Origin of the sequence: Nonomuraea marmarensis (assembly GCF_043197025.1) — a bacterium.
Taxonomy (GTDB): Bacteria; Actinomycetota; Actinomycetes; order Streptosporangiales; family Streptosporangiaceae; genus Nonomuraea; species Nonomuraea marmarensis.
Genome location: NZ_JBICRM010000005.1, coordinates 112,573 through 169,656 on the forward strand (window position 1 = coordinate 112,573; position 57,084 = coordinate 169,656).

Annotated in this window: 53 protein-coding genes (2 of these 53 cut by a window edge); 35 read left to right on the forward strand and 18 right to left on the reverse strand. The window is 69.4% G+C overall.

Annotated features, from left to right (window positions below):
- Window positions 1-587 carry the 5' portion of a formate dehydrogenase accessory sulfurtransferase FdhD gene (fdhD, locus tag ACFLIM_RS09845; RefSeq protein ID WP_393164148.1) on the reverse strand. 253 nt of this gene lie to the left of the window's left edge, so only the first 587 of its 840 coding nucleotides appear in the window; it begins with the start codon at window positions 585-587; the stop codon falls past the left edge of the window.
- A gap of 115 nt (window positions 588-702) precedes the next feature.
- On the opposite strand from fdhD, the gene ACFLIM_RS09850 reads away from it, so the two are divergent.
- The 7 genes from ACFLIM_RS09850 (at window position 703) to bfr (ending at window position 5,597) form a co-directional block, all read left to right on the forward strand.
- Window positions 703-1,524, forward strand: a complete 822-nt coding sequence (locus ACFLIM_RS09850; protein ID WP_393164149.1) for a biotin--[acetyl-CoA-carboxylase] ligase — start codon at window positions 703-705, stop codon at window positions 1,522-1,524.
- Window positions 1,525-1,593: 69 nt separating this feature from the next.
- The gene (locus ACFLIM_RS09855) at window positions 1,594-2,100 is read left to right on the forward strand and encodes a PH domain-containing protein (protein ID WP_393164150.1); all 507 of its coding nucleotides are present in this window, start codon (window positions 1,594-1,596) and stop codon (window positions 2,098-2,100) included.
- Window positions 2,101-2,115: 15 nt separating this feature from the next.
- Entirely contained in the window at window positions 2,116-3,081 is a 966-nt protein-coding gene (locus ACFLIM_RS09860; protein ID WP_393164151.1) for an adenylate/guanylate cyclase domain-containing protein, read from the forward strand.
- 15 nt (window positions 3,082-3,096) lie between these two features.
- The gene (locus tag ACFLIM_RS09865) at window positions 3,097-4,185 is read left to right on the forward strand and encodes an S-(hydroxymethyl)mycothiol dehydrogenase (RefSeq protein ID WP_393164152.1); all 1,089 of its coding nucleotides are present in this window, start codon (window positions 3,097-3,099) and stop codon (window positions 4,183-4,185) included.
- The gene (locus tag ACFLIM_RS09870) at window positions 4,182-4,802 is read left to right on the forward strand and encodes an MBL fold metallo-hydrolase (RefSeq protein ID WP_393164153.1); all 621 of its coding nucleotides are present in this window, start codon (window positions 4,182-4,184) and stop codon (window positions 4,800-4,802) included. The genes ACFLIM_RS09865 and ACFLIM_RS09870 overlap by 4 nt, the downstream gene beginning before the upstream one ends.
- Window positions 4,803-4,900: 98 nt before the next feature.
- Window positions 4,901-5,077, forward strand: coding sequence for a (2Fe-2S)-binding protein (locus ACFLIM_RS09875; RefSeq protein WP_393164154.1), 177 nt, complete (start codon window positions 4,901-4,903; stop codon window positions 5,075-5,077).
- Window positions 5,078-5,114: 37 nt separating this feature from the next.
- The gene (bfr, locus tag ACFLIM_RS09880) at window positions 5,115-5,597 is read left to right on the forward strand and encodes a bacterioferritin (protein WP_393164155.1); all 483 of its coding nucleotides are present in this window, start codon (window positions 5,115-5,117) and stop codon (window positions 5,595-5,597) included.
- A 60-nt stretch (window positions 5,598-5,657) separates the two neighbouring features.
- On the opposite strand, the gene ACFLIM_RS09885 is transcribed toward bfr, so the two are convergent.
- Window positions 5,658-8,954 (reverse strand): glycosyl hydrolase family 95 catalytic domain-containing protein, encoded by a 3,297-nt coding sequence (locus tag ACFLIM_RS09885; RefSeq protein ID WP_393164156.1) that lies wholly within the window; start codon window positions 8,952-8,954, stop codon window positions 5,658-5,660.
- A gap of 367 nt (window positions 8,955-9,321) precedes the next feature.
- On the opposite strand from ACFLIM_RS09885, the gene ACFLIM_RS09890 reads away from it, so the two are divergent.
- Window positions 9,322-9,990 carry a response regulator transcription factor gene (locus tag ACFLIM_RS09890; protein ID WP_043620820.1) on the forward strand — a complete coding sequence of 223 codons (669 nt, stop codon included), beginning with the start codon at window positions 9,322-9,324 and terminating at the stop codon, window positions 9,988-9,990.
- A 3-nt stretch (window positions 9,991-9,993) separates the two neighbouring features.
- Window positions 9,994-11,274, forward strand: a complete 1,281-nt coding sequence (locus tag ACFLIM_RS09895) for an ATP-binding protein (RefSeq protein ID WP_393164157.1) — start codon at window positions 9,994-9,996, stop codon at window positions 11,272-11,274.
- Here ACFLIM_RS09895 and ACFLIM_RS09900 read toward each other — a convergent pair.
- Window positions 11,258-11,737: a GtrA family protein gene (locus ACFLIM_RS09900; protein ID WP_393164158.1), complete on the reverse strand. Its 480-nt coding sequence runs from the start codon at window positions 11,735-11,737 to the stop codon at window positions 11,258-11,260. The genes ACFLIM_RS09895 and ACFLIM_RS09900 overlap by 17 nt on opposite strands.
- A 275-nt stretch (window positions 11,738-12,012) precedes the next feature.
- On the opposite strand from ACFLIM_RS09900, the gene ACFLIM_RS09905 reads away from it, so the two are divergent.
- Genes ACFLIM_RS09905 through ACFLIM_RS09915 form a run of 3 tightly spaced genes read left to right on the forward strand, consistent with a single transcriptional unit; the run spans window position 12,013 to window position 14,580 of the window.
- On the forward strand, window positions 12,013-13,161 hold the full coding sequence (locus ACFLIM_RS09905) for a 5-(carboxyamino)imidazole ribonucleotide synthase (protein ID WP_393164159.1): 1,149 nt from the start codon (window positions 12,013-12,015) through the stop codon (window positions 13,159-13,161).
- Window positions 13,162-13,205: 44 nt separating this feature from the next.
- Entirely contained in the window at window positions 13,206-13,682 is a 477-nt protein-coding gene (gene purE / locus ACFLIM_RS09910; RefSeq protein ID WP_393164424.1) for a 5-(carboxyamino)imidazole ribonucleotide mutase, read from the forward strand.
- A gap of 19 nt (window positions 13,683-13,701) precedes the next feature.
- Window positions 13,702-14,580 carry a GNAT family N-acetyltransferase gene (locus ACFLIM_RS09915; RefSeq protein WP_393164160.1) on the forward strand — a complete coding sequence of 293 codons (879 nt, stop codon included), beginning with the start codon at window positions 13,702-13,704 and terminating at the stop codon, window positions 14,578-14,580.
- 13 nt (window positions 14,581-14,593) lie between these two features.
- On the opposite strand, the gene ACFLIM_RS09920 is transcribed toward ACFLIM_RS09915, so the two are convergent.
- Window positions 14,594-15,907, reverse strand: a complete 1,314-nt coding sequence (locus ACFLIM_RS09920; RefSeq protein ID WP_393164161.1) for a UDP-glucose dehydrogenase family protein — start codon at window positions 15,905-15,907, stop codon at window positions 14,594-14,596.
- A 125-nt stretch (window positions 15,908-16,032) separates the two neighbouring features.
- On the opposite strand from ACFLIM_RS09920, the gene ACFLIM_RS09925 reads away from it, so the two are divergent.
- Entirely contained in the window at window positions 16,033-17,196 is a 1,164-nt protein-coding gene (locus ACFLIM_RS09925; RefSeq protein WP_393164162.1) for an acyl-CoA dehydrogenase family protein, read from the forward strand.
- A 118-nt stretch (window positions 17,197-17,314) separates the two neighbouring features.
- Here ACFLIM_RS09925 and ACFLIM_RS09930 read toward each other — a convergent pair whose 3' ends face one another.
- Window positions 17,315-17,479, reverse strand: a complete 165-nt coding sequence (locus tag ACFLIM_RS09930; protein WP_393164163.1) for a hypothetical protein — start codon at window positions 17,477-17,479, stop codon at window positions 17,315-17,317.
- 196 nt (window positions 17,480-17,675) lie between these two features.
- On the opposite strand from ACFLIM_RS09930, the gene ACFLIM_RS09935 reads away from it, so the two are divergent.
- The 4 genes from ACFLIM_RS09935 (at window position 17,676) to ACFLIM_RS09950 (ending at window position 21,693) form a co-directional block, all read left to right on the forward strand.
- Entirely contained in the window at window positions 17,676-18,335 is a 660-nt protein-coding gene (locus ACFLIM_RS09935; protein WP_393164164.1) for a C39 family peptidase, read from the forward strand.
- 119 nt (window positions 18,336-18,454) lie between these two features.
- On the forward strand, window positions 18,455-18,886 hold the full coding sequence (locus tag ACFLIM_RS09940; RefSeq protein WP_393164165.1) for a VOC family protein: 432 nt from the start codon (window positions 18,455-18,457) through the stop codon (window positions 18,884-18,886).
- Window positions 18,887-18,950: 64 nt separating this feature from the next.
- The gene (locus ACFLIM_RS09945; RefSeq protein ID WP_393164166.1) at window positions 18,951-20,426 is read left to right on the forward strand and encodes an ATP-binding protein; all 1,476 of its coding nucleotides are present in this window, start codon (window positions 18,951-18,953) and stop codon (window positions 20,424-20,426) included.
- Between the two features lie 142 nt (window positions 20,427-20,568).
- Window positions 20,569-21,693 carry a hypothetical protein gene (locus ACFLIM_RS09950; protein ID WP_393164167.1) on the forward strand — a complete coding sequence of 375 codons (1,125 nt, stop codon included), beginning with the start codon at window positions 20,569-20,571 and terminating at the stop codon, window positions 21,691-21,693.
- Window positions 21,694-21,728: 35 nt separating this feature from the next.
- On the opposite strand, the gene ACFLIM_RS09955 is transcribed toward ACFLIM_RS09950, so the two are convergent.
- Window positions 21,729-21,893, reverse strand: a complete 165-nt coding sequence (locus ACFLIM_RS09955; RefSeq protein ID WP_393164168.1) for a hypothetical protein — start codon at window positions 21,891-21,893, stop codon at window positions 21,729-21,731.
- A gap of 149 nt (window positions 21,894-22,042) precedes the next feature.
- Between ACFLIM_RS09955 and ACFLIM_RS09960 the strand changes: the two genes are divergently transcribed.
- Window positions 22,043-22,867: a hypothetical protein gene (locus tag ACFLIM_RS09960; RefSeq protein ID WP_393164169.1), complete on the forward strand. Its 825-nt coding sequence runs from the start codon at window positions 22,043-22,045 to the stop codon at window positions 22,865-22,867.
- Between the two features lie 69 nt (window positions 22,868-22,936).
- Here ACFLIM_RS09960 and ACFLIM_RS09965 read toward each other — a convergent pair whose 3' ends face one another.
- The 4 genes from ACFLIM_RS09965 to ACFLIM_RS09980 all read right to left on the reverse strand — a co-directional run bounded on the left by ACFLIM_RS09965 (window position 22,937) and on the right by ACFLIM_RS09980 (window position 26,557).
- Window positions 22,937-23,767: an LLM class flavin-dependent oxidoreductase gene (locus ACFLIM_RS09965; protein WP_393164170.1), complete on the reverse strand. Its 831-nt coding sequence runs from the start codon at window positions 23,765-23,767 to the stop codon at window positions 22,937-22,939.
- Entirely contained in the window at window positions 23,764-24,627 is an 864-nt protein-coding gene (locus tag ACFLIM_RS09970) for a GNAT family N-acetyltransferase (protein WP_393164171.1), read from the reverse strand. The genes ACFLIM_RS09965 and ACFLIM_RS09970 overlap by 4 nt, the downstream gene beginning before the upstream one ends.
- A gap of 111 nt (window positions 24,628-24,738) precedes the next feature.
- On the reverse strand, window positions 24,739-25,050 hold the full coding sequence (locus ACFLIM_RS09975) for an STAS domain-containing protein (protein ID WP_393164172.1): 312 nt from the start codon (window positions 25,048-25,050) through the stop codon (window positions 24,739-24,741).
- A 70-nt stretch (window positions 25,051-25,120) separates the two neighbouring features.
- Window positions 25,121-26,557 carry an LCP family protein gene (locus ACFLIM_RS09980; protein WP_393164173.1) on the reverse strand — a complete coding sequence of 479 codons (1,437 nt, stop codon included), beginning with the start codon at window positions 26,555-26,557 and terminating at the stop codon, window positions 25,121-25,123.
- A gap of 81 nt (window positions 26,558-26,638) precedes the next feature.
- On the opposite strand from ACFLIM_RS09980, the gene ACFLIM_RS09985 reads away from it, so the two are divergent.
- Entirely contained in the window at window positions 26,639-27,658 is a 1,020-nt protein-coding gene (locus ACFLIM_RS09985; RefSeq protein WP_393164174.1) for a glycosyltransferase family 2 protein, read from the forward strand.
- On the opposite strand, the gene ACFLIM_RS09990 is transcribed toward ACFLIM_RS09985, so the two are convergent.
- Window positions 27,653-29,383: a CDP-glycerol glycerophosphotransferase family protein gene (locus tag ACFLIM_RS09990; RefSeq protein WP_393164176.1), complete on the reverse strand. Its 1,731-nt coding sequence runs from the start codon at window positions 29,381-29,383 to the stop codon at window positions 27,653-27,655. The two genes, ACFLIM_RS09985 and ACFLIM_RS09990, sit on opposite strands and share 6 nt — an antisense overlap.
- 26 nt (window positions 29,384-29,409) lie before the next feature.
- On the reverse strand, window positions 29,410-30,654 hold the full coding sequence (locus tag ACFLIM_RS09995) for an SDR family oxidoreductase (RefSeq protein ID WP_393164177.1): 1,245 nt from the start codon (window positions 30,652-30,654) through the stop codon (window positions 29,410-29,412).
- Between the two features lie 111 nt (window positions 30,655-30,765).
- On the opposite strand from ACFLIM_RS09995, the gene ACFLIM_RS10000 reads away from it, so the two are divergent.
- From ACFLIM_RS10000 to ACFLIM_RS10025, 6 genes are all read left to right on the forward strand, one after another.
- Window positions 30,766-32,181: a CDP-alcohol phosphatidyltransferase family protein gene (locus tag ACFLIM_RS10000; protein ID WP_393164178.1), complete on the forward strand. Its 1,416-nt coding sequence runs from the start codon at window positions 30,766-30,768 to the stop codon at window positions 32,179-32,181.
- Between the two features lie 11 nt (window positions 32,182-32,192).
- Window positions 32,193-32,801, forward strand: a complete 609-nt coding sequence (locus ACFLIM_RS10005) for a DUF5941 domain-containing protein (RefSeq protein ID WP_393164179.1) — start codon at window positions 32,193-32,195, stop codon at window positions 32,799-32,801.
- Between the two features lie 75 nt (window positions 32,802-32,876).
- Entirely contained in the window at window positions 32,877-33,611 is a 735-nt protein-coding gene (locus ACFLIM_RS10010; RefSeq protein ID WP_393164180.1) for a phosphocholine cytidylyltransferase family protein, read from the forward strand.
- A gap of 28 nt (window positions 33,612-33,639) precedes the next feature.
- Entirely contained in the window at window positions 33,640-34,680 is a 1,041-nt protein-coding gene (locus ACFLIM_RS10015; RefSeq protein WP_393164425.1) for an iron-containing alcohol dehydrogenase family protein, read from the forward strand.
- Window positions 34,658-35,425 carry a CDP-alcohol phosphatidyltransferase family protein gene (locus ACFLIM_RS10020; protein ID WP_393164181.1) on the forward strand — a complete coding sequence of 256 codons (768 nt, stop codon included), beginning with the start codon at window positions 34,658-34,660 and terminating at the stop codon, window positions 35,423-35,425. Before ACFLIM_RS10015 ends, ACFLIM_RS10020 begins: the two co-directional genes overlap by 23 nt.
- A gap of 186 nt (window positions 35,426-35,611) precedes the next feature.
- The gene (locus ACFLIM_RS10025) at window positions 35,612-36,496 is read left to right on the forward strand and encodes a glycosyltransferase family 2 protein (RefSeq protein ID WP_393164182.1); all 885 of its coding nucleotides are present in this window, start codon (window positions 35,612-35,614) and stop codon (window positions 36,494-36,496) included.
- 41 nt (window positions 36,497-36,537) lie between these two features.
- Here the strand turns inward: ACFLIM_RS10025 and ACFLIM_RS10030 are convergent, their stop codons facing one another.
- From ACFLIM_RS10030 to ACFLIM_RS10050, 5 genes are all read right to left on the reverse strand, one after another.
- On the reverse strand, window positions 36,538-37,251 hold the full coding sequence (locus tag ACFLIM_RS10030; RefSeq protein ID WP_393164183.1) for an acetoacetate decarboxylase family protein: 714 nt from the start codon (window positions 37,249-37,251) through the stop codon (window positions 36,538-36,540).
- Between the two features lie 146 nt (window positions 37,252-37,397).
- A complete protein-coding gene (locus ACFLIM_RS10035; RefSeq protein WP_393164184.1) occupies window positions 37,398-38,360 on the reverse strand; it encodes a glycosyltransferase in 963 nt (320 codons plus the stop codon).
- Window positions 38,361-38,416: 56 nt separating this feature from the next.
- Window positions 38,417-39,688 (reverse strand): acyltransferase family protein, encoded by a 1,272-nt coding sequence (locus ACFLIM_RS10040; RefSeq protein WP_393164185.1) that lies wholly within the window; start codon window positions 39,686-39,688, stop codon window positions 38,417-38,419.
- Between the two features lie 177 nt (window positions 39,689-39,865).
- Window positions 39,866-41,506, reverse strand: coding sequence for an LCP family protein (locus tag ACFLIM_RS10045; RefSeq protein ID WP_393164186.1), 1,641 nt, complete (start codon window positions 41,504-41,506; stop codon window positions 39,866-39,868).
- Between the two features lie 156 nt (window positions 41,507-41,662).
- Complete coding sequence (locus ACFLIM_RS10050) at window positions 41,663-43,129, reverse strand: hypothetical protein (protein WP_393164187.1); 1,467 nt, start codon at window positions 43,127-43,129, stop codon at window positions 41,663-41,665.
- Between the two features lie 79 nt (window positions 43,130-43,208).
- On the opposite strand from ACFLIM_RS10050, the gene ACFLIM_RS10055 reads away from it, so the two are divergent.
- The 3 genes from ACFLIM_RS10055 (at window position 43,209) to ACFLIM_RS10065 (ending at window position 47,266) form a co-directional block, all read left to right on the forward strand.
- Window positions 43,209-45,197, forward strand: a complete 1,989-nt coding sequence (locus tag ACFLIM_RS10055) for a hypothetical protein (protein WP_393164188.1) — start codon at window positions 43,209-43,211, stop codon at window positions 45,195-45,197.
- Window positions 45,198-45,269: 72 nt separating this feature from the next.
- Window positions 45,270-46,202, forward strand: a complete 933-nt coding sequence (locus ACFLIM_RS10060) for a glycosyltransferase family 2 protein (RefSeq protein ID WP_393164189.1) — start codon at window positions 45,270-45,272, stop codon at window positions 46,200-46,202.
- Window positions 46,203-46,204: 2 nt separating this feature from the next.
- Window positions 46,205-47,266 carry a glycosyltransferase family 4 protein gene (locus tag ACFLIM_RS10065; RefSeq protein ID WP_393164190.1) on the forward strand — a complete coding sequence of 354 codons (1,062 nt, stop codon included), beginning with the start codon at window positions 46,205-46,207 and terminating at the stop codon, window positions 47,264-47,266.
- On the opposite strand, the gene ACFLIM_RS10070 is transcribed toward ACFLIM_RS10065, so the two are convergent.
- Window positions 47,167-48,126: a lysylphosphatidylglycerol synthase transmembrane domain-containing protein gene (locus tag ACFLIM_RS10070; RefSeq protein WP_393164191.1), complete on the reverse strand. Its 960-nt coding sequence runs from the start codon at window positions 48,124-48,126 to the stop codon at window positions 47,167-47,169. The genes ACFLIM_RS10065 and ACFLIM_RS10070 overlap by 100 nt on opposite strands.
- Before the next feature lie 187 nt (window positions 48,127-48,313).
- Between ACFLIM_RS10070 and ACFLIM_RS10075 the strand changes: the two genes are divergently transcribed.
- The 7 genes from ACFLIM_RS10075 to ACFLIM_RS10105 all read left to right on the forward strand — a co-directional run.
- Complete coding sequence (locus tag ACFLIM_RS10075) at window positions 48,314-49,141, forward strand: class I SAM-dependent methyltransferase (protein WP_393164192.1); 828 nt, start codon at window positions 48,314-48,316, stop codon at window positions 49,139-49,141.
- On the forward strand, window positions 49,138-50,139 hold the full coding sequence (locus ACFLIM_RS10080) for a lysylphosphatidylglycerol synthase transmembrane domain-containing protein (protein ID WP_393164193.1): 1,002 nt from the start codon (window positions 49,138-49,140) through the stop codon (window positions 50,137-50,139). The genes ACFLIM_RS10075 and ACFLIM_RS10080 overlap by 4 nt, the downstream gene beginning before the upstream one ends.
- Before the next feature lie 95 nt (window positions 50,140-50,234).
- A complete protein-coding gene (locus ACFLIM_RS10085; RefSeq protein ID WP_393164194.1) occupies window positions 50,235-51,350 on the forward strand; it encodes a glycosyltransferase family 4 protein in 1,116 nt (371 codons plus the stop codon).
- 32 nt (window positions 51,351-51,382) lie between these two features.
- Entirely contained in the window at window positions 51,383-52,462 is a 1,080-nt protein-coding gene (locus ACFLIM_RS10090) for a sugar phosphate nucleotidyltransferase (protein ID WP_449291468.1), read from the forward strand.
- Between the two features lie 58 nt (window positions 52,463-52,520).
- The gene (locus ACFLIM_RS10095; RefSeq protein WP_393164195.1) at window positions 52,521-53,417 is read left to right on the forward strand and encodes a DNA-3-methyladenine glycosylase family protein; all 897 of its coding nucleotides are present in this window, start codon (window positions 52,521-52,523) and stop codon (window positions 53,415-53,417) included.
- Window positions 53,418-53,468: 51 nt separating this feature from the next.
- A complete protein-coding gene (locus tag ACFLIM_RS10100; protein WP_393164196.1) occupies window positions 53,469-56,057 on the forward strand; it encodes a bifunctional FO biosynthesis protein CofGH in 2,589 nt (862 codons plus the stop codon).
- Between the two features lie 80 nt (window positions 56,058-56,137).
- On the forward strand, window positions 56,138-57,084 hold the 5' portion of the coding sequence (locus ACFLIM_RS10105; RefSeq protein WP_393164197.1) for a substrate-binding and VWA domain-containing protein. The gene runs 802 nt beyond the window's last position; 947 of the gene's 1,749 nt are visible here — the first part of the coding sequence; the start codon lies at window positions 56,138-56,140; its stop codon lies off the right edge, out of view.

Consider the following 57,084-nt stretch of genomic DNA (forward strand, 5'->3'; position numbering starts at 1 on the left):
ACGGCGTTGTGCCGGCCCACGTCCTCGCGCAGCGCCACCAGCATGCCGGTCGTCGAGAACAACCCCGCGGCATGCAGCCCACCCGTCTTCCCGAACACCCCCTGTGCCCCGCGCAACGCGTCCGGCAGCGCGTACAGGAGCTCGGGGGTGAGCTGCAGCAGGCCCTCGGGGACGGGCGCGCAGCGGTCGCGCAGCACGTCGAGGCTGGCCGAGCCGCAGACGCCGCACGCGCTGGAGGTGAGGAAGTGCCGGTCGAGGGCGGGCAGGTCGGGGATGGGGCCGTGCAGGTGCACCGTCACCGTGTTGTAGCGGGCCTCGGGCGGGAGGTCCTCGTCGGTGCAGTACGCGATCGCGGCGATCTCCCCCGGCCCGGCCAGGCCCTCGCCGTGCAGGAATCCGGCGGTCAGCTCGAAGTCGTGTCCCGGGGTGCGCATGGTGATGGCCACGGTCCTGCGCGTGCCGTCGGGCGCGGTGAGGCGGATCTCCAGCGGCTCCTCCGTGGCCAGGTCGTCGCGGCGATCCCTGGCGACGGAGCCGGTGATCTCCCTGATCCTGGTACGGGTGGTGGGCCCCGGCCGCGCCTTCACAACGGCCGCACAGTGACGAGGGCGCTGGTCAGGTAGGGGTTCGAACGCTTGCTCACCATTCCATCTTCCCCCTCCCGGACAGTGGGAAGCGCCGGCCGTCAGCCAAGATAGAGGGATGCCCGACTCGCGCTACTCCGACCTCGACCGCCCGCCCCTTTCCGCGGCGGCGCTCAACCACGCCCTGGTCCGTCCCGGCTCCCTGTGGACAGGCGTCACCGTCGTCGACAGCACCGGCTCGACCAACGCCGATCTGGCCGAGGCCGCTCACGAGGGAGCCCCGGAGGGCACGGTGCTGGTGGCAGAGGCGCAGCTCGCGGGCCGCGGCCGGCTGGGCCGCGGCTGGTCGGCGCCGCCCCGCTCGGGCCTGACGTTCTCCATCCTGCTCAGGCCTGAGGTGCCGGTCGCCGCCCAGGGCTGGTTGTCGCTCCTGTACGGCGTCGCCGCCGCCACGGCCGTCCGCCGCCTGGCAGAGGTGGACGTACGCCTCAAATGGCCCAACGACCTGCTGATCGGCGAACGCAAGCTGGCTGGCGTGCTGGCCGAGCGAGCCGACGACGCCGTCGTCATCGGCATGGGCCTGAACGTGTCGCTCAGGCAGGAGGAGCTCCCGGTAGAGACGGCCACGTCGCTGGGCATCGAGCAGGCGGCGTGCGTCGACCGGGACCCGCTGCTCAGGGCCGTGCTGAGGGAGGTCGAGCGGCACTACCGCGACTGGTCGGACGCCGGAGGAGACGCGGAGGCGTCGGGGTTGCGCGCGGCGTACCTGGCGTCCAGCGCCACGATCGGGCGGCAGGTCCGGGTGGAGTTGCCGGGGCAGCAGTCGCTGACGGGGCGGGCGACGGGCGTCGACGGGTCCGGGCACCTCCAGGTGGAGGCCGCGGGGGAGCGCTACACGCTCAGCGCCGGGGACGTGGTGCACGTCCGTACGGCGGATTAGCGTTCGGTGGGTTGTGCGCATTATGTCGTCGGCGTAGCCGCCGGGCCGCGATGGTGGCACGATTTGCCCATGACTCTTCCCGACCATCATCTGACGCAGGGTGAGCAACGCGTCCGATCCTTCCACCCCCACTGGAAGCGGCTCGTCGTTCCCTTCATCGCGCTGGTCCTCATCGCCGCCGCCACCGGCGCGGCGCTGTACTTCATCCCGGGCGACTGGGGGCCCTACGCCAAGATCGCCGTCGTCGTCATCGCTCTTGTCCTGCTGACGATCTGGTCGTTCGTGCCCTACCTGCGGTGGAAGAACACCGGCTACGTGCTCACCACCCACCGCTTCACGATCAGCACGGGCGTGCTCAACAAGTCGACCGACGAGATCCCGATCACCAAGGTCAACACGGTCAGCTCCGACCAGACGTTCTTCGAGCGCCTGCTCGGCTGCGGCACGCTGACCGTCGAGTCCGCCGCTGACAGAGGGGAGATCGTGCTGCGCGACATCCCCAGGATCCAGGACGTCCGCACCGAGCTGTTCAGGCTGGTCGAGGACGCCTCGGACGGCGAGGTCGACGGCCACTGACGTAGCCTCCTTCGCGTGAGCGAACCCCGTCCCGGCCGGCCGACCGCCGAGGAGATCGAGCGGCTGCTCCTCGGCCTGCCGCCGCGTTTCACCAGGGAGCAGGTGGCGGCCAAGGCCGGCGTGCCGCAGGAGCTGGCCGAGCGCATCTGGCGCGCGCTCGGCTTCGCGCAGCGCGCCGACGAGGCCGTGGCCTTCACCGACGCCGACGTCGACGCGCTGCGCCGGGTACGCGGGATGCTCGACCGCGGCCTGCTCGACGAGCAGACAGTCGTCCGGATGGCCCGCGCGCTCGGCCAGACCACGGCCAGGCTGGCGCAGTGGCAGGCCGAGATCATGATCGGCACGCTGCTGCCGCAGGAGCCGTCCGAGGGCGACCTGGCCCGGGTGCTCGACACGGCGCAGGGCCTGATGCCCGACTTCGAGCACGTGCTGATCCATGTCTGGCGGGCCCAGCTCGCCGCCGCCGGCACGCGGCTGCTGGCCATGGCGGACGTCAACGACGAGCTCGTGCCGACCCGCGTGTCGATGGCGGTGGGGTTCGCGGATCTGGTGTCGTTCACCCGGCGGTCCCGCGAGCTCGACGAGAAGGCGCTGGCGGACCTGGTCGAAGGGTTCGAGTCGCGGGCCTCCGACGTGGTGGCCTCGCACGGCGCCCGGCTGGTCAAGACGCTGGGCGACGAGGTGCTGTTCACCGCGCCGACCGCGGACCAGGCGGCGGCGATCGCGCTGGAGCTGGTGGAGACGGACGAACTGCGCATCGGCCTGGCGTACGGGCCGGTGGTGCCGCTGATGGGCGACGTCTTCGGCACCACCGTCAACCTGGCCGCCCGGCTCACCGCCATCGCCAGGCCGGGCACCGTCCTGGTCGACTCCGTGCTCGCCGAGGAACTGGAGGGGTTCGTGCTGCACAAGATCAGGCGGCGCCCGGCCAGAGGGCTCGGCGTGGTCCAGCCCTATGTCTTGCGGAGATCATCCTCCTGACACAAGATGGCTGCCATGCCGTACGAAGTGCAGGGCGTCATCGCCCGAGCCAAGGGCCAGGAAGTTTCCCTCGAGACAGTCGTCGTTCCCGACCCCGGGCCGGGCGAGGCGGTCGTGAACGTGCAGGCCTGCGGGGTCTGCCACACCGACCTGCACTATCGGGAGGGCGGGATCAACGACGACTTCCCGTTCCTGCTCGGGCACGAGGCGGCGGGCGTCGTCGAGGCGGTCGGCTCGGGCGTCACCGGCCTGGAGCCCGGCGACTTCGTGATCCTCAACTGGCGCGCGGTGTGCGGCCAGTGCCGTGCGTGCCTGCGCGGCCGCCCGTGGTACTGCTTCGCCACCCACAACGCCACGCAGAAGATGACGCTCGCGGACGGCACCGAGTTGTCACCGGCGCTGGGCATCGGCGCGTTCCTGGACAAGACGCTGGTCGCGGCCGGCCAGTGCACCAAGGTCTCGGCCGAGGCGCCCGCCCAGGTGGCGGGCTTGCTCGGGTGCGGCGTCATGGCCGGCCTCGGCGCCGCCATCAACACCGGCGGCGTGACGCGCGGCGACAGTGTGGCCGTCATCGGCTGCGGCGGCGTCGGCGACGCGGCCATCCTCGGCTCGTCCCTGGCCGGCGCCGCGAAGATCATCGCGGTGGACGTGGACGACCGGAAACTCGCCTGGGCCCGCGACTTCGGCGCCACCCACACGATCAACTCCCGGGAAAACGACCCGGTCGAGGCGATTCGCGACCTGACCGGCGGTTTCGGCGCAGACGTGGTCATCGAGGCGGTGGGCCGACCGGAGACGTACAAACAGGCTTTTTATGCTCGTGACCTGGCCGGGACGGTGGTCCTGGTCGGCGTGCCGACGCCGGAGATGACGCTGGAGCTCCCGCTCCTGGACGTGTTCGGGCGCGGCGGCGCGCTCAAATCCTCCTGGTACGGCGACTGCCTGCCCTCCCGCGACTTCCCGATGCTGATCGACCTGTTCCTGCAGAACCGGTTGCCGCTGGACAAGTTCGTGTCGGAGACGATCGGGCTCGGGCAGGTCGAGGAGGCGTTCGCGAAGATGCACCGTGGCGAGGTGTTGCGCTCGGTGGTGGTCTTCTCATGATCGACCGGATCATCACCTCGGGGACGTTCTCGCTGGACGGAGGCACCTGGGCGGTCGACAACAACATCTGGCTGGTCGGCGACGCCCGCGAGGTGGTCGTCATCGACGCCGCACACGACGCCGCCGCCATCGCCGAGCGGGTGGGCGGGCGCACGGTTAGGGCCATCGTCTGCACGCACGCGCACAACGACCACATCAACGCCGCCCGCGACCTCGCCGGCCAGACGGGGGCGCCGATCCGGCTGCACCCCGCCGACCAGGTGTTGTGGGAGCAGCAGTACGGGGACGCGGTGGCGTACGAGCCGCTGACCGACGGCGAGAAGATCGCGGTCGGCGGGATCACCCTGGAGATCCTGCACACGCCGGGCCACTCCCCGGGGGCGGTCTGCGTGTACGCGCCGGACCTCGGGGCCTTGTTCAGCGGCGACACCCTGTTCAAGGGCGGTCCTGGGGCGACCGGCCGCTCGTACAGCTCGTTCGATACGATCATCGACTCGATCAGGAGCCGCCTGCTGACGCTGCCCGCGGAGACCGTCGTGCACACCGGGCACGGCGAGTCGACCTCGATCGGCGCGGAGGCCCCGCACCTGGAGGAGTGGATCGCCCGCGGCCACTGACGACACGCTGTGACCCAGCTAACGTAGGCAAGCCTTACCAAATGAGCTATCTTAGGTGTGCCTTACCTACCCTTCGCTCGCGAGAGGCCTGTCCCCGGATGTACGTATGCATTTGTCGTGCTGTGACCGAGAATGAGGTGCACGACTGCATCGCCTCCGGGGCCACGAGTGCGAAGCAGGTCCGCGACACCACCGGTGCTGGTGGGGACTGTGCCCGTTGTGTACAGAAGATCTGTGCGATCCTGAAAAGGTCTGAGGAACTGACGACCGCATAGCCGGATAGCAACGGATAGCAGAACGAAGGGCCCGTTCATGCAGGGCGACAAGCAGATCATCGAACTGCTCAACGAGCAGCTGACCGCGGAGCTCACCGCGATCAACCAATATTTCCTGCACGCCAAAATGCAGGAAAACTGGGGATACACCAAACTCGCCGAGCACACCCGCGAAGAGTCGATCGACGAGATGCGCCACGCCGAGCGCCTGACCGATCGCATCCTCTTCCTGGAAGGCCTGCCCAACTACCAGCGCCTGGGCACCCTGCACATCGGCCAGACCGTCGAGGAGCAGCTGAAGGCGGACCTGGAGGTGGAGGTGTCGGTGGTGCAGCGGTTGCGGCCGGGGATCGCGCTCATGCGCGAGAAGGGCGACATCACCTCGGCCCGCATCTTCGAGGAGATCCTCGAGGACGAGGAAGAGCACATCGACTATCTGGAAACGGAGCTCGGCCTCATCCGCAGCCTCGGCGAGCAGCTCTACCTGGCCCGCTACGCCGAACCCCCGTCAGCCGACTGACGGCAGTGGCGCCGCCCATAACGAGCGGCGCCACGTCATGCGCACGTCAGAAGACCTGCGTCAGAAGACCAAGGACTGCCAGGAGCCCGCCTCGGCCTGGGACAGGGCGCGCGGCCAGATGGCCATCCGGTCCACCGCGCCCGTCAGCCGCTGCCCGCCGCCCTGGTCGGCGGCGAACCGGAGCGGCCGGGTGGCGCACCCGACGATGCCGTCGGCGGAGACGGTGCCGCCACCGGCCCGAACTCCGTCCACATAGACCGTGACCGCCCCGGTCCGGGCAAGGGTGATCACCAGGCTGAGGTAGCGCCCGGTGGGCAGGATCGCGTCCGTGGTGACGTTCTGACCGGCGCCGATGAACCGGAGCCTGTTGTCCGGCGTGACATCCATGAGCACCCCGTCGGTGCCCGGATTCCCGCTGGGCTGGAAGTCGAACAGCCGCCGATACCCGCTCCCGCCGAGCTTCACCTCGGCCGCGAACGTGGCCTCGGGCAGGTAGCCGAGCGTCGTGTCCGCGGTGGACAGGTACGTCGAGCCGTCCAGCACCAGCCCGCTACCGGTTGGCGCCCCGGTGTCGTAAGCGGCAGTCCCCACAACACCCGCAGTCCGCCCATTCCCGGAGGAATCGGCAACGGAGGCGCCCGCGGCCGGATCCCAGGCGACCAGCGCCTTGCCGGCCGGAGGAATCGCGCAGGGCGACAACCCGACCGTGACCGACCCCGCCGACCGCCACGAGTCCGCCGACAGCACCGCCGTCACCCGCGCCGTACGACTCCCGTCGGCCGGCCCGGCGGTCACCGTGAAGGTCTCGGAGTGCGTACGCCCCGCCGGGACGGCAGGCACCCGTACCGAGGCCGGCACCCCGCTCCACCCCTTGGGCAGATCGAGGGCAAGCGTCCCGGCGGGCACGGCCCGCGTCCCCCGAGCGGCCACCGTGGCCTCGACCTCGACCGATTCCCCCGCACCCACACCAGCGGGCGCCTTGACCGACACGGCGACCTCGTTGACGATCGTGTACGACTTCCCGGCCCGGGCACTCCAGCTCAACGTGTCCCCGGAGCGCCGCGGGCCGACTTCGTGCCCCTGCTCGTCGTAGACCCGGTATCGCCCGGCGACGGCCGCCGCCCGTACCTTGATCGGCCCGGTGCGCCCCGCGTGCAGCGTGATCTTCTCGGCGGCGCCGTCGCGCCAGGAGACGTCCACCGTCACGTCACCCCGGGCCCGCAACCCGCTCACCGACCCGGTCCGCCAGGCGGACGGAAGCGCCGGCAACACGTGGATCCCGTCGTGCTGACTCTGCACCAGCATTTCCGAAATGCCAGCAGAAGCCCCGAAATTTCCGTCGATTTGGAATGGCGGGTGCGTGTCCCACAGGTTCTCCAGCGTGGAGAACTTGAGCTGCTCGCTCAGCATCTTGTGCGCGTGATCACCGTCGAGCAGCCGCGCCCAGAAATTGATTTTCCAGGCCTTGCTCCACCCGGTCCCACCGTCGCCCCGCGCGTTCAGCGAGACCTTGGCCGCCTCGCCCTCAGGGCTCCCCGCGACGATCTGGCTCCCGGGGTGCAACCCGAACAGATGAGACACGTGCCGGTGCGTGTTCTTCGGATCGTCCCAGTCGGCCTTCCACTCCTGGAGTTGCCCCCAGGACCCGATCCGCAGCCCGGGATCCAGCTTGCCCAGCGCGTCCCGCACCCGAGCGCGGAAGTCGGCATCGACCTTCAGCACGTCCGCGGCCTCGGCCACGTTCGTGAACAGGTCCCAGACGATCTGCTGCGACATCGACGCCCCGGCGGAGAAATCCCCCTGCTCGGGCGAGTAACTCGGCGAGACGACCAGCTTCCCGTCACGAGGATCGGTGTGCAGCGTGTCCAGCCAGAACTCCGCCGCCCCCTTCATCACCGGATAGGCGGTCTCGCGCAGATAGCCGGTGTCACCACTGAACCGGTAGTGGTCGTACAACTGCTGCGTGAGCCACGCCGCCGCCTCGGGGAACCAGAACGACGTGGCCCAGTCGTGCACCCCGGTGAACCCGAACGGGTTCGTCTCGTTGTGCACCAGCCACCCGTCCGCCCCGAACATCTCCCGCGCCGTCTTCTCACCCGGCGCCACCATCGCCTTGACGTAGTCGTCGTACGGTTGCGTCGTCTCGGCCAGGTTCGTCTGGTCGGCCAGCCAGTAGTTCATCTGCAGGTTGATGTTGACGTGGTAGTCCGCCGACCACGGGGGACTGGTGGAGTTGTTCCACACCCCCTGCAGATTCGCGGGCAACGACCCGGCCCGCGAGGACGCGATGAGCAGATAGCGCCCGTAGGCGAAGAACATCGCCTCAAGGGCCCGATCATCGGCGGAATCGCCTCCGGTGTACGCCGCCCGCAGCCGATCCGTCGGAACCGAAGGCGCCTTCTGCCCGAGATCCAGCTTCACCCGGTCGAACAGCCGCCGGTAGTCGTCCTGGTGCGCCCGCTTGAGCGCGTCGTACCCCTGCCCCACCGCCTTGTCCACGGCGGCGGTGACGGCCGCGTGCGGATCAACTCCCCGATAAGTCGGATAACGATCGGCATAGTCGGTCCCGGCGGACAGGACGAACACCGCGCTGTCGGCCCCGGTGACCGTGATCCGGTCGGCTCCGTCCGTACGGGTGCCGCCCTGCGTGACCACCTGCACCTGGGCCTCGAACTTCATCCCGTTGTCCGCGAGCGCCCCCCGGATCGTCAGCCGCCCACCCGACACGCTGACCTGCTTGTCGTTACGCGGCGAGGACGTGCGCAGGGTGAACGACACCTTGCCCGCCTGGTCGGCGGAAATCCGCCCGGCGATCACGTTCCCGGGGTAACCGGCGAAGTACTCGCGTGCGTACCGCACGCCCCCGGCCTCGTATCCGACCCGCGCGACGGCCTCCCGCAGGCTCAGCTCCCGCCGATACCCGCTAGGAGACCCGGCCTGCTGGGCCATGTCCAGCCAGAGGTCGCCGAAGGTCTGGTACGCCCCGAACCCCGACTTCGGCTGCCCCAGCTTGGCCGCCACCGCCTCCGGGGTCATCTTGCCGTCGCGGTCGAGCTGCTGCTGCACCTCGGAGATCGCGTCCGGCCGCGGGGAGGTCCAGTTGCCGAAGTTGTATCCCTGCCGCGACCCGGGCCCCCCCGTCCACAAGGTCTTCTCGTTGAACTGGATCTGCTCGGTGCCCGTCCCGCCGAACACCATCGCGCCCAGCGCCCCGTTCCCGATCGGCAGCGCCTGGGTCTCCCAGTCGGTGGCGGGTTTGTCGTACCAGAGCGTCAGGTCATCGGGTGTATCGGCCATGGTCGTCGTGCTGGGGGAGGCGGCCTGGGCGGTGCCGGAGGTCGCGGGTACGGCTGCCATAAGGGCTAACGTTAACAAGGCGGTGAGGCTTGATCGAACCTTGGAGGGTGGCTTCACGACAGTGCTCCGATCATAGGGCGTCGGAACAACGAAATATCACTGAAATGTCATGGCAACAAGCCCCGACCCCCGAGGGCTCGCACCCCCGGTGGGTCGGTGGGGTCGGCCTGCGCTCCACAGGGTGTCGGCCGGCGCGTGGGACAATGGCTTTCGGGCGCGTACTGGATTCTTCGGCGGCAATCGCGGTAATTTAATCCCGACTAACCGATGTTTAGCCGAGTTTGCCCAGGTCAATGGATAGGTCAACGACGAGTCAAACCGCGCGCTGTGCCCGGGAAACGATCGCCTAAGGTCCTACGATCGCTTTATGACCTGCGTACTTCTCGCCGAGGATGACACCTCGATTTCCGAGCCACTCGCGCGTGCGCTACGCCGCGAGGGCTATCAGGTCGAGGTGAGCCCCGACGGCCCGCAAGCCCTGGAAAGGGCGCTGTCGGGCGGCATCGACCTAATCGTTCTTGACCTGGGCCTCCCTGAAATGGACGGCCTCGAGGTTGCTCGCCGGATCCGGGCCGAGGGCCACGGAACTCCGGTTCTGATACTCACCGCGCGTGTCGACGAGGTCGACACGGTCGTCGGGCTCGACGCGGGCGCCGACGACTACGTGACGAAACCGTTCAGGCTGGCGGAACTGCTGGCCCGGGTACGCGCCCTACTGCGCCGTGGCACGTCCGAGACGCCTGTCGTCCAGGGTGTGCGCATCGACGCCGACTCCCGCCGCGCCTGGATGGGGGAGAAGGAGCTGCATCTGACCACGAAGGAGTTCGACCTGCTACGGGTCCTGGTCCGGGACGCGGGCAAGGTTGTCACCCGCGAGCAGATCATGCGGGAGGTGTGGGACACCAACTGGTGGGGTTCCACCAAGACACTTGACATGCACATCTCCTGGCTCCGCCGCAAGCTCGGCGATGACGCCGCCAAGCCCAGATACATCACGACCGTCCGGGGAGTCGGCTTCAGGTTCGAACGCGAGTAGGAGATGCGCCGCCGACTGCTCTCCTCCACCCTGGTCGTCGCGGTCATCGCGGTCCTGCTGCTGGGGGTCCCCCTAGGCGTCGTCGTCAGCCGTCTGATCGTGGATGAGGCGGCTCAGGAACTCGGGGCGGAAGCCAAACGCCTCGTGGGGGAGGTCGAGTATGCCCGCGTACAGGAGACCCCGCTCGACCCCCAGCAACTGGAGCAGAAGTACCCGGGGCGGTACATCCAGATCTGGGAACGCGGTACCCCCCTGAGGGTGACCGTGGTCGGCGCCGCTCCGCCGTCCGGTCACCTGATGACCGAGGACGCTTCGACCAACACCGGCGTCTATGTCCGGATAAGTCGTGACCGTGATCAGGTCGAGCAGGATGTCCGGGCTCGCTTGCTGCTCATCGTGGCCCTGGCCGTCGCCGCCCTGGCGGTGGCCGTGAGCCTGGCAGTCGTGCAGTCACGCCGCTTGACGCTGCCCCTGCTGGACCTGGCGAAGATCGCCGAGCGGCTCGGCTCCGGCGACGCGCGGCCGAGTAAACACCGTTACGGCATCCCCGAGCTCGACCGGGTGGCCCAGGTGCTCGACCGCAGTGCCACCCGCATCTCCGACCTGCTCACCCGCGAACGCGAGTTCGCCACCGACGCCTCCCACCAGCTCCGGACCCCGCTGACGGGTCTCACCATGCGCCTGGAGGAGATCGTGGCCTCCGCGGACGAGCCGGAGGTCGTACGCGAGGAGGGGGAAGCGGCGATCGTGCAGGCGGAGCGGCTCACCGCCGTGATCGACGAGTTGCTGGCCGCAGCCCGCCGCCAGCGGCACGCCCAGGCCGAGCCGGTCGCCATCGACGAGGTGCTCATCCAGCAGATCACGGAGTGGGAGCCGGTCTTCCGGGACGCCGGGCGTACCCTGCAGCTCGACGGTGCCCGCGGGCTGAAGGCGCTGGCCACCACCGGCGGGTTCGGCCAGGTGATCGCCTCCCTGCTGGAGAACTCCCTGCGCCACGGCGGCGGCGCCGTCACCGTCACCACCACCAGTGGCGACAACTACGTGGTGACCGAGGTCTCCGACGAGGGCCCGGGAATCGCCGACGAGCTGGCACCCAAGATCTTCGAGCGGAACGTCAGCGGCGCCGGCGGCACCGGCCTCGGCCTGACGCTCGCCCGCGCGCTGGCCGCCGCCGACGGCGGCAGGCTGGAGCTGGTACGACGCCGTCCCGCGACGTTCGCCGTCTTCCTGCGCCCCGCGGAGGACAACGGCGGCAGGGGCCGGGCGGTCAGCGGTCCTGCCTGACCCCGGTCTCCGGCAGCTCGACCGGAATGGGCTCGGTGGCCTCCAGGAACACCCACTTCTTGTACGACCAGTAGCGGAACAGCGTGCCGAGCCCGACGCCGACGATGTTGGCGATGTTCAGGCTGAGGAGGTCGTGCAGGTGGAGGGTGTACTTGGTGAAGCCGATCGTCAGCATCCCGAACAACAGCGCGATGCCGTTGAGCAGGAAGAACAGGAAGTATTCGCGCCTCAGCCCGCTCTGGTCCCGATGACGGAACGTCCAGAACCGGTTGCCCACGTACGCGAACGTCGCCGAGATCGTCGTCGCGACCACCTTGGACGTGAGCGGACCCCACTCCAGCCAGAGGCAGAGGTTGTAGATGCCGGTGTCGATGACGAAGGCGACGGCCCCGATGCTGCCGAACTTGGCCAGCTCATGGACCAAGGACTCGAACCGCTGATAGAGGCGCCTAACGAAATCCACGTCTCTGCTCGGTCCCTTCCGTAGTCGAGCTGACCACCTCAGCGTACCGGCCACGGTGTAGGCCGGGTGTCACATGAACATACCGTGCAAACATCCTCTAGAAATATCGGCCTATGCCGGGCATTCCCGAGGGGTGGGCATTACGCTGCGTTGCAGGTCGCGGCGAACAGAGCGCTGGACGGCCGTGCCTCGTGAGGCGACCCGGAACGGCCGTCCAGTCCCGCGCGTTGACCGGCGTCGGGGGAAGTCGTTCCGTCCCGGTAAGCTCACCTGGCGTGAGTTCCTTCAGCCCCATCGGACCGGTCGTCGGCATCGTCGGCGCGGGCCAGCTGGCCAGGATGTCCCAGCCGCCCGCCATCGCGCTGGGCGTCGAGCTGCGGGTGCTGGCCAACACCCCGGACGAGAGTGCCGCGCGGGTGATCGTCGACACGCGCCTCGGAGACTACCGCGATCTAGGCGATCTACGCGACTTCGCCAACGGATGCGCCGCGATCACGTTCGACCACGAGCACGTGCCCACCGAGCACATCCGGGCGCTGGCCGCCGACGGCCACGCCGTTCACCCGGGAGCCGACGCGCTCGTGCACGCGCAGGACAAGGCGGTCATGCGCGAGCGGCTGACCGCGATCGGCGTGCCGTGCCCGGCCTGGGCGCGGGTGTCCTCGGCCGAGGACGTCTCCCGCTTCGCGGACGAGCACGGTTGGCCGGTGGTGCTGAAGGCGGTGCGTGGCGGATACGACGGCCGCGGCGTGTGGGTGTGCGAATCCGCCGAGGAGGTCGCGGAGGCCTTTACCGCCGGTGTGGAGGTGCTGGCCGAGGCGTTCGTGCCGTTCGCCCGCGAGCTGGCGGTGCTGGTGGCCCGCTCGCCGCACGGGCAGGGCGTCAGCTACCCGGTCGTCGAGACCGTGCAGCAGGACGGCATCTGCGTCGAGGTGCTCGCGCCCGCCCCCGGTCTGGATCCCGAGGACGCCGCGCAGGCGCAGCGGATCGGCCTGAAGATCGCCCACGAGCTGGGGGTCACCGGGCTGCTGGCGGTGGAGATGTTCGAGACGGCCGACGGGCTGGTGGTCAACGAACTGGCCATGCGGCCGCACAACAGCGGCCACTGGACGATCGAGGGCTCGACGACGTCGCAGTTCGAGCAGCATCTGCGGGCGGTGCTGGACCTGCCGCTCGGCTCGCCCGCGATGACCGCCCCGGTCGTGGTCATGGCCAACCTGCTCGGCGGCGACGACCCCGACCTGTTCAAGCGGTACGAACACGTGTTCGCCCACGACCCGGGCGTCAAGCTGCACTTCTACGGCAAGGAGGTGCGTCCTGGCCGCAAGATCGGCCATGTGACCGCCTTCGGCACGGACCTGGAAGAGGTACGCGCCCGCGCCCGCCACGCCGCCGTCTACCTCACCACCGGGGAGTACGCGTGAGAGAGCGAAGCGAACGAGCCATTGGACGCAGCATCGGCATCGTCATGGGGAGTGACTCCGACTGGCCGGTGATGAAGGCGGCCGCGGAAGCGCTGGCGGAGTTCGGGGTGCCGTTCGAGGCCGACGTCGTGTCGGCGCACCGCATGCCGGTCGAGATGATCGAATACGGCCGCCAGGCCGCCTCCCGCGGCCTCCAGGTAATCATCGCCGGCGCCGGCGGCGCGGCCCACCTGCCGGGCATGCTGGCCTCCGTCACGCCGCTGCCGGTGATCGGGGTGCCGGTGCCGCTGAAACACCTCGACGGGATGGACTCCCTGCTGTCGATCGTCCAGATGCCGGCCGGGGTGCCGGTGGCCACGGTGGCGGTGGGCGGGGCGCGCAACGCGGGGCTGCTGGCCGTACGGATTCTCGCGGCGTCCGACGCCGGGCTGCGGCAGCGTATGGAGGAGTTCCAGGCGCGGCTGAAGGAGCAGGCGCACGCCAAGGGCGAGAAGCTGCGCGCGGAGGCCGCCGAGCTCTGAACCGCGCTAATGTGCGGGCATGGACGACGTGATCACGGGCCATGCCTCCCGGGTACGGGCCGCTGACCCGCTGGTCGCAGGCCAGGACGAGCTACCCCAGGTGGGCGAGGAGCTGGTCGAGGCGCGCGACGCCGTCGGGCTCGCCTCCGTGGACCGGATCGATCCCGCCAGCCTGCGAGCCGCCTGGTCCCCGCTGGTCGTGCACCGCCTCCAGGCCAGGGTCGGCGGCCCTCGCCCCGAGGCCGCGCTCGGCGGGCTCCTCGACCGGTGGCTGGCGGGCCTGCGCGTCGACGCGCCGGGGCAGGCGCTGGCCGTGTCGTGGCCGAGCCGGGACACCGCCCCGGTCAGAGCCCTGGCCGTACGCGGCTTCGCCCCGATCGCGGCGGCCGCCGTCCGCCCGCTCATGGAGCACGCCGTGACGGCTCCCGCCATCCGCCGGGCCACGCGGGATGATCTGGAGACCGTGGCGCGGATGTACGAGCGGTTGGTGGCGTACGACGCGCAGTTCGGCTGGGTGGCCCTGCGGGCGTCGACCGCGGCGCGGGTCCGGGAGTCGGTGGCCGTGGAGGTGCTGCCGCTGGACTGGTGCTGGGTGGCCGAGGTGGGCGGCGACGTGGTGGGCTGCGTCGTCGTCCAGCCGCCCGACCGCTCCACCTGGATGGCCCGGTCGGTGAACGCCGCGCCGGTGGCGTACCTGAGCGTCATGTACGTCGAGCCGTCCGTACGAGGCCAAGGTGTGGGCGCGGCGCTCACCGAGGTGGCGCACAGCCGGGCGGCGGCGCGGGGCGTGCGGTGGATGACACTCCACCACGCGCTCCCGAACCCGCTATCGACCCCGTTCTGGGCCCGCCGGGGCTACCGCCCGCTGATCACCCAGTGGGTCCGCCACCTGCAGTAGTCATGGGCAGTAGTTATGGGCGGCCGAGGGCGCGGTAGTGCCATCCCGCTGACCGCCACAGCTCGGCATTCAGCGCATTACGCCCGTCCACGATGCGCCGGGTGGCGACGACCGCCCCCAGCTCCTCCGGATCGAGCTCCACGAACTCCTGCCACTCCGTGAGCATCAGCACCACATGCGCCCCACGAACCGCCTCAACAGCCGACTCGCCATAGTTCAGCTCGGGATGAGCCTTACGAGCGTTGTCGAGCGCGATCGGGTCGTAGACGGTGACCTGTCCGCCCTGGTGGCCGATGGTGACGGCGACGTCCAGCGCGGGGGAGTCGCGTATGTCGTCCGAGTTCGGCTTGAACGCCGCCCCGAGCACGCCGACCGTACAGCCGTGGAAGGAGCCGCCGGCCAGCTCCCTGGCCAGGTCGACCATGCGGGCGCGGCGCCGCATGTTGATGTCGTCCACCTCGCGCAGGAACGTCAGCGCCTGGTCCGCCCCCAGCTCGCCGGCCCGCGCCATGAAGGCCCTGATGTCCTTGGGCAGGCAGCCGCCCCCGAACCCGAGCCCGGCGTTCAGGTAGCGGCCGCCGATCCTGTCGTCGTACGACAGCGCCTCGGACAGCTGCTTGACGTCGGCGTGTGCGGCCTCGCAGACCTCGGCCATGGCGTTGATGAAAGAGATCTTGGTGGCCAGGAAGGCGTTGGCGGCCGTCTTGACCAGCTCGGAAGTGGCGAAATCGGTCACCACAAACGGAACCTCGCCCAGCGGCTCGTACACCTCGCGCAGCACCTTCTCCGCTCGCTCGGTACGAACACCGAGCACGATGCGATCCGGGTGCAACGTGTCCTGAACGGCGTAGCCCTCGCGCAGGAACTCCGGATTCCAGGCCAGCTCGGCCTCGCCCCCGGCCGGGGAGAGCCGGGCGAGCTGGTCCGCGAGCCGCTCGGCGGTGCCGACGGGCACGGTGGACTTGCCGACCACCAGGCACTCCCGGTCGAGGAGCGGGGCGAGGGACTCGATGGCGTTGTTCATATAGCTGACGTCCGCGGCGTACTCGCCGCGTTTCTGCGGCGTGCCGACGCAGATGAAGTGCACGTCACCGAAGGCGGCGACCTCTTCGTACGAGGTGGTGAAGCGAAGGCGGCCGGATTCGAGCCCGCGGCGGAGCACCGATTCGAGCCCGGGCTCGTGGATCGGGAGCTCACCTGCGTTCAGTCTGCGGATCTTGTCGGCATCGATGTCGAGGCCAAGGACGTCGAATCCGAGATCAGCCATGCAGGCCGCATGGGTGATCCCCAGGTATCCGGTCCCGATCACCGTGAGGCGATATGGCACGAGTGAGCTCCTTTCGATCGCGCAGGCATGCTACCGGCCCTCGCTACCTCCTTCGTGCCACCTGCACCTCTTCGCAAACCGTACCGGCTAGTAGCAAGATGGTTGGACATCCTAGTATCTGACGCATGAGCTTCCCTCTGTACGCGCCCGCTGAAGAGCACGACATGCTCAGGGACACCGTCCGGGCCCTGGCCGACGAGAAGATCGCCCCGCACGCCGCGGAGGCCGACGAGACCGAGGAGTTCTCCTGGGACGTCTACAAGGCGCTCGTGGCGTCGGATCTGCACGCCGTACACGTCCCTGAGCAGTACGGGGGCGCCGGCGCGGACGCTCTGGCCACGGTGATCGTCATCGAGGAGGTGGCCCGCGCCTGCGCGTCGTCCTCCCTGATCCCCGCCGTCAACAAACTGGGCACGGTGCCCCTTCTCCTTTCGGCGTCGGAGGACCTGAAATCCCGATACCTGGCGCCGGTGGCGAGGGGCGAGGCGATGTTCTCGTACGCGCTGTCGGAGCCGGAGGCGGGCTCGGACGCGGCGGCGATGAAAACGCGGGCGGTGGCGGACGGGGACGGTTACGTCCTCAACGGCACCAAAATGTGGATCACCAACGCGGGGGTCTCGGAGTACTACACGGTGATGGCCGTAACGGACCCATCAGCCGGCGCTCGGGGCATCTCGGCCTTCGTCATCGAGAAATCAGACGAGGGCGTCTCGTTCGGCCCCAAAGAAAAGAAACTCGGCATCAAGGGCTCGCCGACCCGCCAGGTGATCCTGGACAACGTACGGATCCCGGCGAACCGCATGATCGGCGCCCCGGGTTCCGGCTTCAAAACAGCCCTGGCGACTCTGGATCACACCAGGATCACCATCGCCGCCCAGGCACTGGGCATCGCCCAGGGGGCCTTGGACTATGCGATCGGCTACGTGAAGCAACGCAAGCAGTTCGGCCGCCCGGTGGCCGATTTCCAGGGCCTGCAGTTCATGCTCGCCGACATGGCCATGAAGCTAGAGGCGGCCAGGCAACTGACGTACCACGCGGCCGCGAAGTCGGAGCGCGCGATGCACGGCGAGCCCCAAAAGAACCTGACGTTCCTGTCGAGCGCCGCGAAGTGCGCGGCATCGGACGCGGCCATGGAAATCACCACGGACGCGGTGCAGTTGCTGGGCGGCTACGGCTACACGAAGGATTTCCCGGTGGAACGCATGATGCGAGACGCCAAGATCACCCAAATCTACGAGGGCACCAACCAGATCCAGCGCATGGTCATGGCCCGACAGTTGCTCAAGTAGGAAATCCAAGGGCCCCCAAACCCCCGGCCCAAAGCCGCTGAGGTCACCATGACGTCTGGTCGTGATGAATCACGCCAAGGTCCCTCCCAATGGAGCACGGAAAGCGGAGCCGGGCTGTTCAGGCCACGGGTTTCATGCCGTGCAGTTCGACCACCTGCGCGACGGCCAGCGCGCAGAGGTGGTGCTGGAAGTCGTCCCAGGCGACGAACACGTTGTGCGCCGTCAGCGCGACAGTCCTGAGGAGCCCAGGCCGATACCGGTCGGCCAGCGCCCGGGCGCTCACCCCCGAGACCGTATTCGAGTACGTCACCGCCAGGCCGCCGGCCGCTCACGTGCCAAGATCGGCGGATGCACTGAGTGGCGTACATCGTCCCTTTCGCCCCAAGCACCTCAATCATCGCTTCTTGCACACACTTGACTCGAACAACTACAGTCCTTGACTTCTCGTCAGTATTTGTGTGCATGTGTGGAGTGATCAAGTGAAGAACTTCAGGGCGGGAACCGGCATCGCCCTCACCGTAACCATGACCGCGGGCACCCTGTGCTTCACCGCTCTGACACCGGCTCACGCGTCCCCCAGCACCCCCGCCCCGACCCCGACGACCAACGGTCTCCTCACCCCCCTGAAGTACCAGCTCAGCCTCAAGGGCCAGCCGCAGACGACGAACTACTACTGCGTGCCCGCCTCGTCGTCGATGAGTCTGTCGACCTTCGGCCTCAAGGTCAGCCAGGCCACCCTCGCCAAGAAGATGAAGACCACCGCCTCCGGCGGCACCAAGGGCTCGAAGGCTGTGCCGGTGATCAACGCCTACGTCAAGTCCAAGGGCTACAAGTACACGAGCCCCACCGACGCGGACGGCAACGCGTCGGTGCTCATGAATCGGGTCTCGGGCAACATCGGCGATCTGCATCGGGCGCCGGTGATCGCGGTGTACATGGAGCGACTGCCCTGGAACAAGGGCAAGGTCAAGGGCACCAAGCTCGGCCACGCGATCATCGCCTACGGCTACGACAAGCCGGCGGGCACCATCACCGTCTACGACCCGTGGAAGCCGACCGGCGGCTCTCACACCATCAGCGCCTCCGCGCTGGCCGGCACCCTCCAGCCGGGCAGCATGTACTACATCTCCAAGCTCTGATTTCCGCGTGAGCCGCCTGCGTGTCGCCCCCTGACCGCGCATGCCACGGCCTTGTACGCAGCCAGCCAGCTGTATCTTGCCGACGACACGTGCCCTGCCTGGGCAGAGGGGGTCACAGCATGAACGCCAAGCCCGTTACCGGAATGCTGCACCATGTCGAGATCTGGGTGCCCGATCTGGCACGGGCCGTCGGCAGCTGGCAATGGCTGTTGGAGGCGCTCGGCTACACCCTCTTCCAGGATTGGAGCGCTGGCCGTAGCTGGCGGCTCGGGGCCACGTACCTGGTGCTGGAGCAGTCACCGGCCCTCAGCGCCGATCGGCACGACCGCTGCCGCCCCGGGCTCAACCACCTGGCCTTCCATGTGAAAAGCCGGGCCCGGGTCGACGCTCTGGTCGAGCAGGCGCCCGCGCACGGCTGGACGCTGATGTTCCCCGATCGTCATCCCCACGCCGGTGGGGAGCAGCACTACGCCGCCTACCTGGAGGACAAGGACGGGTTCGAGATCGAGCTGGTCGCCTTCGACGCGCCAGGGCAACCGCCAACGCCCTGACCAATCGCAGAACTGTACTTCTGAGAAGTATAGTTCTGTATACGTCGCTGTTTTGGAGGGGGTCTTGATCCGTAAGCCGGAGCGCGTCTTCGACCGCGTGAGGGAGTGGCAGGGCCTGGCGGGCTTCGTGGCGCCGCGGCGCCGGGCGTCCGCGAGGTCCGGAGCCACGCTCGGAGTCGTCAGTGGGCGACGTCGGCAGGGGAAGAGCTTCCTGTTGCAGGCCCTGGCGGAAGTGACCGACGGGATGTATTTCGCTGCCACGGAGGCGACGGAGGCCGAATCGCTGCGGCTGTTCACGGAAGCTCTCACGCGATTCACCCGAGAGGTCGTGGAGATTCCTTTCCGCGACTGGAACGACGCCATCCCCTACATGTTTCGCGCCTTCCGCGATCGGCCTGTGCCGCTGATCATTGATGAGTTTCCGTTCCTGTCCAAAGCTTCGCCCGCACTGCCGTCCATCATCCAGCGCGAGCTGGGGCCGGGCGGCAGCGGGCAGGAGAGTACGGCGAGGTTGATTCTCTGCGGATCGGCCATGTCCGTGATGGGCGGGCTGCTATCCGGACAGGCGCCATTGCGTGGGCGAGCCGGTCTGGAGCTCATGATTCATCCATTCCGCTATCGGGCCGCGGCGGAGTTCTGGGGCATCACGGATCCGAGGCTGGCCGTCCTGGTGAACTCCGTCGTGGGTGGAACGCCTGCTTACCGGTACGAGTTCACGCAGGGTGACGTACCGGAGGGTCTGGCTGATTTCGATTCCTGGGTTGTTCGCACCGTGCTGAACCCTCAGACGCCGCTCTTCCGGGAAGCGCGCTATCTGCTGGCCGAAGAGTCGGACATCCGGGATCCGGCGCTCTACCACTCGGTCCTGGCGGCCATCGCGAGCGGAAACTCGACCAATGGGGGGATCGCTGGCTATGTAGGGCGTAAGTCCGACCAGATCACCCACCCGCTCAACGTCCTTGAAGACTGTGCGCTGATCACGCGTGAGCCCGACCTCTTCCGTTCCGGACGTGCCCGCTACCGTATCGTCGAGCCGCTGATCACGTTCTATGAGGCGATTATGCGTCGGCGCTGGCCGGAGCTGGAGATCTACCGGGCGGAAACCGTGTGGCAGGCGGTCAGGCAGACGTTTCTCGCTCAAGTCGTCGGGCCGCACTTCGAGTCTCTGTGCCGGGATTTCGCGCTGGGCGCGGAGGACACGGTTTTCGGCGAGTTCCCGGCGGAGATCGGAGCGGGCGTGGTGCCAGATCCGGCCAACAGGACTCAGATCGAGGTCGACGTGGTGGCGCTGGCCGCACAGGAGCCTGGGCGGTCGCGGCGGATCCTGTCGCTCGGTGAGGCCAAGTGGGGTGAAGTGATGGGAGGTCATCATCTTGAGCGGCTCGCGAGGGCGCGGGAGCTGCTGAGCAACAAGGGTTACGACACGCGAGACACGGTTCTGACCTGCTACGGCGGGTCTGGTTTCACTGGTGAGCTCCGCGCCGCTGCCGACGGCGATGGCCGTGTTCTCCTGGTGACGCTGGAGCGGCTGTACCGCTAGGCGGCCCCTATGGTGCCGGATGGGTAGTTTGGTGGTACTTCACTGTCGGTTCGTGGATTTGTCAGACATCGCCATACGGTCGGTATAGCGTCTCGTTTCGGTCTGATCCTTAACCGAAGACGGGTACTGCAACATGCGCAAGGTGTTGACACTCACGCTGGCCGCCACCGCCTCGCTCGGCCTGCTGACCTCCCCAGCCGTCGCCGACGACCGCCCCCGGGAGTTGCCGAACGAGGTCTACGGCGGTGCCTGGGCCTCCGGGCACGTCCAGGGCATCGCCATAGACCAGCGCAAGGGGTACATGTACTTCTCCTTCACCAACCTCCTCGTCAAGACCGACCTCAAGGGCAACCCCGTCGGCTCGGTGACGGGGTTCACCGGGCACCTCGGCGATCTGGACTTCAACACCAAGGACGGCCGGGTGTACGGGTCCCTCGAGTACAAGGAGCAGGAGTCGTTCTACATCGCCATCTTCGACGTCGACCGCATCACCAGCATGAACATGGACGCCCAGACCAGCGACGTCGTCAAGACGGTCTACCTCAAGGAGGTCGTGGCGGACTATGTGGCGGACATGAACGGGGACGGCAAGTTCGACGGCAACGTCGGTAACACCCCCGACCACCGGTACGGGTGCAGCGGCATCGACGGTGTGTCGTTCGGGCCGGAGTTCGGCAAGAAGCACGGCAAGCAGAAGCTGACCGTGGCGTACGGCATCTACTCCAACGTCACCCGGCCGGACAACGACTACCAGGTCCTGCTCCAGTACGACATCCAGCAGTGGAAGAAGTACGAGCAGCCGCTCACCGAGAGCGCCCCGCACACCAGCGGGCCCGAGCAGGTGGACGGCAAGTACTTCGCCTACACCGGCAACACCACGTACGGCGTGCAGAACCTCCAGTACGACGACCACACCGGCAACTGGATGATGGCCGTGTACAAGGGGATGAAGCCGCAGTTCCCCAACTACTCCTTCTTCATGGTGGACGGCGGCGAGCGGCCGAAGAAGGGCGACATCGTGGGGCAGTCCCAGCCCGAGCGGGGCAACCTGCTCACGCTGGCGCCCGGCGGGCTCCAGGACGGCGCCTCGGGGGTGCGGGGGTGGGAGTTCACCGGTGAGTACGGGCTGATCTCGCTGGGCCGGGGCCGGTACTACGTGTCGAAAGCAGGCACCGTCACCGAGGACGGCGTGACCAAGCAGACCAGCCACGCGCAGCTGTACCGCTGGACGGGCCAGTCCCCGACCCCCTTCGAGAAGGTCGGCTGACCACAGGTCCGAGCCGTGCCGGTGGCGTTTCGGGGTCAGACGTCGGCGTAGTGGCACTCGTCGGCCTGCGGCCCCCGCACCACATTGGTGTCGGTGGCCGCGCCGCCGCCGGCCTGGGCCGGTGGGGTGGCCAGCGCCAGGGCCGCGAGGATGACAGCGGCGCACGCGGCCACCCGCCGCACGGGCTGAGGAGTCTTCACGGTGGGGCTGGTAGGGGGTCTTTGGCCTGAGTGAACCGGTACTTAACAACATGTCGCTACTGACGAGAGTTGCCAGCGGACGGTCAGTAAGTGCTGTTATGGTCATCCCTCATCCCAACAACCAGTAAAGATTCCTGCATGGGAGGGTCATGCGGACCACGAGAAAGATCGCAGTCGTCACATCCGTGCTGGCCGGAGTCGCCGCTCCGGTCGTGGCGACGGCGCCCGCGGCGAATGCCCAGGCGGCCCCGGCCTGGTACGCCTACCACAACGCCACCGCCGCCCAGAGCGTGGCGCAGGTGAAGCGGCTCAAGGGCCAGGGCTACCACCCGATCACGGTGAACGTTTCCGACGGGGAGCGGTACGCGGCCGTCTGGCTCAAGGACGGGTCGTCGACCCAGTGGGGCATTTGGCAGGGCATGTCGCCCGCTGAGTTCCAGCAGCGGTTCGACGCCGGTGTGAAGGAGGGGGCGCAGCCGATTTCGGTCTCCGCCACCGGGTCGGGTGACTCGGCCGTGTTCACCGCCATCTTCGAGAAGAAGGCCGGGAAGTTCCTCACCAAGTCGAACCTCACCCCGGCCCGGTTCCAGGCCGTCAACAAGCAGGCGACCGCCCAGGGGCTCGCGCTGACCTCCGTCGACGCGTACGGCACCCCCGGCGACGTCCGCTACGTGGGCGTGTGGACGCCCAACACGGGCGGGGCCTGGTACTACACCTACGGCTACTCCAGGCAGAAGTACGAGGCCGAGTTCAGCGCCAAGAAGGCGAAGGGCTTCCGGCCGGTCAAGGTGGCCGTGGCGCCCGATGGCACGTACACGGCCGTGTGGCGCAAGGACGGGCTCAGGTCCTGGGCCAACTACATCGACATGAGCAGCTCCGGATACCAGAAGCGGTTCAACGACCTCAAGGGCAAGGGACTGCACCCTGTCCAGGTGAACGCTGAGGGCGGGAAGTACGCCGCGATCTGGCAGTAGCACAGAGGTGGCGGGGTGCGGTGCCGCACCCCGCCGCCGGCCACGTCTCGACCATTCGGCCGGTCTCGGTCAGAGGGCCGAGAGCAGTCTTGTGACGGGGGACAGCGGATCCGAGCCGATCGGCCGCAGCACCACCGTGTCCGCGCCGGCCGCCCACAGGCTCTTGACCTGCGCCGCCGCCTCCTCCGGAGTCCCGGCCGCCATCACCACGTCGTCCGGCGAGATCCCCAGGAACTCGGCCTGCCACTCCAGCATCTGACGGGGCACCTCGGCGCCTGTGTGGAGATAGGTGAAGACCACCAGCTCGTGATCGTCCCCGGCGCCGATCTGGTCGAGGATGCCGGGCAGCTGCGCGGGACCGACGCCCTCGGGCAGGATCGTGCCCTGCGCGACGCGGCCCGACAGCGCCAGCGAACGCGGGCTCTTCACCCCGCCCAGCACGGGCGGCGGTTCGGCGGGCGGGTGCACCAGCGACACCCCGTCCAGGTGGACCGACCTGCCGTGCAGGGTGACCGTCTCGCCCCGCAGCAGCGCGCGTACGGACGTGATCGTCTCCTCCAGGAGCGCCAGCGGCGACGGCGGGGCGGCGCCCACCTGGCGCATCCAGTCCTGTACGCCGTGCCCGATCCCGGCCGCCAGCCGCCCTGGATGCACGCGGGCCAGGTTGGCCAGCTCCATCGCCAGCAACATCGGGTTGCGCAGGGGAGCGGGGGTGATGCCGATGCCGACGCGCAGGCGGGAGGTGACGGCGAGGGCGGTGGCGGCCGAGGAGATGCCGCCTGTCCAGCCCAGGTCCTCCACCACCCACAGGTCGGCCACGGACGTCTCGTCGAGCGCCCTGGCGAACGGGATCAACTGCTCCGGCGGCAGGCCCCTGTCGAACATGACCCCGAGTCTCACGATGACCTCCAGTAGTAGCGGAACAACCGGCCGACCTCCGAGTATCCAGCACGCAGGAACGCGTTGGCCGTCGGCACGTTGGCCAGGTCCGTGACCGCGACGATGCGTCGCAGGCCGGCCTCGGCCAGCGTGCGGGTGCCCCTGGCCAGGAGGTCGTGTACGTAGCCGTGGCCGCGATGCTCGGGCACGACGCCGATGTAGGCGATGGAGTGGTCGTCGGGCGCCACCAGGCCGACCGGGGACTCGCCCAGGTAGCCGATGACGAACCAGTCGGGCTTGGATTTGCGGTTGACCAGGTCGTCGTACATCCATCGGGCTTCCCGTTCGGTGCCCGCCGTGGCCACCTCGATCCGCGTGTCGTAGTCGAGAGAGCCCTCGGAGACGCGTACGAGGATGTCGAGCACCTCGCCGGGGTCCATGCGGCGCGCGGGGCGGTAGGTCAGCCTGCCGGGGTCCTCGGGGATGTCGCTGCCCGCCGCCCATTCGAGCACGAGCCGCTCCACCTCCATGGCGAACCCGGCACGGGTCAGGGCCTCGTGTTCGACGGGGCGGTCGACGACAGGGGTGAGCCCGGGTTTGAGGGAGATGTCGTGAATTATCTTGGTCAGCCCCATCGTGTCCAGGCTGCGGAGCAACAGCCCGGCGGCGGCGACGGGATCGGGACCCGGGTCGAACTGCCAGACGATCAGCGGCTCCGCGCCGGCGTAGGGGGCCCAGAACGCGAGCCTGGCCTGACCCTCCGCGAAGCACCATTCAGGGCGGGTCCTGCCCTCGTCGAAGGCGGCCACGAGCTGGGAGCGCGCCGGCTCCGGAAACTGAGGAAACTGGTGGAACTGGTCGAACAACGTGAAAGCCTCCACACCTGAGGGGGCTCTCCTGCGACTTTACGAGGCCGTGGAGAGGTGTGCCGGGAATGACATGAACATGTTCTCGCACACCTCCGATCAGTCAGGCCAATGCGTCAAAGTCGGTCAGGCCGCGCTGCCCATCGCCGTGCGTGCCTCGCCGAGGGTTTCGCTCGTCTCGAAATGCCGGTCGAGATTGGTGATCGTCAGCAGGTGGCGGATCATTCCGGGGGCGAGGACGAGGATCATCCGGCCGTTCATGCGCTGGATGTGGTTGAGCGTGGCCACCAGCACCCCGAGCCCGACGGAGTCGCAGAACGGCACCTCGGTCAGGTCGACGACCAGGTTGAGCGGGTCGGCGGCGGTGATCGCCTGCTCCAGCTCGGCCCGCAGCCGAGGAGCCCCTGCCACGTCGAGATCGCCTGCGACATGGAGCACCGTACAGGGATCCTCCCGCCAAGACCTGACCACCATGGGCCTCACCTGTCCGACCTGCAGAAAGTTATACTTATTTCTTACATATGTTCTGCATTGCCGTTTTGGTCGTTGGTGTAACACTGGGCGCGGCGGATGGGGTGTCAGTCGGCTTCTGTTGCTTGATTTTCGGTTGGTCGCTGCCGATGATCACCTCGATGCCGTCGATGTCTGCCTCGCGCAGTTCGGCTCCGGGAATGGCGGCGGCCACGACGTGTGCGGAATCCTCGTTGCCTTTGGCGTATCGGACGATGGTTTTCTTGTAGTCCTTCTTGGCGGTGTTGCCGGGCTCGCCGGGGACCTTGAAGCCGTAGGCGGCCAGGGCCGTCTTGGTGCGGGCGCCGAGGCCCGTGATGAGGGTGCCGTTCTTGACCTTGATCGAGATGCGCTCCGGCCGGATCGGGGACGGCTTGCTCGAAGGCGTGGCGGTGACGGTCGGGGTGGGCTTGGTCAGGTCCTGGTCCGCGTTGATCTTCGTGAACAGGTCGCGGGCCGCCCGCTTGTCCCACAACACCGCGGACTCGCCGGTGGGCGCCTTGAAGTCGACGTTGGACAGCGGCACCTCGGCGAACTTCACGTCCTGCAGCGAAACGTCCCTGAGCTGGGTGGCCAGCCCGATCAGCCCGTCGTCCGGATCGACCTTGACCGTGCTCAGCGTCGAGTTGACGAACGAGGCCAGCTTGCCGGGGTTGGCCAGCGTGTCGGCGCTCAGCGCCCGGTTGAGCAGCGCCGAGATGACCTGCTGCTGCCGGTCGATGCGGTCGAGGTCGGAACGCGCGGTGGCCCGGGTGCGGGCGTAGCCGAGCGCCTGGACGCCCTGCAACTGGTGGGTGCCCGCGGGCAGGTTGAGCCCGGTCTTGGGGTCGTTGATCGGCACCGGCGTGCAGACGGTGACGCCGCCGAGCGAGTCGACGACGTCGATGAAGCCGAGGATGTTGACCTCGATGTAGCGGTTGATCTGCAGCCCGGTGGCGGCCTCGACGGTCTCCTTGGCGAGCCTGGGCCCGCCGAACTGGTACGCGGAATTGATCTTGTGGTCGCCCTTGCCGGGGACCGTCGTCCAGGTGTCGCGCGGCAGGCTCACCACGGTGACCCGGCTGTGGTCCTCCGACAGGTGGATGAGCATCATCGTGTCGGTGCGCTGGCCCGCCTCGCGGCCGAGCTTGAGCCGGTTCTGCTGCTGGCGGGTGAGGTCGTCGCGCTTGTCGACGCCGACCATCAGGATGTTCTCGGCGCCGCGGGAGGGCGCGGTCACGCCGGCGTCCACGGTGCCGATCTGGCGCGGGGTCGCCCACACCACGCCGGTGGTGACCAGGACGCCCGCGGACAGGAAGCCGGCGGTGATCACGTTGCGGCGGCGGGCCTTGGCGCTCCTGAGCGGCTTGCGAGGGCGGCCGGGTGCGAGCTTGACGCCACCGTAGGCGTCGCCGCCCACGAGCACACCGGCGTCCTCCTCGGCCGGGTCCCGCATGCCGTCCCCCTTTTGTCACCCCGGTGGATCGGGCTTTCGATTGCCCTCCTACCCTGCTCGTACAGTAGCGTGAGCCCCGCCATGAAGCAGTTCCCCGACTCGCCGCACGCGCCCGCGGAGACGCGCGGCTGGCCCCCCATCTCCGTCGTCATGCCCGTTCTCAACGAGGAGCGGCACCTACGCGAGGCCGTCGACCAGGTCCTCGCCCAGAGCTACCCAGGTGAGATCGAGGTCGTTCTCGCCGTGGGTCCTTCCCAAGACCGAACCCAGGAGGTCGCCGACTCCATCGCGGCGGCCGATCCCCGGGTGACCGTGGTGCCCAACCCCACGGGCCGCACCCCCAACGCGCTCAACGCCGCGATCGCCGCCGCGCGCAACGGCATCATCGCCAGGGTCGACGGGCACGCCATGCTGCCGTCCGACTACCTGCGTGTCGCCGTCGAGACGCTGGCGGAGACCGGTGCCGACAACGTGGGCGGCATCATGGCGGCCGAAGGGATCACCCCCTTCGAGCAGGCCGTCGCCTGCGCCATGACGTCCAAGATCGGCGTGGGCGCCGCCGCCTTCCACGTGGGCGGCACGGCGGGCCCGGCCGACACCGTCTACCTCGGCGTGTTCCGCCGCTCGGCGCTCGACCGGGTGGGCGGCTACGACGAGCACTTCCAGCGGGCCCAGGACTGGGAGATGAACCACCGCATCCGCCAGAGCGGCGGCCTGGTCTGGTTCCAGCCGCGGATGCGGGTCTCCTACCGGCCGCGGCCCAACGTCAAGGCGCTGGCCAAGCAGTACTTCCACTACGGCCGGTGGCGGCGGGTGGTCTCGCGCACCCACGAGGGCACGATCAACCTGCGTTACCTGGCGCCGCCCGCCGCCGTGCTGGCCATGCTGCTCGGGCTGGTCGTCTCGCCGTTCTTCCCGCTCGCGCTGGTCGTCCCCGGCGGCTACCTCGCGGCCATCGTGGCGGGGTCGGCGCTGACGGGCGGCGGGCTGTCGGCGAAGGCCAAGCTGCGGCTGCCGCTCGTGTACGCCACCATGCACTGCTCCTGGGGCTGGGGCTTCCTCACCAGCCCGAGAAAGCTGGCGAGACCACCGGGCTCATGAGAACACCCGCTCGACCGCCGCGTTGAAGCGGGTGAGCGCGTCCGGATACTCCGGCCCGAACAGATGGCTCCTGAGCTTGATCCTGGCTCGGGCCAGCGTGTCCTCCCCGTCCAGGAAGTCCGCCAGCCCGGCCAGGTCCTCGCCGAGCAATACGCCCGCCTCGGTGCTGGGGTAACGCTCGTGGAAGGCCTGGCCGGGCAGGCCGGAGACGTTCGTCACCGCGTACGGCTTCTCGCTGGCCAGGAAGTCGGCCACGACGCTGGAGATGTCGCTGATCAGCAGGTCGCACTCGTTGAAGCAGTCGTACAGGTGCGGCTCGGGCCCGGTCACCACCATGTGCCTGATCTCCGACGTCTCCCCTGGCGCGCTCGACGGGTGCCTGGCCTTCGACTCGGCCAGCTCGACCGCCTCGATCATGGCCACGATCTTCCGGTGCGCGCGGGCGGCGCTCTTGGCGCGGTGGCCGGTGAGCGGGTGCGGCTTGTAGATCACGCGTACCGGTGGCCGGTGGTCGAGCAGCGCCCGCACGATGCGCGGGCCCATGGTGATCAGCGAGGTGTGGAAAAGGTCGTCGTTCCAGCCCTCCCAGGTGGGCGCGTACAGGACGGTCCGGTACGGCAGCCCCGGCCCCTCCGTCGAGATGCCTTCGAGCTGCGGCCTGCCGACCTCGTGGACGCACTCGTCCCGGACGCCCACCCTGGCCCGCCGGTACCGGTCCCGGCCCGCCGGACCGGCCACCCACACCTCGTCGTACACCCGCGAGAACGGGTTGAACGAGGCCTCCTTGTCGCTGTCCCCATGGTTGAGGAACGCGCTGCGCAAGGTCGGGATGCGCAGCATGTGGACGTTCCTGCCGACGTTGGCGACGTACAGGCAGAGTTTGGCGCTGGACAGGGCGCGGAAGCTCATCAGGTCGGCCGCCGACGGGATGCACAACATCGGCAGCGTCGTCGACTCCAGGTGGCTGGCCATGCCGCGCTCGCGCAGCACGACGACGGCCCGACGGTCGATGCGTTCGAGGATGGGCAACCACATCCTGGCCTGGTAGGCGGCCGCGGTGGCGCCGGAGAAGTACAGGATGACCTCGGGACGGTAGGCCTCGACCTGCTCGCCCACGACCGCCAGGACCTTGGCCGCGTCGGTGAGGGGGGTGGCGCGGCGCACGTACGGGATGAGCGCGAGCGCCCCGGCGGCGCCCAGCAGGATCGCCAGGCCCGCACCGATCGCAGCCGGAACGACGCCGGCGGCGGCGCCGAGCACCGGCAGCGCGTCCAGGTAGAGGAAGCGCACGCTGCGGGAGTCACGCAGGTAGGGCGGCGGCATCTTCGGGATGCGTAGCGCCGAGACATCGATGTTGCGGGTGGTCACCGGCATCCTGCTGAGCATCTGCTTGAGGCGCATGGCCAGCCCCGTGTGCCCGGCCCGCACCACGTGGATCGCGAACACCCCGGCCGCCAGCGCCGGGAACCACGGCGAGTCGGACCCGGCCGTCCGTGCCACCAGCAGCAGCGCCATGGTCTCCCTGGCCGCGAAGCGCACGGTGACCCCGAGGTGCACCTTGCCCAGCAACTCGGGCAGCGGCCGACCGGCGCGCGGCGCGATGTACTCCACGGCATAGGAGAGCGCGGCAACCGCCCCGAACAGCGCCGGCGCGGGCCAGAGCGCCGACACCAGCAGTACGGGGTAGCAGCCGAGCAGCGCCGCGATCGCGATGAGTCTCCTCATGCGAACGCACGGTAACAAGGATCAGGTCAAGCGCCGTCCACGCCAACATCTATGACTTGCCCTGATAGGTCGGAGATGAGGATGTCCAGCGAGGTCTGCGCGACCACGAGCGGAGACGCGTTGGTATTGACGCAGTTGACCCTGATGCCGTCCGGGGCCCACTCGCGGGCCAGTGCCCGGGTCAGCCCCGCCACGGCGGCACGCGCGGAGGCGGCCAACGCGCCGGAGCCGCGAGGGGCGTGCAGCAGCAGGCTCCTGCGGAGATGCGGGCGGGCGGCCCGGGCCACGTTGAACGCGCCCAGGTGATCGACGGCGATCACCTCCTCGGGCGTTCCAAGATGACCTGTCGTGTTCACCACGTGATCGACGCTCCCGACGCCGTCCAGCGCCTTCGCCACCGAGTCGAAATCCTCCACACGCACGCCGTCGGACCTGGAGAAGGTGTGCACCCTGGCGCCGTGGGCGGTGGCCAGCTCGGCGACGTCGTGGGCGCCGAAGACGACGACGCTCCTGCCTTCGAGCGCCCTCCTGTCGCCGTGCGGCACCACCGTGGCCAGCTCGAACAGCCGCTCGGCGAGGTGCAGGTCGGCCGGGTGGGTGACCTTGATGTTGTGCTCGCTGCCCGGCACGAGGTGGATCGGCACGTCCGGCAGGTAACGCAGCACCACGCCGCAGTCGTCGGTGGCCGGCCGGCTGCCGAACTCCGGGTCGGCGAACGCCCGCTCGTAGGCCGCCCGGATCACCGAGAGCCTGAAGCACTGCGGCGTCTGGCTGCGCCGCAGCCGCGACCTGTCCAGCACCTCGCCGATCACCTCGCCGTCGGGCACCGGCGCGGCCACCAGGATCGTGTCGGAGCTGGGGATCGCCACGTTCACGGCCGGGTGCGTCTCCAGCGCCCGGACGCACTCGGTGATGATCCTGGGCTCGAGGAGCGGGCGCACGGCGTCGTGCAGCAGCACGTTGCACTCCTCGGTCCCCAGTGCCCGCAACGCCCGCCACGTGCTCTCGGTACGGCTCGCGCCCCCGTCCACGACCTTGCTGACCTTGCGGTAGCCGCCCCGCGTCACGATCTCCCGCATCCGGTCGGCGTACCCCGGCGTCATGAGCACCACGATCTCGTCGATCTCCGGCGCGCCCTCGAACACCGCCAGCGAGTGCTCGATGATCGTCCTTCCCGCGATCTCGGCGAGCTGCTTGGGCGTGGCGAGACCGGCCCGCCGGCCCACGCCGCCCGCGAGGAGCACCCCTACCGACCGCAGCCGTGAATCCATACCGGCAGCGTAACGGTCCTGTTCCGTGATATCGCGTTGACCTGTCGCTACGCTGTGGCTACGCACCCCCAAGTCCACGCACTCCCGCCCGACCGGGAGGAGACCTGTGCTTTGCCCGACTCACTGACCCGCGACACCACGACCACCTCGGTCGTGCTGCTCGCCACGACCCCTGCCTGCAGGTTCTCCTGCGCGGACGGCACGCTGCTCGACCGGATCAGCGACCAGCTCGCCGTGCTGCCCGTACGCGACGTCCAGGTGGTGACCGCCGGCAGCGGCCTCGGGGCCGATCTCCGGGGCGTCGCCAAGATCGCCAGGACCACCTCGGGCGCCGTCGCCGTGCTCCCCGCCGATCTCGTGGCGCACACCGAGGCGCTGGCGCTGCTGCTGGAGCACCCAGCCCACGACACCGCCGCGCTGGTCGCCCACGACGCGGCCGCGGGCCCCATGCGGCCGCCCGTACGCGTCGAAGGCGGCAAGATCGTCGCCGCGGGCAGCTCATTCCACGTCGTGCCCGAGGCGAACGCCACCTTCAGAGGCGTGCTCCAGGCGGGCGAGGCCGACCTGGCCTCGCTGGCGGACCTCGCGGAGGAGCTGGCCGAGCTGGCCGACCGGGGCGAGCTGGGCCCCGTCACCCCGGTCGAGGCGGTGGACCTGCTGCTGGTCGGGCTGGTCAGGTCTGGCGTGGCGGTGCGGGCCGCCGGGATCGGGCCGCTGCACGCCGACCGGGTGACCGGCCAGAGCGCCGCCGACGCCGCCGTCACCAGGCTGGCCGACGTGGACGAGGCCAGGGTCAGGCTCGACACCTCCGTCAAGGAGGACGACGGCTTCTTCGCCACGTTCCTCGTCTCCACCTGGACCCGCCACCTGGTCAGGCCCGCCGTCCGGCTCAAGCTCAGCCCCAACACCGTCACCGGCGTCTCCGTGGGCCTGGCCCTGCTGTCGGCCGTCTGGTTCTCCGCGGGCACCCAGGGCGGGCGGCTGGCCGGGGCCGCGCTGCTCTACCTGTCGTTCGCGCTCGACTGCCTCGACGGGCAGCTCGCCCGCTACGCCCGTACGTTCTCCCCGCTCGGCGCCTGGGCGGACGGCATGTCGGACCGGCTGAAGGAATACGCCGTCTACATCGGCCTCGCCTTCGGCTTCGCCGACCCCGGCATCTGGTATCTCGCCGTGACCGCGACGATCCTCCAGGTCGTACGGCACGCCCTCCAGTACGCGTACGCCGGAGCCGCCACCGACGCCGCCCGCATCGGCTCCATGTGGGGCAGGCCGGCCCGCTCCCTGCTGGAGTCGCAGGACGCCCGCCACGCGCCCGGGGTGCTCGGGTTCGCCCAGCGGATGGAGCGTGACACCATCGCGCGCTGGCTCAAGAAGATCATCGTGCTGCCCATCGGCGAGCGCACGGCCCTGATCGCCGTCACCGCCGCCGGCTGGAACGCCAGGGTGACGTTCCTGGCCCTGCTCTGCTGGGGCGGCGTGGCGGCCCTCTACCAGCTCGCCGGACGGATCGCGAGGTCGGCACAGTGATTTCGGTCCACATGACACCCGTCCCCAGCAGCACGGTCGTGGCTTACCGCGACGACGGCCCGCTCTCGCGCGCCATGGGCCTGCTCGTTGCCGGGCAGCTCCCGCCGCTGCCGCCGGTGATCGCGGGCACGTTCGTGACCGGGGTGCTGCTGGTGATCGGGGTGGCCGGGTCCGACGGGCTCGCGGTGTTCGCGCCCGCCGTGACGCTGCTGCTGGCCGGTCCCGGCAGCACGCATCCGCACGACGGCAGGCTGGACTGGCTCGTGCCGCCGATCCTGCGGGTGATCGAGTACACCTTCATCGCGGCCTGCGGGTTCGCCCACGGGATGCACCCCGTGCTGATCTTCCTGCTGCTCGGCGCGCTGGCGTTCCACCACTATGATCTTGTCTACCGGCTGCGCCAGCACGTCTACCCGCCGCCGTGGCTGGCCACGTTCGGGCTCGGCTGGGACGGGCGGATGATGATGGTCTCGCTGGTCGCCCTCACCGGCTGGATCACCGCCGGCTACGTGCTGCTCACGATCTATCTGTGGGCGTTGTTCGGCTGGGAGAGCCTGACCTGCTGGCTGGCCGCGCCCACGTCCGGGGTGGAAGCGACCGATACGGGAACGCAAGACTAACGCCGGATTGCCCGCGGAGGGCTCAAAGACGAATACTCTTTGGCCTACTAGTCATGCTCGACCTAGGAGTGCACGTTGCTGGGAATGGTTCTGGCCGCTGGGGCCGGACGACGTCTGCGGCCGTACACCGACACGCTGCCCAAGGCGCTCGTGCCGGTCGACGGCGAAACCACGATCATGGACATCTCGCTGCGCAACCTCGCCGAGGTGGACCTGCGGGAGGTCGTGGTCGTCGTCGGGTACGCGGCGCAGGCCGTACACGAGCGTAAAGACGACCTGGAGCGGCGGCACGGCGTCAAGCTCACCCTCGTGCACAACGACAAGGCCGAGGAGTGGAACAACGCCTACTCCCTGTGGTGCGCCCGCGACTACTTCGCCCAGGGCGCGCTGCTGGTCAACGGCGACACCGTGCACCCGGTCTCGGTCGAGAAGACGCTGCTGTCCGCCCCCGAGACGAGCGACATCCTGCTCGCGGTCGACAACGTGAAGAAGCTCGCCGACGAGGAGATGAAGGTCACGCTCTCGCCCGAGGGCGCGCTGCGGCGCATCACCAAGCTGATGGAGCCGTCCGACGCCTACGGCGAATACATCGGCGCCACCCTCATCAGGCCGGCGGCGGCCGATCGGCTGGCCGACGCGCTGAAGGCGACGTTCGAGCGCGACCCGCAGCTCTACTACGAGGACGGCTACCAGGAGATGGTGGCGCGCGGCGAGTTGATCCACGCCGCGCCCATCGGCGAGGTCGACTGGGTCGAGGTGGACAACCACGAAGACCTGGCCAAGGCCCGCACCATAGCCGTTCGCTACTGAGGGGGCGCGGATGCCGCTTCTAGCGAGGATGCTTCCGGCGCCCCTGACCATGGAGGTCAGGCGCGGCGCGGTGGCGCAACTCGGCGCCCTGCTGGCCGACAGCCGCGTGGCGACCTCCGGCCGGGTCGCCGTGGCCGTCGGACCGGGACAGGGCGACCAGATCGAGAGCCTGATCGCGCCCACGCTCGACGAGGCGGAGGTGTTCAGGGTCGCGGACGGGTCGGTCGACGCGGCCGTCTCGCTCGGCGCCGACCTGCGCAAGGGCGCCTACGAGGTGGTGGTCGGCGTCGGCGGCGGCAAGACCATCGACACGACCAAATACGCCGCGTCGCTCGCGGGCATCCCGATGGTCGCGGTGGCCACCAACCTCTCCCACGACGGCATCTGCTCGCCCACCGCCTCGCTGGTCTACGAGGGCGGCAAGGGCACGTTCGGGGTGCCGATGCCGCTGGCCATCCTGGTCGACCTCGACTTCGTGCACAACGCGCCGAAGCAGCTCGTCAGGGCGGGCGTGGGCGACGTGGTGAGCAACCTGTCGGCCATCGACGACTGGCAGCTCGGCAACATCGAGCGCGGCGAGCCCATCGACGGGCTGGCCTGCTCGATGTCCCGCACCGCCGCCGAGGCGCTCATCGGGCGTACGGACTCCATCGAGTCCGACGCGTTCCTGACCGTTCTGGCCGAATCGCTCATCCTGTCCGGCATGTCGATGGTGATCGCCGGGTCGTCCCGGCCCGCGAGCGGTGGAGACCATGAGATCCTTCATGCCGTGGATCAGCTCTTTCCCGGCACCTCCAACCACGGCGAGCTCGCCGGGATCGGTGCCGCCTTCTGCTACTTCCTGCGAGAGGACGGGGCCCGGGTCGCGCAGGTCGTCGAGTGCCTGCGCCGGCACGAGTTGCCCGTCGTGCCCGCCGACATCGGGCTGAGCGCCGAGCAGTTCGCCGCGGCCGTCGCGCTGGCGCCGGCCACCCGTCCCGGCCGTTACACGATCCTGGAGCACCTGCGCATGCAGGACTCCGAGATCCACGATCGGGTGGAGGACTATGTCCGGGCCTTCGGTCGCTGAGCTGCGGCAGGTGGCCCAGCCCGCGGGCCACCTCCTGCGCAAGAACGGCGAGCACTGGGCGGGGGTGCTCTACATGCGCAGGATGTCCATCTACGTCACCTGGCTGCTGACCAAGACGCCCGTCACGCCCAACCAGCTCACCTGGATCATGACGGTGGCCGGGATCGTGGCCGGGGTCGTGCTGGCCCTGCCGGGGCTGTGGGCCGCCGTGGCCGCCGCGGTGCTCGTACAGGTCTATTTACTGCTGGACTGTTCCGACGGCGAGCTGGCCCGCTGGACCGGGAAGACCTCGCTGACCGGCGTCTACCTCGACCGGGTCGGCGCCTACTTCACCGAGGCCGCGGTGCTCGCCGGGCTGGGCTGGCGGGCCTCGGCCGTGCTGCCCGACTGGTACACCGTGCTGGGGGTCGCCGCCGCACTCGGCGCGATCCTGATCAAGGCCGAGACCGACCTCGTGGACGTGGCGCGGGCCAAGGGGGGCCTGGCGGGCGCCACCGAGGCGTCCGTGGGGCAGTTTCGCTCCGGGTTGCTGGGGCTGGGCCGGCGGGTGCTGTCGGCGACGAAGTTCCACCGGATCGTGCAGCCGATCGAGTTGTCCCTGCTCGCGCTGGTGACCGCGGTGATCGACGCGGTGACCGGCGATCTCCTGGTCACCAGGGTGCTGCTCGTCGCCTGCTTCGTAGCGGCCTGCCTACAGGTTGTCCTGCATTTGGTAAGCATTCTCGCATCGAAGCGGCTGGCGTGATCTCATGTCGGAACCGGAGGCGCTCCCCGTCCGTCGTATTGATCGGACGTCCGCCGTTCGGTGGGGGTTCACCCCTGGTTCCGATACGCTTAGCTCCACCAATATCAGGAATATGCAGACCAGCAGACTCGGTGATCATGAAAGAATGCTCCGCCCGTGTCGTCAACGCGTCAGGACGATGATTCGTTGAAGATCTCGTGCGTCATCCTCACCATGGGAAACCGGGTCGCGGAGCTGAACCGGGCAGTCGAGTCCGCGCTCAATCAGGTCGACGGCGACGTCGAGGTGGTGATCGTGGGCAATGGCGCCGACGTGCCCGAGGTGTCGGCGACGCCACCCGAGGGGTCGGCCGCGGTCGTGAAATCGATCCGGCTCGACCAGAACACGGGCATCCCCGCAGGCCGTAATCGCGGCGTGGAGGAGTGCTCGGGAGACGTCGTGCTGTTCCTCGACGACGACGGCTGGTACGCCAGCCAGAAGGTCGTCGCGCACGTACGCGACCGCTTCGCCACCGAGCCGGACCTCGCGGTGATCTCCTTCCGGGTGATGGACCCCGACGGCGGCATCGGCCAGCGGCGCCACGTCCCCCGCCTGCGCGCCGGCGACCCGCAGCGCTCCTCGCCCGTCACGACGTTCCTCGGCGGCGCCTCGGCCATCAGGCGCTCGGCGTTCCTCCAGGTGGGCGGCCTGCCCGAGCGGTTCTTCTACGCCCACGAGGAGACCGACCTGGCCTGGCGGCTGCTCGGCGAGGGCTACCGGATCGAGTACGACGCCGAGACGGTGATGTACCACCCGCAGGTCCCCCCGACGCGGCACGCCGAGTTCTACCGGCTCAACGCCCGTAACCGGGTCTGGCTGGCCCGCCGCAACCTGCCGTGGCCGCTGGCGTTCTTCTACCTGACCAACTGGGTCGTGCTCACCGTGGCCCGCGAGCGCGGCTCCGGGGTCACGCTCAAGGCCTGGTTCTCCGGCTTCTTCGAGGGCCTGCGCACTCCGGCGGGCGAACGCCGTCCCATGGCCTGGCGCACGGCCTGGCGCATGGTCAAGCTCGGCCGCCCCCCGATCGTCTGAGCTCCCCCGATCGAGCACTCCGATCGAGCACCCCGATCGAGCTACGCCTCCTCGGCCTCGCCGAACGTCAGCTCGGCGTGCGAGACCGTCGAGGTGAACATGGCCCGCTTCGGCAGCCCCAGCTCGCTCAGCTCCTTGGCGATGGGATGGTTGCCCAGGCGGATCAGCGCGCCGCTGGGCCGGATCCTGGCGCCGCGGGCGCGTACGGACCAGGGGACGCGCCGCGTGACCCCCTCCAGGTGCGTGTAGGCGGCCGGCGGCGCCATGGTGGTGACTCCCGGCACAGATGTTCCCGGCTTGATCAGCAGGTCCAGCACGAGCCTGCCGTCCTTGCGCAGGATGCACCGTTTGTACGGCGACCCGAGCCGCAACTCGATGTCCGCCAGCTCCTTCGGAAACCCCCACAACGAACGCCCCGCCTCCAGCGTGAACGGCCGGTCCACGGGCAACCAGTGCACGAACAGCCCGGCCCGCCGCAGGTCACCCAGCCGCGTGGACCCCGGCACGCCCGGAGGTCGCACCAGGAAGGCCATGCCGAACTCGTGGTAGGCGTCGAGGTCCCCATCGCGGTAGTCCACGAACAGCAGCACGCAGACGGCCTTGCCGGGAAGCACCTCGGCCACGTCGAGGCCGGAGTACGCGAGCACCGCCCTGGCGGCGTCGGCACGCACCGGGTAGAACGCGCTGCAGACCTCGGCGTCCCTCACCCGCACAGGCATGCCCACTGTCCGGCCCTGGATCAGATGCGATGCCATGCTCCCAGTACATCAACCCCTCAGCCGCCTCGCCATTCCCGCCCGAGATGTCCTTCCCTGGTGGGGCGGCCACGTCCTCTTGGCGGGGTTCGCAGGAATCCGCCCGGGACGCCTGTTGGTGTGGCCACGTCCTCTTGGCGGGATTCCTAGACAGCCAGGGCGTGCCTGGTCACCCCGGCCCACGACTCGGCGCGGCTGACGAAGGCCGCCGCGTGGTCCGGCCAGTGGTGGCGCAGGCGCGCCTCAGCGTGGCCGAGCGCGCCCAGCCTGGCCCGCCGCACCGGGTCCTCCTTCAGATCCAGTACGGCGTTCAGCACGGCGTCCACGTCCTGGGGCACCACGACGCCGCACCCGGCGCCCTCCACCAGCGAGGCGCCCTGCGGAGTCGTGATCACCGGCAGCCCGCGGCCCATGTAGTCCATGATCTTCGTCGGCGACCTCGTGACCGTGTTGTCGGCCAGCGACAGGCCGGCCAGTGCGCCCTCGGCCATGCGCAGCGCGTGCCGGTTGGGCACGTACCCGAACCAGTCGAGCAGGCCGACCCGCTGCGCGTCACGCAGCAGCGGCCGGACGTCGCGGGTGGCGGCGCCGATCAGGTCCAGCCTGATGCCGTACGGGACCAGGCGCTCGGCCAGGCCGATCAGCTCCGACACGCCGCGCTCGGCCGACAGTCGGCCGATGTGCACGACCCTGGTGTCGCCGGGAGGAGGCGGGCTCGGCGACACCAGGGTCCCCTCCGGGACCACTTCGGCGGTGATCGGCCGATGGCGTCTCCCGGCGCGGGCGAGTTGCCTGGGCGTCACCTGCTCGCGTACGTCCCAGACGACCGGAGGGCGCCGGTGGGGCAGCGCGTGCAGCAGCCGGTGGTCGTGCACGATCAGCAGGTCCGCGCCTTTCACGCCGCGTCTGAGAGCCGCGCGTGCCCTGCCGTACGAGGCGCGCTGCGCCACGTCGACCGCGGCGAGCCCCATGACGGGGGTCACGTTGAAGTAGGTGAACGGCGCGACGTAGGTCACCTCGTGGCCCGCGTCGAGCAGCGCCCGGATCTGCCTGTGCATGATCCGGGCGTCCTCGGGATGATGGACGGTCGTGGCGACACATGCGCGCATGTGTTGATGCTCCGCGCCTACCAGGTCAAAGGCGTTAATGCAGGCGGAACGGTCGCTTAACTTCCAGATGGGCGGCGATAGAGCCAGGTCAGGCGAGGCTCCAGCACCCACTTGAAGATCGTACGGGTCTCCGGCAGGCACAACACGATCGCCAGCGCGAAGCCGCTGAAGCTGATCGCCAGCACCCCGAGCGGCCCGTGCAGCCACGGGAACTCCAGCCAGCCCTGGTCCTTGGCGATCAGCACCGGAATGCCGTGCAGCAGGTAGGCGTAGAGCGTGCGGGTGCCGAGGTCGGTGAACCACGTCTCGCCCCTGGGCACCAGCGCCAGCACGGCGAAGCACATGGCCAGCGCGCACACCAGCAGCCCGGTGCGCACGCCGAGGCCCATGTACCAGGACAGGTCGAGGTCCTGGTAGCTGTCCTTGAAGTAGAAGGGGCCGAGCGGGGCCCTGGGCGCGATGAAGATGGCCACGGCGGCCGCGCCGAGGACCGTGAGCGCCGACACGATCTTGATCCAGCGCCGGTTGAGCATCTCGAAGTGCTCGGGCTGCATCACCAGGCCGATCACGAAGAACGGCAGCAGGCCGAAGAAGCGGTCCATGCTGAAGTCGCCCTCGATCTGCGAGAACCCGGCGAACAGGTAGATGGCGATGGCCACCGGGACGGGGTATTTCATCCGCTTCCACACCGGCGTCGACAACCGCCAGAACAGCAGCGCCAGCAGATACCAGTTGAGCCAGGCCGGGTCGATGATCGTCAGGCTCCACTTCTGGCCCAGCCCGAAGCGGACGGCCGCGTAGCCGACCTCGACGATCACGTAGGGGATGACGAACGTGTCGACCAGCTTGTTGGTCTTCGCGTTGGAGTTCCAGAAATTTCGCGAGAGGTAGCCGCTGATCAGCACGAACAGCGGCATGTGGAAGGTGTAGATGAAGATGTAGAGGGCCCTGGAGGAGTCGGCCGAGAGCGTCGGCACCAGCGAGTGGCCCACCGGCACGAGCGCGATCAGGATGAACTTGACGTTGTCGAGGAACGGGTCGCGCTTGCGCTTGGGCGGCTCGGGCTCCTGCTTCCTTTGTTCGGGGTGCGCGGGGTGTCCCCGCAGGTGCTGCTCCTCGCGCTGCTCGGCCGGCACGGCCGCCTGGGGCGCGGGCCCCTCCTCCGGCGCGACCCCGTGCGGGTCGGTCGCCTCGCTCCAGAACTTCTCCTCCGGCAGCGGCCAGCGGGCTCCCGTCTGGGCGGGCCCGCCATCCTCGTCTTGTTGCCGCGGGGACTCGTCAGGGCTCCGCGGGGTCGTGACCGGTGGGGAGGATCTGGTGTCAGACACAGGGGGAGTCGCTCAGCTTCGCTCGGGGCCGGGGAACACGACGGCAACGCGACATGAAATCCACCTTTCGGTGAGGTGTCGCGCTGCGTCGCCGACCCGCAACACACTATCCCGCTCTCGCGGTTCCTGTCCCTCGCGTCGGTGGAGAATGCCCGATCCCACAGGGAACTTGGAGTGTCAGGTGCAGACGTTCTTCTGCTCCGACGCGGTGATGGTGCTGTTGTTGACGCTGTCGGGGAGCTTGGTCACCTTCACCGAATCGAAGTCCTCGCCCACGACGAGCTGGATCACCGGGGTGCCCTTCGGCGCGGTCCCCGTGGCGGCGGCGGTGGGGACGTACTGCTGCGGGTTGGTCGCCGCGACCCTGCCCGCCGCGGGAGCCGGCTTGGGCACGACAGCCCCGGCCAGCGTGTCGGCGTAGTCGGGCGCCTCGGTGATCGTCTTGGCGTAGTGGATCTCGCTCTTGGCTAGGCTCGTGCCGTCGGCGGCCTCGTAGTTGCCCACGCCGACGACCTTGAAGCCCTCCTCGGTGAGCTGGTCGGCGACCTCGCGGGCCCTGCCGATGGTCTTGGTGCCGTTGAGCACCTGGACCTTCACCTGCTCCGGCTTGAGGGTGACCTTGGGCTTGGCGCTGGCGCTGGCGGACGGCGCCGGGGTGGCGACCTCGGTGTCGTTCTTGATCGCGGTGAACAGCTTGGTGGCGTCGGGCTCCGTCCAGACCACGCGGTTCTTGTTCTCGGGGTCGGGCCCCCAGGGGATCGTGGTGAACTGGACGCCGCCGGCCGTCAGCTCCTTGGCGCTCATGGCGATCTCGATGAGCTGCTCGGTGTCGTTGGCCAGCTCGGGGTCCATGGTGACCGAACCGGCCGCGGCCGCGATGAAGTCTCTGAGCTGGCCCACGTCGGTGAGCAACGCGCTGCTGGTGGCCTTGGCGACGACCTTGCTGAGGAAGATCTGCTGGCGCTTGATGCGCTGGATGTCGCTGCCGTCGCCGTAGTGGCGCAGGCGTACGTACCCCAGGGCCTTCTCGCCGTTGAGCAGGCTCTTGCCGGGCGGTAGCACCAGCTTGGAGGCCTTGTCGTTGACGCCGGACTTCAGGCAGATCTCGATGCCGCCGAGGGCGTCGACGATGTTCTTGAAGCCGCTGAAGTCGACCTCGACGAAGTGGTTGACGCGGATGCCGGTGAGCGTCTCGATGGTGGACATCGTGCAGGCGATCCCGCCGGAGTTGTACGCCGAGTTGATCATGTCCCGGCGCGGGGCCATCTCCTGCTTGGTGGTCTCGTTCTTGCACCGGGGGATCTGCACCATGGAGTCGCGCGGGAAGCTGATCAGGCGGGCCTTGTCCCGGTTGGGCGAGATGTGCATGAGGATGATCGTGTCGGTCCGCTTGCCGCCCGCGTCGGCCTCCCTGGCCAACTGCTGGCCGTATTTGGCGTTGCCGTCGCCCGCGCGGGTGTCGGACCCGACGAGCAGCACGTTGAGCGCTCCGGTGTCCGGCGGCCGGGGGTTGATGATGTCTTCCTTGACGCTCTTCTGCTTGATGTTGCTGAACGCGTCGCGGTAGACCGTGTAGCCCGTCAGCGCCCCCGCGACCATGAGCGAGGTGACGCCGATGCTGATCCAGGCCAGCACCCGCATCTTGTTCTGGCCGCCACCACCACCGCCGCGATGGCCGCCCGTCGGCCGGTCGTCGGGCGGCGGCGGCGGAGGCGGCGCGGCGGCCGCCTGCCTGCGGGCCATCCGGCTGCCCGGCTGGGTGGGGGCGACTCTGCGGTCCTGCGTGGAATCGACTACCGGCACCCTGTAGTCACTCACATACGCCCCCTAGCCTCACTTCTTGCGCCTGGCTTGGTCGCCACGAGACCGGGTCACGTACGGCGTGCCCGGTGCCGTGACCGCGGGGAACGGTCGTGACCCAGGCGTGATGTTTCCGCGGCAAAGCATACTCAGAGCCGGACATTGGGTGGAATATCATCGCCAAACTCTTTCGCTTCCGGGCTGTCGTAGCACGTCAGGCCTGATGCTCAGGGCCGCCGCCAAACAGGCCAGGGGTACGGCTGGAAGCACGTAGCGGTAGTCGAACTCCGCCGCGGCGGCCGGTGTGACCAGCAGCACGACGGCCGCTGACCAGGGCACCAGCCAGGCCGGAGCTCCCGCGAGGCGCCTTGCCTTACGCCTGCGCGCGAAAGCCGCCACCGGAGGCACCAGTAGGACCCCCAGGAGCACCGGGCCGGGCAGCCGCGCCATGCTCTGGTAGGCCCGCAGCCATCCGGCGTAAGGCTCGACGATCTCCGTGCCGATCGCACCCTGCTCGTAGAGCTTGGCATAATCGGCGCCGACCTGCGCGGGATAGCGCCCAGGTGGTCCGGGTGGAGTCACCGGAAACTGGTAGTAGCCGTAGATCTCGGGGTCGGGATAGACCGCGCGTTCCCAGGTGAACGTGCGGCCCAGCTCGCTCAGCACCGAGGCGGCGTAGTCCAGCGGCTGCCTGGTGATGGCCAGCGTCGCGAACCTGGCCGCCAGGTCGTCGTTCTCCTTCGTGAACGTGATCCCCGGCAGCAGGACCAGCGGGGCGTCCTTCGCCCAGATGTACTCCTGGGAGGGCGGGCGCCGGTCCGGCGGGCGCGGGTCGCACAGGACCCTCAGGTCGGGCGGCGGGTCCATCTTGGCGCAGTCCGCGAACGACATCGTGCGGGCGTACAGGAAGGCGCCGTTCGCGCCCACGATGCCGACGCGCTGGTAGGTGGCGTAGAACCAGGCGCCGTAGGCGACGACCGGCACGAGGGCGGCCGCGAGCAGCACCCCGGCCGGCCCCAGGCGCCTGCGCAGCACGAACCAGGCCGCCAGCAGCACGATGAGCGGCTGGCCGATGGTCCTGGTGAGGGTGGCAGCGGCCAGCAGCAGCCCGATGGCGGCGACGGTGGCCGGTCTCGCCGTCGTGCACAGCGCCACGGCGGCCACGACCAGGAACATGAACAGCGTGTCGGAGACGAGCAGGTGCTCCAGCTCGACCTGGTACGCGTCGAGCAGCACGGGAACCGTGGCCAGCGTCCGCACCCACCTCGGCGCCCGGCGGGCCACCCGGTAGATGAGCACGCCGGTGGCCAGGCCGAGCAGGTGCTGGGCCGCCGCGACCACGCCGAAGCCGTGGAACGGCTCCAGCAGCTTGAGGAACATCGAGTAGCCCGCGGGGCGTACCAGGTCGGGGCGGGGTTTGAAGACGGTGACGATGTAGGTGTAGGTGTCGGGGAACCACAGGGCCGGGCGGTAGCCCAGCATCGCGAGGGCACGCAGGGCCGTGCCGAGGGCGAGCACCGCGACGAACCATCCGTGCCGCCGCAGCCGGCGTTTCGGGTCACGTGGCAGGCGGCGCCTGCCACGGCCGGGGCCCGCGGGCTCCTCCGACATCACCCGCACGTCCTCCTGCTTCTCCGGCACGTGGCGTACGCTACCTGCGATCGCGAGGGACCCGTGCCTCCGGTTTTGGGCCACGGGTTTTGGATACGCTCGCTCACCGATGGAACTCGATCGACCGGGCCGGGTGCTCGCCGCGCTCTCGGTGCTGCCCGCGCTCGCTGTGGCCGGCTGGCTGCTGGCGGGGCTGCCGTTGCTGCTGCTCGGCCGGTTCGCGCCCCTGCCCGCCCTGCTGCTCGGGCTGCCCGCCGCCGCGCTGCTGTGCTGGGCGGGCACGCGGCGGCTGGGCAAGGTGGTGGGGGGCACGTCCCGGCAGGTCGCGGGAGTCGTGGCGGTCGCCGCGGCGTCGGGCGTGTTCAACCTGGTCATGCATGCCGAACAGGTCGTGGTCAGGCGCGATCCGGCGACCTACGCGCAGTACGCCGCCTGGATCGCGGCCCACGGCTCGTTGCCCATCCCGGCGCAGGCCGAGGCGTTCGGCGGGGCCGATCTCTGGCTGGTGTTCGACAGCGTCGGGTTCTACCCGGCGGACGGGGGGGTGGCGCCGCAGTTCATGCCGGGGCCCCCGATGTTGTTCGCGATCGGCGACTGGCTCGGCGCGCCGTTCGCGGTGCCGCCGCTACTGGGCGCGCTGGCCGTGCTCACGGTGGCGGGGGTGGTGGCGCGCCTGGCCGGGGCGCGGTGGGCGCTGCCCGCGGCGGTGGTGTTCGCGGTGAGCCTGCCGATCCTGTACACCTCGCGCACCACGTTCAGCGAGATCCCGTCGCTGATCCTGCTGTTCGGGGGGCTGGCGCTGGTGCACGACGCGCTGGCCAGGCCGGGCTGGGGGCGCGGGCTGCTGGCGGGGCTGGTGCCCGGGCTGGCGGTGCTGGTCAGAGTGGACGGGCTGCGTGACGTGCTGCCGGTGCTGGCGTTCGCGGGGCTGCTGATCGCGTTGCGCCGCTTCGCCAGGCCGCAGGGCGCGCTGGGGCCGCCGTTGCTGGCCGGCCTGGTGGGGGGCGCCGGTATTGGGCTGCTCGCGGCGTACCTGCTCGCCCGGCCCTATCTGATCTATCTGTCCGGTTCGGTCCGGCCGCTGCTGCTCATCTGCGCCGGGGTCCTCGTGCTCACCCTCGCCGGTACGGCCGCCGCCCCGGCGCTGGCCAGGATCCGGCTGCCGAGATGGGCGCCCACGACCGGCGCCGGGCTTGTCGTGCTCCTCATGGCCGCCCTGTACGCCCGCCCTTGGTTCCAGACCGTGACCCGGGTGCCGGCGAATAAGGAGGACCGGCGCACGTTCGAGATGATCGAGCAGACGCAGCGGGCCAACGGCCTGCCCATCGACGGCACCAGGCTCTACTTCGAGGACTCCCTGCACTGGGTCACCTGGTACGTCGGCGTCCCCGTGGTCGTGCTGGCCACGATCGCGGCGGCCCTGCTCGTACGCAGGCTGCTCAGGAACGGCACGCCCTTCGAGTGGCTGCTGCCGCTCGCGGTCGTCGGCTGGACCACCGTCACCACGCTGGTGCGGCCCGAGATCACCCCCGACCACCCGTGGGCCGCCCGCCGCCTGGTCCCCATCGTGATCCCGGGACTGATCCTGCTCGCCGCCTACGCGCTGGCCCGGCTGCGCGACCGCCTGGACGGGCGCGTCCGGCGCTGGGGAATGGCCGTCGCCGTGCTGCTCGTCCTGGTGCCACCGGCCGTGACCTCGATCGGCACCGCGTTCACGCCGGTCGAGCGGGGCGAGGCGGCGGCGGTCGAGGCCATGTGCTCAAGGATTCCGGCCAATGCGTCGGTGCTGATCGTGGAGCGGGTCACGGGTGACCGCTTCACCCAGGTCGTACGCGGAATGTGCGGCCGCCCGGCGGCGCAGGTGGCGCGCGAGAACGCGGACACCGCGCCCGAGGCCGAGGTCCGCCGCCTGATCGGCCGCGTGCGGGCCGCCGGCCGCGTCCCCGTCGTGCTGGCCGCCGACGCCGCGCAGGTGTCGCCTTACGGGCCCGCGACGCAGGTCATGGCCCTGGTCACCCGCCAGGACGAGCGCTCACTCGTCGAGGCCCCGAACGGCACGTGGTCCCTGCGGATCAACGTGTGGATGGCCGTGGCCTGATCTTGGAAGTGGGGGCTCCGACCCTGCGCATGTAGACTCGGCTCCCAGCTTGGCAGAGTAACCTCGAGCCACGTGAGCACGCTTGAGACCCCCAAGAGTAGTGGAATTGCCGTGGAAGAAGCGCCGTACGTCACGATCGTCCTGCCCTGCTACAACGAGCAGGATCACGTCATCGACGAGGTGGAGCGCATCACCAAGGCGATGGACTCGAGCGGCTACACCTACGAGCTCGTGGCCGTGGACGACTGCTCGACCGACGACACCCTGGCCAGGCTGAAAGAGGCCGCCTCCGACTACCCCCACCTGCGGGTCCGCGCCTTCCACCGCAACGGCGGGTCCGGCACCGTGCGGCGGATCGGCACGCAGGAGGCCAGGGGCGAGATCGTCGTGTGGACCGACGCCGACATGACCTACCCCAACGAGCGCATCCCCGAGCTGGTGCAGATCCTGGAGAAGGACCAGACGGTCGACCAGGTGGTCGGCGCGCGCACCAGCGAGGAGGGCTCGCACAAGATCCTGCGGGTCCCGGCCAAGTGGGTGATCCGCAAGGTGGCCGAGCAGCTGGCCGGGCAGAAGATCCCCGACCTCAACTCCGGGTTGCGGGCCTTCCGCAAGTCGGTGGCCAAGCCCTACCTGCGGCTGCTGCCGCCCGGGTTCTCCTGCGTGACGACGATCACGTTGTCGTTCCTGTCCAACCAGCACGACGTCTACTACCTGCCGATCGGATACGCCAAGCGGGCCGGGAAGTCGAAGTTCAGCTTCGTGTCCGACGCCTACCGCTACATCCTGCAGGTGCTGCGGATGATCATGTACTTCAACCCGCTCAAGGTGCTCATGCCGCCCGCGTTGTGGCTGGTGGCGATCGGGTTCGTGAAGGGGATCTGGGACATGGTCCAGCACCCGTTCTACTTCCCGGCCAACACCGTCATGATCTTCCTGTCCGGGATGCTGATCGGATCCGTCGCCCTGCTGGCCGACCTGATCGTGCGGTCGCGGGGAGAGTGACGTTGCGGATCGCGATCGTCGGCCCGACCTATCCGTACAAGGGGGGCGGGGCGCAGCACACCACCGAGCTGGCGCACCGGCTCGCGGCCCTCGGGCACGACGTGGTGATCGAGTCGTGGCGGGCGCAGTATCCGTCGTTCCTCTATCCGGGGCAGCAGACGATCTCCGCGCCGGAGGGGACACCCTTTCCGGAGACCGTGCGGCGGCTGGACTGGCGGCGGCCCGACGGGTGGGTCTCCGCGGGGCGGCGGTTGCGGTCGGCGGATCTGGTGGTGCTGGCGGTGTTGAGCCCGGTGCAGGTCCCCGCCTATCTCGGGATTTTGTACGGCATAGGGCGAAAAGTCCGGACAATTGCGCTTTGTCATAACGTGTTGCCGCACGAGCGGAAACCCTACGACCAGCCGCTCATGAAGGCGCTGCTCAAGCGGGTCGATGGTGTGCTGGCGCACTCCGAGCCGCAGGCCGAGCTGGCCAGAGGGCTGACGGGCAAGCCGGTCAGCGTGGCGGGGCTGCCGCCGCATCTGCCTTCGACGAATGCCGAAAAATCCACTCAGGTCCATCGGCGGTTGTTGTTCTTCGGCATCGTGCGGCCGTACAAGGGGCTCGACCTGCTGCTCAGGGCACTCCCCGACGGGATCGGGCTGACGGTGGCGGGCGAGTTCTGGGGCGGGCTGGACGAGACGAAGGCGCTGATCGGCGAGCTGGGCCTGGGCGACAGAGTGGAGTTGCGGCCCGGCTACGTGGCCGCCGAGGACGTGCCGAAGTTGTTCGCCGCGGCCGATGCGCTCGTGTTGCCGTACCGGAACGCGACCGCCAGCCAGAACGTCTGGCTCGGCCACGAGCACGGCGTGCCCGTGATCGCCACCCGCGTCGGCGCGCTGGCCGAGCACGTCACCGACGGCGTGGACGGACTGCTGGTCGAGCCGGGCGACGCCGGGGCGCTGCGCCAGGCGATCGAGCGGTTCTACGCCTCCGGCGAGCCCGAGAGGTTGCGGTCGGGCGTCAAGGCCGTCGATCCCGAGCCGTTCTGGTCGGCGTACGCGGGCGCGCTGCTGGCGACCTGACGGCCGAGCAGGAACGACACGCCCGCGGCCGCCGCGTCGGCCAGTGTGAACGCCAGCCGCGACACGATTGCCACCGCGAGGGCCGCGGGGGTGCCGATGACCGGTCCGAGTACGAGCACCAGCGCGCCCTCCCTGATCCCGACCCCCGCGGGCACCACGACGGTGAGGATCCCGGTCGCCCACGCGAACGCGTAGGCCCCGGTGGCGACGATGTAGAGGTCCAGACGGCCGGAGAGCAGCCAGATGTGCAGGCCGTACACGAACCAGCCGAGCGTGGTCCACGCCACCGCGACGACCACCGTGCGGCCGGGCAGCACGCTCTCCAGCGGCTCCTTGCGGGCGATGCGCAGCGCCAGGTTGAGACCCCAGGTCAACACCTTGGGATGTAGGCAGACGATGATCACTGGCACGATCAGCACCAGATACCACGCCTGCCGCACCGCCTGCTGCGAGCCCAGCGTGGCGGCGGCGATCGAGACGGCCACCCCGAGATTGATCACCAGCCCCAGCGAGATCGTCGCGAACGTGCGCCGCGGCGGACTGCCGTGGTCGCGCCCGAGATCCATCATCGCCGCGTACGCCCAGACGGCCCCCGGGATGTATTTCCCGAGTTGCCCCACGAACATGATCCGCCCGGCGATCCGCAGCGGCACCCGCGTGCCCAGCCCCGCCAAGATCTCGCGCCAGGCCACCAGCATGAAGAACTGCCCGAGCAGCACCGCGGCGAACGTCCCCAGCACCGCCCACGGCGACATCGCCGCCACGGCTCCGGTGGTCTCGTCCCAGTTCCTGGCCAGTCCGTAGCCCAGGAAACCGAGTGCGACCAGGGCGAGGAAGACGCGCAGCAGGCGGCGGAGCATTGGCTCAGGCTACGCGCGGTTCTCCAGGTAAAACCAGACCAGAGCCGCGACGACCGCCAGCGCGGCGAGCACGGCCAGCGCGATCTTGATCGCGTTCCCCCTGTCCGGATATGTCGCGCCAGGTCGGCCACCGTACCAAAGGCCGTTTGACGTCGGGTCGGCGTAGACGTGGGTACTGTGGGTCCTCGTGGGTAAGCAACGGGTCGCTCAGCTCGAATACAGCGAGTTCCAGTCCGCCATGCTCGACGAGGAGAAGCGCAGGCGGAAGGCCGCCAAGATCATCGCGGTGCTCGAGCACTTCCACGGGCCGCTCGGCGGGCTCACCGTGGGCGACGTGGGCTGCTCGGCGGGGTTCATCGCCGACGAGCTCGCGCAGGCCGGCGCCAAGCACACGTTGGGCATCGACATCGACGTGCCGGGGCTGCGCAGGGCGGCCGACCGGTTCGGCGAGCGGGTGGCGTTCGTGTGCGGCGACGGCACGGCGCTGCCGTTCCCCGACGGGTCGGTGGACGTGCTGGTGTTCAACCACATCTACGAGCACGTGGTCGACCCCGACGCGGTGGTGGCCGAGATGCACCGGGTGTTGTCCGACGAAGGGGTGCTCTACCTGGGGCTCGGCAACCGGCTCGGCGTCATTGAGCCGCACTACAAGCTGCCGTTCCTGTCCTACCTGCCGCCCGCGCTGGCCGACCGCTACGTGCGGGCGTCCGGGCGGGCCGACCACTACTACGAGCGGTTCAGGACACGGCGCGGGCTGCGGAGGATGCTCCGGGCCTTCCACGTGTGGGACTACACCTTTCCGGTGCTGGCCACGCCGACCAGGTTCGCCGGGTCCGAGCTGTTCCCCGGGGCGCTGGGCCGGGTGGTGAAGGGCGTGCTGGCCAAGGCGCCGCGCGAGGTGCTCAGGTTGCTGCTGCCCGTCGTGCCGACGTACCTGTGGGTGGCCACCAAGACCCCGCGGCGGCCCGCGGGTGCCGCGCTGCCGCAGCCGCCCGAGCGGGTGCGCCCGCTGTGAGCACCAGTGGACCCGGCCCGGCGAGCAACCCGGAAGCCGCCGCCCCTTCCGACGGTCCCGCCGCACGCCATCCCGCCGCTACCGGCCCCCAGCAGGGCGACGCCGCGAGCGCTGGGGCGTCGCGGCCGCGGAGGCCGGTGGTGCGGAAGGTCGTCAGGTACGCGTTCCTGCTCGTCGCGCTCGGCTACGGGGCTTGGACCGTGGCGGGGCAGTGGGATGCCGTGGTGGCCGGGTTCGCCAGGCTGTCGTGGCTCGCGCTGGCCGGGGGGCTGGCCGCCGTGGTCGTCGCGCTGCTGGGAGCCATGCTCACCTGGCGCACCCTGCTGTCCGACCTCGGCTCCCCGCTGCCGCTAAGACCCGCCGCCAAGGTGTTCTTCGTGGGCCAGCTCGGGAAATACATCCCCGGCGCCGTCTGGCCCGTGCTCGCCCAGATGGAGATGGGCCGCGACCTCGGCGTGCCGCGTTCGCGCAGCGCCGCGGCGTTCTTCCTGATGATGCCCATCCAGCTCGCCACCGGCCTGCTCGTCACGCTCGTCACGCTCGGCTGGGACAGGTACGGCTGGCTGCTGCTGATCATCCCGCTGCTCCTGGTCCTGCTCGAACCCAAGGTCATCAACGCCCTCATCGGGTACGCCCTGCGCAGGCTCAAACGCGAGCCCCTCGAACGCCCGCTCACCCGGCGCGGCATGCTCATCGCCCTCGGCTGGGCGCTGGCCGGCTGGCTCTCCTACGGCGTGCACCTGTACTTCATCGCCCCCCAGGGCGGGCTGCCCTTCGCCGTCGGCGCGTTCGCGCTGTCGTGGTGCCTGGGCATCATGACCTTCGTGGTCCCGGCGGGCGCGGGCGTGCGGGAAGTGGCCATGGTTGCGGTGCTGGCGCCCCAGCTGGACCGCGGCTCCGCAATTGCGGTGGCGCTTTCGTCCCGCATTGTCATCATCGTGGGGGATCTGATCTGCGCAGGCTTGGCGGGAATTGCGACCCGTCGCGACTCGGTGTGATTTGGCCCATGTTTTAGGGGAGGCTGGTCATAGGCTGAACTTCAGAGGGGGGCCGCCGGGTCCCACGTTGATCTTGAGGGGAGAAGATCTACGTAATGCCTCGTGTGCTAGTCGACGCGGCGGCGGTCCCCGCGGACCGCGGCGCGTTGATCAGATATGTGGACGGGCTCGTGGCCGGGCTCCATCGAGCCGGAGCCGACCTGGCAGTGGTCTGCCAGCGGTCCGAAGCCCAACGATACCGATCGCTTGCGCCCTCCGCCCAGGTCATTCCCGGTCCCGTCGCCATCACCAACAGGGCCGCCAGGCTCGCCTGGGAGCAGACCGGACTGCCGCTGCTCGCCCGTCAGGCGGGCGCTGACGTGATCCACGCCCCCTACTACTCCATCCCGCTCAGCTCGGGCCTGCCGACCGTCGTGACGGTGCACGACGCCACCTGGTTCACCGAGCACGACCACTACAGCCCGCGGGCGTCGTTCTTCAGGTCCGCCACCCGCACCGCCGTACGCCATGCCCAGCGGGTGATCGTGCCGTCCAAGGCGACCAGGGACGAGCTCGTACGCGTGCTCTCCGCCGATCCGACCCGCATCGACGTCGCCTACCACGGTGTGGACCTGGCGCAGTTCCACCCGCCGAGCGAGGACGAGATCCGCCGGGCCGCCATGAGATGCGGGCTGCACGGACAGCCTTATGTGGCGTTCCTGGGCGCGCTGGACCCCCGTAAGAACGTTCCCAATCTCATCCGCGGCTTCGCCGCCGCCGTGAAGCGGCTGGAGAAGCCGCCCGCGCTGGTGATCGGCGGGGGTGTGCACGAGGACGACGTCGACGCGGCCTGCCGCGAGGTCGAGGCCACCGTCAGGGTCGTGCGGCCAGGCTACCTGCGCGCGCCCGACCTGCCGGGGTTCCTCGGCGGGGCGCTCGTGGTGGCCTTCCCCTCGCGCGGCGAGGGGTTCGGGCTGCCGGTGCTGGAGGCCATGGCCTGCGGCGCCCCGGTCCTGACGACTCACCGTACGTCGTTGCCCGAGGTGGGCGGCGACGCCGTCGCCTACACTGAGCCGGACGCCGACAGCATCGCCACGGCGCTCGGGCAACTGCTGGCTTCATCGCAGCGGCGGCGGCAACTGCAGGAGGCGGGGCTCGCCAGGGCCGGGGAATTCACCTGGGAGGCCTCGGCCGAGGCGCATCTCAGCTCTTATCAACGCGCGATCGAATAGTTCGGTAACCTCACGGAGTGATGGAGAGCTCTTTGCCAGACCTCGAGGCGATCCTCCTGGTTGGGGGGCAGGGCACGCGCCTGCGTCCGCTGACACTGGGCACGCCCAAGCCGCTGCTGCCGACCGCCGGGGTGCCGTTCCTGGCGCACCAACTTGCCCGCGCACGATCGTTCGGCGTGCGCCGGATCGTGTTCGCGACCTCGTACAAGGCGTCGATGTTCGAGCCTGTCTTCGGTGACGGGGCGGCGTTCGGGCTCTCGCTCGAATACATAACGGAGGAGACGCCGCTGGGCACCGGCGGCGCGATCCGCAACGCCGCTGAGGCGCTCACGTCGGGTCCCGCCGACCCGGTGCTCATCCTGAACGGGGACATCCTTTCCGGTCATGACATCGGCGATCAGGTGCGCACTCATCTCGCACGGCAGGCCGCTGTAACGCTCCATTTGACAGAAGTGGACGATCCCACGCGGTTCGGCTGCGTGCCGACCGATGAGACGGGGCGGGTGACGGCGTTCCTGGAGAAGACGCCCAATCCCGTCACCAACCGGATCAACGCCGGGTGCTACGTGTTCACCCGGTCGGTGATCGACGGGATCCCGCGGGACGAGGTCGTGTCGGTGGAGCGGGAGACGTTCCCCGGGCTGATCGAGTCGGGTGAGCTGGTGCTGGGGTACGCCGACCGCACTTACTGGCTGGACGTCGGCACGCCCGCCGCGTACGTGAAGGGGTCGCGCGACCTGGTGCTGGGGCGGCTGGCCTCGCCCGCGTTGCCGGGGCCGACCGGTGAATACCTGGCGCTCGAAGGGGCCCGGGTCTCGCCCGAGGCCAAGGTGCAGGGAGGCACGACGGTCGGCCGGCGGGTCGTCATCGATGCGGGGGCCTCGGTGGTGGGCTCCGTCCTGACCGACGACTGCGTCATCGAGGCGGGGGCCTTCGTGACGGACTCCGTGGTGGGTGCGGGGGCGCGGGTCTGCTCGGGCACGGTGGTGTGCGACGCGGTGATCGGCGACGGGGCCATCGTGGGGCCGGGCAACGAGCTGCAGAACGGCGTACGCATCTGGCCGGGCATCGAGTTGCCGGAGCGGGCGATGCGCTACTCCAGCGACGTCTGACCGGCTTCCCGGTTTTCCGCGGGACTGCCTGGTCGTGGGGCAGGGGCAGACTGGACGGGTGAAGGAGCGTAGGTGGGTGCCCGAGGGGCCGCTGGACGTGGGGCTGGCGCTGGCCCCGCACAAGCGCGGCGGCGGGGATCCCACCTGGCGCCAGAGCGGTGACGGCGCCGTGTGGCGCACCTCCAGGACGCCCGACGGGCCGGGCACGCTCAGGGTGAGCGTCGAGGCCGGGGTGGTGCACGGGCAGGCTTGGGGGCCGGGGGCGGAGTGGGTGCTGGAGTCGTTGCCGGGGTTGTTGGGGGCGTTTGACGACATTTCCGGATTTATCGTCAAGCATGACGTCCTGGCGGATGTTGTCAGGAAAAATCCGGGATTGCGGATTGGCCGGACGGGGCTGGTCATGGAGGCCCTCGTACCTGCCGTGCTTGAGCAGAAGGTCGTCGGGCGGGAGGCGTGGCGGGCCTGGCGGTGGTTGCTGACCCGCTACGGCGAGCCCGCGCCGGGTCCCGCGCCCGAGGGGATGCGGGTCGTACCGGAGGCCGGGGTGTGGCGGCAGATCCCGAGCTGGCATTGGCACCGCGCGGGCGCCGAGGCCGTACGCGCCAGGACGATCGCGAACGCCGCCTGGCACGCCGCCAAGCTGGAGGCGGCCGCCACCACGGAGGAGCTCGACCGGCTGTTGCGGGCGTTGCCGGGGATCGGGGTGTGGACGTCGGCGGAGGTACGCCAGCGCGCGTTCGGTGACCCGGACGCCGTGAGCGTCGGCGACTTCCATCTGGCCAAGCTCGTCGGCTACGCCCTGACCGGGGAGAAGACCGACGATCATGGGATGTTGCGGCTGCTGGAGCCGTACCGGGGGCATCGGCACCGGGCTTCGGTGCTCGTCTGGCTCACGGGGCTGCGACCGCCCGCGCGAGGGCCTCGGATGCCTGCTCGCGATTACAGATCGTTCTGACACTCGGCCCTGGGTGCGGGCCGTGAACTCAGCCCGTCGTACTGTGCCTCTATGAGCTCTGATTCCGCGCTCCGCCGTGCTCTCGCCCGCGCCCGGGACGGCAAGGCCCTCGATGTGACCGAGGCCACCGTCCTGCTGCACGCCCGGGGCGATCACCTCGACTCTCTCCTCGAACACGCCTCCCGCGTACGCGACGCCGGGCTCCAGGCCGTCGGCCGTGCGGGGATCATCACGTACAGCAGGAAAGTGTTCATCCCGTTGACCCGGCTCTGCCGGGATCGGTGTGGGTACTGCACCTTCGCCACCGCGCCGCACAAGCTGGCCGCGCCGTTCCTGAGTCCGGACGAGGTGGTGGAGATCGCCCGGCAGGGAGCGGCGATGGGGTGCAAGGAGGCGTTGTTCACGCTGGGGGACCGGCCGGAGGACCGCTGGCACCAGGCTCGCGAGTGGCTGGACGCGCACGGCTACGACGACACGCTGTCCTATGTGCGGGCCATGGCGGTCAAGGTGCTGGAGGAGACGGGGTTGTTGCCGCACCTCAATCCGGGGGTGCTGAGCTGGCGTGACCTGCAGCGGCTCAAGCCGGTGGCGCCGTCGATGGGGATGATGCTGGAGACGACGTCACGGCGGTTGTTCGAGGAGAAGGGGCAGGCCCACTTCGGGTCGCCGGACAAGGATCCGGCCGTACGATTGCGCGTTCTGGAGGATGCGGGCCGAACGAATGTGCCCTTTACCACCGGGATCCTGATCGGCATCGGCGAGACCGTGGAGGACCGGGCCGAGTCGATCTTCGCCATCCGGCGGGTGGCCCGGGAGTACGGGGGCATCCAGGAGGTCATCGTCCAGAACTTCCGCGCCAAGCCGGACACGGCCATGCGGGGATTGCCCGACGCGGATCTCAAGGAACTCGCCGCCACGATCGCTGTGGCGCGTCTCGTCCTCGGGCCTCGGGTACGTCTCCAGGCGCCGCCCAATCTGGTTGATGCCGAATATGAGCTGATGATCCGGGCGGGCATCGACGATTGGGGCGGGGTGTCACCATTGACGCCCGACCACGTGAATCCCGAACGTCCTTGGCCCCAGATCGACGACCTGGCGGCTCGTACGGCCGAGGCGGGGTTCCGCCTTCGGGAGCGGCTGACGATTTATCCCGAATATGTGCTGGCCGGTGAGCCCTGGCTGGATCCGCGGTTGCTCGGGCATGTGGCGGCTTTGGCGGATCCGGTCACGGGGCTGGCTCGGGAGGATGCGGTCCTCCAGGGTCTGCCGTGGCAGGAGCCGGACGGCGGGTTCGCCTCGTCGGGGCGGGTGGATTTGCACGTGGAGGTGGACACCTCGGGGCGTACCCATGATCGGAGGGACGACTTCGACCACGTCTACGGCGACTGGGACGCCCTCCGCGACCGCCTCGGGACGCCGGCCCCCGCCGTACCCGCTGCGCCATCGAGCGTCACGCCACCTGACGCCGTGACCTCAAGCGAGGTGCGGAGCGCGCTCAGGCGGGCCGAGGCCGATCCGGCGGGGCTGACCGATGCCGAGGCCGTGGCTCTGCTCGGAGCCGAAGGGGAGGCGCTGGACGAGTTGGCCGCCATCGCCGACGCCCTGCGTAGGGAGGCCGTCGGTGACGAGGTCACCTACGTCGTCAACAGGAACATCAACTTCACCAACGTGTGCTACACAGGCTGCCGATTCTGCGCGTTCGCCCAGCGCAGGACCGATGCCGACGCGTACACCCTGAGCCTCGGCCAGGTCGCCGACCGGGCGCAGGAAGCGTGGGAGGCCGGGGCGACCGAGGTGTGCATGCAGGGCGGCATCCACCCCGACCTCCCCGGCACCGCCTACTTCGAGATCGCCAGGGCGGTGAAGGCCAGGACCCCGGGCATGCATGTGCACGCGTTCTCCCCGATGGAGGTCATCAACGGGGCGAGCCGGACGAACCTGTCCGTCCGCGACTGGCTGGAGGCGGCCAAGGAGGCGGGCGTCGACTCGCTCCCGGGCACGGCGGCGGAGATCCTCGACGACGACGTGCGGTGGGTCCTGACCAAGGGGAAGCTCCCGACGAAGGAGTGGGTCGAGGTCATCACCACGGCGCACAAGGTGGGGATTCCGACGACGTCCACCATGATGTACGGGCATGTCGACAACCATCTGCACTGGGTGAAGCACATCAAGCTGATCCGGCGGCTGCAGGAGGAGACCGGTGGGTTCTCCGAGTTCGTGTTGTTGCCGTTCGTGCACACCAGCGCGCCCATCTACCTGGCCGGGATCGCCAGGCCCGGGCCGACGGCGCAGGAGAACAGGGCCGTGCATGCGCTGGCCAGGATCCTCCTGCACGGCGCGATCAAGAACATCCAGTGCTCCTGGGTCAAGCTCCGCGACGACCTGTGCCGCCAGGTGCTCCAGGGCGGCGTGAACGACCTCGGCGGCACCCTGATGGAGGAGACCATCAGCCGGATGGCGGGCTCGGAGAACGGGTCGTACAAGACCATCACCGAACTCCGGGAGATGGTGGAGGTCACCGGAAGGCCGGTACGGCAGCGCACCACCGAGTACGGCCTCCCGAGCCAGGAGCGGTTGCGGGCGTCCGAGGCGAGCGACGGCGTGTGCCAGAGCGTCAGAAGGGTCTTGCCGATGGCGTAGTTGTAACATGTTCTAACAAGACTTGCGCCCGCTATGGGAGGCGCTGGGAGAATCATCACTCCCCTGGAGAGAGGTTCACCGTGCGGTTGGGTCGACACCGCGCCGCGTTGCCCGTTGAGCAGCGACGCAGGAAGGCACTCCTACGCGGCATGCTGGCCGGGCTCACGGTCGTGGCCGTCGTCGCGAGCGCCCTCGTCGTGGTGTTCGGCGGCGTGGGTACGTTGTGCAACACACGAGAGCCTGTTCTGGTCAGTGTGGCCGCCGCGGTCGATGTGGCCCCGGCGGTCATGGAGGCGGCGGGGCGGTTCAACGAGACGAAGACCTCGGCGGGCGGCCGGTGCGTGCTGGTCCAGGTGACCGAGCAGCCGCCGGCCACGGTCCTGCGTACGCTGATCGGCGACCGGGCGGGCGTGCTGCGCGAGCGCCCCGACGGGTGGATCGCGGACTCCTCGGCCTGGATCAGGCTGGCCCGCAAGCAGGGCGCCAGCGCGTTGCCCGCGGGTGAGAGCGTGGTGGCCACATCGCCGCTGGTGTTCGCCACCCGCTCGTCGCTGGCCCAGCGCTTTTCCGTGGGCAAGACCGAGATGAACTGGCGGATGGTCTTCCCCTCGACTGTGCGCGGGCGGCTCACGCCCAATGCGAACGAGCCCGACGTCGTACGCGTGCCGGACCCGTCCCTGGCCGGAGCGGGCATCGCGACCGTGGCCGCCGCCAGGGACGTCGTCGGCACCGGCCCGGAGGCGGACAAGGCGCTCACCGCGTTCGTCCGCTGGGCGCAGGCCGGCTCGGCCCCCGACTACCGCAGCATGCTGGAGGCGGTCGACGACCGCGCGTTCTGGCAGCGCCCGGTCGTCATCGTCCCCGAGCAGTCGGTGTGGAACCACAACCTGCGCCCCTCGCCGGACCCCGTCGTGGCGCTGCACCCGCGCGAGGGCACGATCAACCTCGACTACCCGTATGTCGTCACCGCCACGGATCCCACGGTCGCCGAGGCGTCCACGGCCTTCGCCGACTGGCTGACCGGCCC

Bases quoted from the DNA above. Each gene is read 5' to 3' on its own strand.
- ACFLIM_RS09865 (WP_393164152.1), top strand. From the start codon at position 3,097: ATGCCGTACGAAGTGCAGGGCGTCATCGCCCGAGCCAAGGGCCAGGAA.
- ACFLIM_RS09850 (WP_393164149.1), top strand. From the start codon at position 703: ATGCCCGACTCGCGCTACTCCGACCTCGACCGCCCGCCCCTTTCCGCG.
- purE (WP_393164424.1), top strand. From the start codon at position 13,206: ATGGGGAGTGACTCCGACTGGCCGGTGATGAAGGCGGCCGCGGAAGCG.
- ACFLIM_RS10020 (WP_393164181.1), top strand. From the start codon at position 34,658: ATGTCCGGGCCTTCGGTCGCTGAGCTGCGGCAGGTGGCCCAGCCCGCG.
- ACFLIM_RS09980 (WP_393164173.1), bottom strand. From the start codon at position 26,557: ATGCGGGACCCGGCCGAGGAGGACGCCGGTGTGCTCGTGGGCGGCGAC.
- ACFLIM_RS10100 (WP_393164196.1), top strand. From the start codon at position 53,469: ATGAGCTCTGATTCCGCGCTCCGCCGTGCTCTCGCCCGCGCCCGGGAC.
- ACFLIM_RS09990 (WP_393164176.1), bottom strand. From the start codon at position 29,383: ATGAGGAGACTCATCGCGATCGCGGCGCTGCTCGGCTGCTACCCCGTA.
- ACFLIM_RS10070 (WP_393164191.1), bottom strand. From the start codon at position 48,126: ATGCTCCGCCGCCTGCTGCGCGTCTTCCTCGCCCTGGTCGCACTCGGT.
- ACFLIM_RS09985 (WP_393164174.1), top strand. From the start codon at position 26,639: ATGAAGCAGTTCCCCGACTCGCCGCACGCGCCCGCGGAGACGCGCGGC.
- ACFLIM_RS09925 (WP_393164162.1), top strand. From the start codon at position 16,033: ATGAGCTTCCCTCTGTACGCGCCCGCTGAAGAGCACGACATGCTCAGG.
- ACFLIM_RS10005 (WP_393164179.1), top strand. From the start codon at position 32,193: ATGACACCCGTCCCCAGCAGCACGGTCGTGGCTTACCGCGACGACGGC.
- ACFLIM_RS10085 (WP_393164194.1), top strand. From the start codon at position 50,235: ATGCCTCGTGTGCTAGTCGACGCGGCGGCGGTCCCCGCGGACCGCGGC.
- ACFLIM_RS09890 (WP_043620820.1), top strand. From the start codon at position 9,322: ATGACCTGCGTACTTCTCGCCGAGGATGACACCTCGATTTCCGAGCCA.
- bfr (WP_393164155.1), top strand. From the start codon at position 5,115: ATGCAGGGCGACAAGCAGATCATCGAACTGCTCAACGAGCAGCTGACC.
- ACFLIM_RS09940 (WP_393164165.1), top strand. From the start codon at position 18,455: ATGAACGCCAAGCCCGTTACCGGAATGCTGCACCATGTCGAGATCTGG.
- ACFLIM_RS10035 (WP_393164184.1), bottom strand. From the start codon at position 38,360: ATGCGCGCATGTGTCGCCACGACCGTCCATCATCCCGAGGACGCCCGG.
- ACFLIM_RS09960 (WP_393164169.1), top strand. From the start codon at position 22,043: ATGCGGACCACGAGAAAGATCGCAGTCGTCACATCCGTGCTGGCCGGA.
- ACFLIM_RS09885 (WP_393164156.1), bottom strand. From the start codon at position 8,954: ATGGCAGCCGTACCCGCGACCTCCGGCACCGCCCAGGCCGCCTCCCCC.
- ACFLIM_RS09875 (WP_393164154.1), top strand. From the start codon at position 4,901: ATGTACGTATGCATTTGTCGTGCTGTGACCGAGAATGAGGTGCACGAC.
- ACFLIM_RS09895 (WP_393164157.1), top strand. From the start codon at position 9,994: ATGCGCCGCCGACTGCTCTCCTCCACCCTGGTCGTCGCGGTCATCGCG.
- ACFLIM_RS09855 (WP_393164150.1), top strand. From the start codon at position 1,594: ATGACTCTTCCCGACCATCATCTGACGCAGGGTGAGCAACGCGTCCGA.
- ACFLIM_RS10030 (WP_393164183.1), bottom strand. From the start codon at position 37,251: ATGGCATCGCATCTGATCCAGGGCCGGACAGTGGGCATGCCTGTGCGG.
- ACFLIM_RS09870 (WP_393164153.1), top strand. From the start codon at position 4,182: ATGATCGACCGGATCATCACCTCGGGGACGTTCTCGCTGGACGGAGGC.
- ACFLIM_RS09915 (WP_393164160.1), top strand. From the start codon at position 13,702: ATGGACGACGTGATCACGGGCCATGCCTCCCGGGTACGGGCCGCTGAC.
- ACFLIM_RS10055 (WP_393164188.1), top strand. From the start codon at position 43,209: ATGGAACTCGATCGACCGGGCCGGGTGCTCGCCGCGCTCTCGGTGCTG.
- ACFLIM_RS09995 (WP_393164177.1), bottom strand. From the start codon at position 30,654: ATGGATTCACGGCTGCGGTCGGTAGGGGTGCTCCTCGCGGGCGGCGTG.
- ACFLIM_RS10015 (WP_393164425.1), top strand. From the start codon at position 33,640: ATGCTTCCGGCGCCCCTGACCATGGAGGTCAGGCGCGGCGCGGTGGCG.